Consider the following 57,671-nt stretch of genomic DNA (forward strand, 5'->3'; position numbering starts at 1 on the left):
CATCATTCTGGCCGGCACTGCTGCGACTATTACCAGCACTGGAAGCAACCGTATCACCGCCAATGGCAGCGGAGCGCTCATTCTCAGCGGCAGCATTACTGCGACCGCCACCAACACCCTTCAACTTACCGGTCAGACTGGTGGTTACTTCAACCCAATCACCAACCAGATCACGGGTGTCATTTCTCAGGGGGCCAATGTCCTTTCCATCGCCATGGGCAATGTGACTGACGATGACCGCTACGGCATCTCGGGCCGCTGGGCTCTGACCAACGCCGGCAATGATTTTAGCGGAAGCATCACCGTCAATGTCGGCATGCTTGAACTGCAGGGGGATCTTGGCGACGGCTCGGAAAACACCAGCGTCATGGGCAACACCAATGTGGCTCGCAGCATCACTCTCGGCAGCAACAACTTCAATGGCCGCCGCTACGATCAGTATGGGAACGGCGACCAGATTGGTGATGGCGGCTTCGGCCAGGGCACCAACACGATCGCACCCAACAGTGCTGACGTGGGCACCATCATTTTCAATGACCCCAATGCTGGAGTCGCCACCTTTGCCAGCAACATCACCTGGGCACTGGTCACTGCCGCAACCGGGAACACCACGGGTGGCCAGTTGATCAACAACGGAGTGAAGCAGATCATCATCAACGGCGCACTCACCTCTGGAACCACGGGCACGCATAACTGGCTGCTTGATGGCTCCAACACCCTGACCAACACCATTGCTGGTATCATCAGCAATCCTACCACCAGCCAGGCTACGGCGGTGATCAAAGAGGGGGCTGGCACCTGGCGCCTCAGTGGCGCAAACACCTTCACCGGAACTCTCATCATCAACAATGGCACTCTTGAACTCGCCGGCGGTGCGGCAATTCTGGACACTGTCGGTGTGGCTCTCAATGGAGATGGCGGCGACGGCATCTACTCCGGCACCGCGAAGTTGAGAATCATCAACTCCGAAACCATTGCCACCCTGACGGGCGATGTGCTGACTGAGGCTGAAATAGTTTCCGGCCAGACTCTCTCCATCACAGGGGCCAGCAGCACCATGAACGGCTTCTTCTCGGGTGAAGGGAACCTCACTCGCACGGTGTCATCCTCCACTGCTGCGACTTTGACAAGCAGCGCACGCAACACTTACACGGGCATTACCACCATCGGTGCCACCGGTGGTGCCACTGCCAGCGCAGGCATGACCATCTACTATCTTGCCGACGGCGGGATCGCGAGCGGCGTCGGCGCTTCAAGCAATGCCGCAGGAAATCTCGTCTTCGTGAGCAACACGGCCGTGAATCAAGGCGGTATTCTTACCTGGCAGGGCCTGACGAATCAAAGCACCGATCGTCTCTTCACCATGGGACTCGGCGCTCTGGCTGCTCGTATCAATGCTTCAGGCACCCTTATTGGCACGACGAATCCGACTCTCACCTTCAGCAACACGGGGTCCATCGTATTCACCGGCAACGGCGCGCGCACACTCACCCTGGGCGGCACGACGATCAGCGACAATACCTTCAGCCTCAAGATCACCGATCAAGGCGGAGCCACCTCCCTCGCAAAAGTGGACGGCGGCATGTGGGTCATTGATCCAAGTGCGGGGAACACCTACACGGGTGGCACGACCATCACCGCCGGCACACTGGCCATCCGCGCTGGCAACGCACTGGGAAGCGGTACCATCACCGTCAACGGTGCTTCAGGCAATGGCTTGGAAATCCGCACTGGCATCACCTTGGCCAACAACATCACCAACTCCGTCGCAGACGGCGGCTTGGGGGTCACCAGCGGCACCAGTGTTCTGACCGGACTGCTCACCCTGACCAACCAGCTGCGCCTGTCCGTCGATGCAGGAGCCTCCGTGGAGTTCAACAACTCCACCTCGGCGGTCACCGGCAGCGGCACCCTGCTCATCTTTGGCAAAGGCAGCGTCATTCTTTCGGGTGTCAATGGTTCCGGATGGACAGGCCAGACGGTGGTGCGCGATGGCACGCTCGTTCTTGACTACAGCACGAACAACAACAGCAAGCTGGCTGACGCTGCCGCCCTGACCCTGGGCACCATCACCGCGCTGACAACTGTCGGAGTGGACGCCAATGTTCCTGGGCAGACCAAAATCCTCGGCACATCGGGTGGCACGATCAACCTCAACGGAGGCAGCCACATCGAAGTGGTGAGTGCCACCACGATCGCTCCTGGAGCCAACGCGGTCACCCGCACCAGCGGCACTTCTGTTCTTCGCATGAATGCCATCACGCGCAATGTCGGCGGCACCATCGACTTCGGTGCTGCAGGAATCGCGCAGGTGGACACGACCAACACGAACGGCATTCTTGGTGGCTACGCTACTGTGGGCAAGACCGATTGGGCGATGAACTCCACCAACGGTGGCGACGGTCCGGTCACCGCATACACTGCCTACAGCGTGAACACGTACGCGGCCACGAACAACGTGGACGTGACTAATTTCTCAATCACTGGCACGGCTGCCAACACTCTGCGATTCAACACAGCCGGTGGCGGCACCCTTAATCTCGGTGGCGGAGTGCTGGCCATGACGGGCGGTGGCCTTCTCATCACCCCCAACGTGAACGCGGGGGATGTCATCATCAGCAACGGCTTCATTCAGAATGCGGCGACGACGGCCGGTCTTGAGACTCTGATCATCCTGCAAAACAGCGCGCGGGCGCTCCAAATTGATGCCGTCATTCAGAACAATACAGGTGCACAGATTCTGACCAAATCTGGCACGGGCAAGGTTTACCTCAATGCCCTCAACACCTACAGCGGTGCTCTCAACCTGAATGAAGGTGAAATCCAGGTGGGCGGCACGGCGGCCGCACCCACCGTTGCCACCAACGCTTTCCTTGGCGGCTACGGCGTCTCGCCTCAGGGCAACGTCATCAACATGGGTGCCGGGTCGGTGCTTCGCTTCCTCACCACCAATACTGCTGTCTACAACACGGGCACCATCACCGGGGATGGCACGATTATTCTAGACACCGGCAATTCAGGGGTGCTGCTCTTCGACGACGACAACAGCAACTTCTATGGCGACATCGTCGTCAATGGCGGCACGATCCAGATCAACGGGAACAATAATGCACTGGGCAATGTGCGCGGCATCACCACCATCGGTGGTTCAGGCATTCTGCAGTTCAATGACAGCCGTAACACCGGCGAATACATCACTTACAATGATGGTGCCACCGTGACGACCCTTGCAGCTGCAGCGGGCACCTTGAGCGGCAAGCAGACCATGAACAACACGACGGCGGCCGGTCTCACATTCAATATCCCGGTGGCAGCCAATACTGGCAGTGTCGGTCTGAACATCTCTGGCATCGTTTATGCACAGAATGGTTTCACCAAGACCGGCTCCGGCATCATGCAGATCAGCGCCAACAACTTCTCCGACGTTTATGATGGCTACACCGGCATCAACAAGACGGCGACTCTCCTCGGTCAGATCATGGTCAACGAAGGCATCCTCTATGTCGGTGGTGCGCGTGCGCTGGGTGCTTTTGGGGTTGGCAATGAAACCGTCGTCGCTGCCGGAGCCTCGGTGGATCTGCGTGGTCAGGCGCTCAATCTCGGAGATGACAGCGATCCTTTCCGTGAAATCTTCAAAATCGCCGGCACGGGCTTCAATGGCACGGGAGCTCTGCGCAATTCCTCCGGCACAGGGCAGATTTCATTCCTGACCCTCGATGACAACGCCACCATCAACAGCGGCGGTACGGTCAATGCGTCAGCCTTCGTGATCGGCACGTATGACACCAATCTTAGCAACGCCAACGGCCTGACTGGTGCGTTCACCCGCAATCGCCCGGTCATCGCAGGCAACAACAAGATCCTCACCATCATCGGAGGTCGCAATGCCTCGGACAACATGGTGTTTGCAGACGCAAGCTTCTCCAGTGCGCTCGACAGTCTGGTGATCCGTGGCAGCAGCGTACGCTTCAGGCATGAAGTGTCTGCTTCGATTGCCGACAACGGTATTCAAAGTTCGGACATCACCAACGGCATCGAAATCGGCTATGGTGGCCAGATTCAGGCGGATGCAACAAACGCAGCACTCGGCCTTGGAGCAAACACGGGTGCGCGTCTGCTCTTTGAAAACCAGTTCAACACCCATAACACGGTGGACATCACCATGAATGGCGTGATCGCCGCTGCCAACAGTGGCTACAACTACCTTCAGCTTGATTTCTTCACCATTCAGGACGGCTCCACCTTTTTGGATGGGAAACTCAATCTGACAGGAACCGCTGATCGGAACATCATCATCTCCGACTCCATTGGCAACTACACCGTCGCCGAGCAGGGCAATACAACGGAATCGCCGGCATCCAAGCTGGTGATTGGCGGGGTGATCCAGGGGCTGGGTGGTTTTACAAAAATCGGGTTCGGCGAGCTGCGTCTGACCGCCAACAATACGTTCACCGGAGATTTGAACGTGCTGCGTTACGGCTACGCCGCCGTGCCTTGGGAAAGCCATACATATGCGATCAACAGCGTGAACTACCCCACTCAGGGATTGGCTGAAGGCTGGGCGGAGTGGGGCCTTACACTCAATGGCGTCAACGGCGTGCTTTCGGGTGTGACCACCATCAACCTCCAGCGCCGGGGCATGATCACCCTGGACAATACCAACCGCCTCGATGCGACCTCTGGTGCTACCGGCGGCAACAACAATGACCGCATCAATGACAGCGCCATCACCAATATGAGCAATGGCTGGCTGCGTCTCAGCGGCGGCACGGTCAACAACACGGAAACGCTGGGCACGGTCAATGTGCAGTCAGGCACCAACATTGTGGATTTCTATCCTACGGATGGCGCAGGCACCAACATGACGCTCACCGTCAACACGCTGAACCGCTCTGCGGGTGCTGTCGTGCGGTTCGTGGATCTGGATGCCACCTCCACCTTCAGCACTGCGGCGGCAGGGGACAGTGTCCGTGTGGCCGTGGGTTCTCTTGGCACCACCCTGGTGGGAAACAACACCATCGCCACCGACAAACAGATCGCCGTCGGCATTCTCGGGGGCGTCATTCCGCTTGGACTGGACACGGACTTCCGCATCCTGGGCTTCAACAATGCCAACGTCAGTGATCTTTGGAACCAGCAGCGCAACCTGCAATATCTGGGCGGCAGCAACTTCATGACGTATGAGGGCGGCTACCTTCGTCCGCTCGATGACTCGGAATACTTCACGGCCTCCGGCGGCCTCCTGGGCAACAGCACCGCTCTGGGTTTGAACCAGAATGTGAGCCTCAATGATCTGGCCACCGTGATGAAAGAAAGCACCGCGATCAACGCGCTGCGCTTCGGCCCGGTCTTTGACAACAATGGTTCCGGCGGCTTAGTGAACAACACCACCGCATTGACGAGCTACACGAACCATCACGCGGTTCTGCTTTATGTGGACGGCACCCTGACCATCTCTTCCGGCATGGTCAGCAGCGCCACTTTTGCAGTGGGCAACACAGCGGATGCTGCCACTTACATTCTGGGCGGAAATCTCGATTTCGGCAGCCGTGAAGCCATCTTCAATGCCCAAAATGGCTATTATCTCACCACCTCGGGAGCCATTGGCACAGGCACACTGCATGTCCGGTCGAACATCATGGGCACAGGAGGTTTGCTCAAGACCGGCTTCGCTCAGCTGGTTTTGGCTGGCAACAACACTTATACCGGCATCACCAGTATCAGTGAGGGGGATCTGCAGGTCACCAATGGTCGCACCGGACTCGGGGCGGGGGGCGATGGCAACGGCGTTGTCATCACAGGCAGCGGCAATCTCAGCTCCACTGCAGGTGTCCAGATCGGCACCGCAACCGCGCGTGAGGACATCTATATTGGCGTGCTTTCAGGCGATCAGCAGATCCTCCGCAATTTCAGCCGCACCTTGAACTATTTTGGCAACATCACCATCGACAACGTGGATCTTGCTGGCCAGACGATTTTCACGCCGCGCATCCGCCTCGATGGCAACAGCAACACCATCATCAACGGCAACATTGTTGGTGGCAACACTGCCATCAGCAATGACATCACGCAGATCGACTCCCGCATTGTCCAGTTCGACACTTCGGGTGAACTGATGCAGGCATTCATCTTCCGCGGCACCTTCGGAGACAAGGCTGATGGCAGCGGAAACGCCATTCCTATCGCCGATGTGATCTCCACTCTGCCGACCCTGGCCGGCGTTCGCACCAACGAGAATGAAGTGCTGCGTGTCAACCTTGCCGCCGGCAATGACCAGACGAGCTTCATCTTCGAGAAGCAGTACAATGCAGCCGGGCGTCTCTCTCTCCTGCGTGGAGACATGTTGATCAACTATGACCCCAATGCTGCGGGCAATGATGGCAGCGGATTCTGGACGAACACCGCCATCAGCCGCATACCGAATGCAGATTCGAACACCACCTCTTTTGCCATCAATGGCAGCACAACCATGCAGGGGTTTGTGATGGGGAATACTGCCAACTCGTTCAGCTCTCTCTTCCTGACCCGGGCCGGTCAGTCCTTCAACATGGCCGCCTGGTCCATGGTTGGCACGGGAGCCAAATACGTGGGCGGTTTGAATGAAAATGGCACGGTGACTTTCGGCACTGGCACAGGCACGCTTGTGACAGGCAGCATTGTGGCCAATCTTCAGGCGCAGAGCGGTGGCACCGTGGTCATCAATCAGGTGATCACTGGCAACACCGGCAGCACCAGCGCGCCAAACTTTGGCTTCCTCAAACAAGGTCGCGGAACAGTCATCCTGCAGAACACAGGGCTTGCGTCTGCCTCGGATGCCAACTTCGTCCTCGCAGGCGGCACCTTGGTTCTAAACCACACCGGCACCACGGTGCAGGCGCTGGTGGCCAGCCTGAATGCGCGGTTTGACGGCGGCACTGTGATCGCACTGGCAAGCAGTGATGCCAACACAACCACCGCCTTCGCCACCAACAATGCCGCCATCCGGGTGCTGGATTTCACCCTCGGAGGCAATGAAATCGTGGCTCGCACCACCAATGCAGGCACGGCCCGCAACATGACCATCAACATGGGCAATGCCAATGCCAACAACACCACCAGCAACTTCACCCGTGCTCTGGGAGCCACTGCCAACCTTGTCGAGGACAACGCGGCAGGCGGCACCGCTCAGATCACCCTCGACTTCAATGTCAGTTCCACTGCGGCAGCCAAGGACGCCATCATTGCCTGGCTGACCTATGGCTCTCAGCTGCGCACTGCCACAGACTTCGCCATGGTGGCCAGCGCCAGTGGCAATGACGTGGGTTCCTTCGGCACGATTCGTGTCGCGAGCGACTACAACAATGATGTGTCCAGCTGGTCTGCGAGCGGCAACATCTCCGAAAACGGTGGTGCTGGCTTCAGCGGCACGCGCGGTTCTGCACTGACCATCAGCACCCTGCGTTTTGACACCAGCGCAGACGGCGTCATCGATCTCGGCAGCAGTGTTTTGACGATTGCCGGCACCGGAGTCGCCTCCTCAGGCGGTGCCATCCTGGTGAGCAGCAACGTTGGAGCGGCAAACAAGACCATCAATGGCAGTGCTGGCGCGGCCCTCACGACGACGGGCGGACGTTCCGAGCTTATTTTCCACCAGTTCGGCACTGGCAATCTGAATGTGAACGTGCCTATCACAGGTGCGATCAATGTGACGATCACTGGCCCTAGCACGGTGGACGCCGCCAGCATCGGCACCTCCGGTGTCGTGGTGTTCAACGGCGCGAACACCTACACCGGAAAGACCTTCATCAATGGTGCAATTCTCTCCATCAGCGATGTGTCCCAGCTCGGTGTCAATCCTGGCGCGGCCACCGTGGACCAGATCACATTTGGCGGCGGCACATTGCGCTATACCGGCACCGGATATGCTGATCTCGGCAACCGCGGTGTGACTGCCACCGGCGCAGGTGGCACCATTGACGTGGTCGATGGCGCAGCCGAACTGCGTGTCAGAACCCTGGCTTCCACCGCTCTGTATCGCGGTGACATCGTCAAAGTCGGTGCTGGAACACTGACGCTGGAAGGCACGCTGAACACTGGAAACAACGCCAATTTCCAGGGCTTGCTCGACATCCGTGAGGGAACCCTGCGCCTGAACGGTGACAATACCACGGCCACAACCTCGCAGGTTTCCACGATTCTCGGCACCAACAACTCCTTTGCGGATGGCACGATCCTCCGCAGCGGAACGAACCTGGCCATCCAGATGGGAGCGATGAACGGTGCCGTGGACTGGAATCTTGAAGAATGGATCACCTTCAAGGGCAGCAATTACGTGACTGTCGGCAGTCTGGATCCGAGTGTCGCCACGCCAGCGGGCTTTGCCAATCCGGCCGTTCGCACCGTGAATCTCAACGGCTTCATCACGATCGAGGGCACCACCACCTTTGATGTCCTCAGCGGGCAGACCATGCGCTTCAGCAATGGCGCAGGCTTCCTCACCGGAAACGGCGACATCATCAAGGACGGCATCGGACAGATGGAGTTCCGCAACAACAGTCCCGACTGGACTGGCAACCTGATCGTGAAGCAGGGCACTGTCTATGGCATGTATCAGGCGGATGTCTTTGGCACCGGCTATTTGACGGGTAAGACGATCACCTTGGGGTCTGCTGACCGCCAGGGGACGGCGCGACTGGTGATCTCGAACCAGGATGTGGTTCAGAATTACACCATTGAAATCAATCATAACATCAATGTCGTTTACAACCCCACCCAGACGAAACAGCTCTCGATCGAAACCGTCGGCAACGGCGATCTGATCAACATCAATGGAGACATCACGTTGAACGACAGCCTCCTCGTTTACATGAACGACGGCGCTGAGAACGGTGGCAGCCAGAACTACATCAACTTCAACGGCCGCCTTCTCGACGGCACCACCACCAGCGGCAACATCACCTTCTACGGTGACGACGCTGGCGGTGCCAACGACAACACCAGCGGTAGAACCTACAACTACGCCGTGCTCAAGGCCGACAACAGCGGATGGACAGGTGATGTCCGTATCAGCGCCAACACCGGCTACGACCAGGATCAGACCACCATTCTTCGCCTGGAAAACACCAAGGCGCTTACCGCTGCCAACGATGTGGACATGGGATACAATTCCATCCTGCAGACCGGCGGCGGCGCCCGCACCATCGGCTCTCTGAGCACCAATGGCGGCGTCGGCCCCTACATCGGCGACACCGGCGCGATGGGTGGCAGCACCAATGGCAGCACCGAAATCATTGAAAACGCCGCCGCCACCGAAGGCACGCTGACCATTACTCAAAGCACACCGGCCTCCACGGAAGTGTTGTGGGACGCCAAATTCCGTGACGGCACTATGAACAGTCAGTTCTTTGCTCCAGGTGCCAGCCCTACGGCCTCCGCTGCATTGAATGTGGTCAAAGCAGGCGATGGCTGGGCCACGATGACCTTGGACAACGACCACACTGGCACGACGACGGTAGCCGCCGGCATCCTGCAGGTGGGGCGCAATAATGTGGGGGATACGGGAGCCGTTAATGCTGCTGGATTCTCATCCGCTGCTGGCACCACCGTCGCTGGGACCGGCCAGATTCAAGGTGCCGCGACCATTCTTGGCCAACTTAGCCCTGGCGACGAAGCCGGGGCATCCATGGGGACGCTGACCTTTGTCTCCTCGGCCACCTTTGGCGCCACCTCGGACATCACTCTCCAAGCCCAACGTTCCAGCTACACCGCCATGAATACGGTCGGTTACGATACTGCGGGCTACAGCACATGGATCAATGGCATCACCACTGATCCGACTTACAGTCACCTCCTCAATGATCCGGTGACCGGCGCTCAGCACGATCAGATCCTTGTTGGTGGTGCATTGACCATTGTTACAGGCTCCAAAATCACCCTCGTTAACAACGGCTACAATGCCACCGCAGGGGATGTGTTCAAACTCCTCGACTGGAACGGCGCTAACCTGACCTACAATGTCGGCGGGGTCCTCTACAACGGCAGCTACCTGCGCACCGGTGCAGAGACCGGCACAGATCTTGACCTGTTTGAACTCGGGTCCGGATTCCGGTGGGACGTGAGCCTGTTCGATACGCAGGGCATCATCGTTGTAGTTGTGCCTGAGCCTGGTCGCCTGCTGCTGCTTATGTTTGGCCTGCTGGGCCTGGGCATGCGCCGTCGCCGCCGCAATGTCTGAAATTTTGCCGGCGCACTCATTCGCCCCGGTGCTGGCTGGCTGGAATAATGCCAGCCAGCGCCATGGGGTCTCTTGAGGTGTTCAGCAGAGATCTGTCACGGCATGAAAAACATGGCATGAGAATAGATGCCGGAAAGCCAGCTCTGCCATGGGGATCAACACCAATGGACGCCGCTGTAAAATCAGAGGCTGGCAGCTCTTAAAGAACTGCAAATTCAGCAGTCCAATTGGCTCCAGGAAATCGCTTGCGCTCAGTTCGCTTTCTGCCCTTCCGCCCATCGAATGGCGAAATAAGCCAGTTCGCCCGTCTCATTCATCCCCAGTTTTGCACGAATGTTCATTTTGTGAACATCCACGGTTTTGGTGCTGATTCGCAGCGCCTCCGCGATCTGACCTGTGTTCTTCCCTTGGCCGATCAGCACGAAGACTTCAAACTCACGGTCGCTCAGCTCTGAGATGGAATCCTTGGATTCGGCGGCATTGCCGGAGGAAAAAGCTTTCAGGATTTCCTCGGACATTTCCTCGCTGACCGCTATGCCGCCGCTCGCCACACGGTGCAGTGCTTGTTCCAGCACCTTTTGCGGGGCGCTCTTCATCACATAGCCGCGTGCTCCTGCCTTGAGGGCGCGTTGCGCATAGAGCTTCTCATCATGCATGGAAATGGCAATCATGGGCAGCTTCGGGCGCAGCAGGCGAAGATCCTTGATGAGTTCAAGCCCTGAGCGGTCTGGCAGCGAAATATCCACGACGAGTACATCCGGTGTGTCCTCGTCCACTTTGCGCACCGCCTCAGAGGCGTCTCCGGCCATCCAGGCAAAAGCCAGATCTGCGGCATTTTCAATGAAGAGCCGCCATCCCTCACGCATCATGGTGTGGTCATCCACGATGGCAATTCGTATGGCGGCTTGTGTGGGATTGGCTTTCATGGGTGCGAGGTTCTCGTGGGCAACCGCCCGTTTTTGTATCATGGATTCTTTAGCGGAATCCGCACAATGGCAATCGAGAAATCCCGTTCGCCTTTTTCAATGGTTCTCTCCAGTGTTGCAGAGAGTGTACGCAGCCGCTGGCCCATGAGATGCAGGCCCATGCCATGCCCGTCCGATGCGGTGCGTTCTGTAAATGGAGTTCCATCATGAATAACGCTCAACACCACATTGGCATCTTCCATTCTTACGGTGATGGTGATGACATCCGGCTTGGAATGCTTGCAGGCGTTGATGACCAGTTCCTGCGCAATCCGGAAGAGCAGTTCCTGGGAGCTCCCGGTGAGTGATGGGCTCAAATCGGAATAGTCGAGCGAGCACCGCACCATGTATGACTTCTCGGCAAACCCCAGCACATTCTCCAGCGCATCTTTCAATCCATGATTCTCGATGCCCACAGGAGCAAGCCCCCACGCCATGCTGCGCGCGATCACGGTCGATTCTGAGAGCTCTTCAGCCACCTGCCCGGCGAGGGCGGCTATCTTGCCATCTTTTTCATGGATCATCCCTTGCACGACCCCTGCTTTCATTTTGATCGCTGAGAGTCTTTGACAGAGATCATCATGCAAGTCTCTGCCGATCTTCCTGCGCTCCTGTTCTGCGGCTTCGAGCACCATGTTTTCCGCCGTCCTGAGCTTGGTCAAAGCCCCGGCAAATTCCACTGAGATCATGGAGAGCTCATCATGCCCCTCCAATGTCATCGGGAGGCCGTTCGTGGAGCTGGCGGCTCGCAAAATTTCCACCACCCGGCGCACCCTGCGCGTGATGAGTTCATCGAGGGCGAACCAGAGCAGCAGGCATGATGCCAGCAGCACCCCGGCCTGCCGCAAAGACTCCTGCCAGGCTTCCTCATTTACCTCGACCAGCGCCATGGTGGCATCGTAGCGAATCAAGATCGCAGCGCGGCTGTTGGATTCGTAAGTTTCAAAGAAAGGAACCATCACCACCAGGCTGGTTTTTTCAGCGTTCCATTCAAATGTAGGCGCCATCGTTTCCAGCACAGAAGCGTGCCGCTGCCATTCTGCTGCCAGCGGTGTTTTCAGGACGTCCATCCGCTTCCATTGCATGTGGGTGGAACAGCTGACGATTCCCTCCTTGTTGCATACAAGGCCCAGATCCACGTCGGCAGAAAGGGACACGTAGGCCATCTCGAGTTCGGCGGCACGCTCCTGCTGCTTGCGGGACAGGTGCTGCAGCAGGCCGGCCAGGCGGCTGCCTGTTTCAGTAGCCTCCTGCTCCAGGCGTACGAGCCGACGGTCTTTCAGCCAATGCTGATTTCTCCAGTTGTTGAGCAGAATCATCAGAAGACCAAACGACAACACACTCAGTGTGATGCGGCTTTGGATGGAGTGAAACAGTTTCAAGGAAGCGCCTCCTTTGTAAAGCTGTCATCGATCCATGCACCGCCCGCCGGCTTGGACAAGATGATGCCGGCGCGGATCATCTGCTCCTCCATTTGCAGCGCCAGTTGCGGGAGTTGTTTCAGCTTTTCCACGTTTTCAGTTTTGTTCAGCCGTCGCAGACGCCCGAGGCATGATGAAAGCTCGGCAGCGTCCAGATTCTCACGTCGCAGGACGGCATCCATTCCCAGGAAGGGTTTGCCTGCCCATATCGTCTCCGCCATTTTTTCCTGAACTTGAAGCAAAGACACCAGCTCTTCACGGGAGGAGCTGCAGGCCCGCTCAGACGCCACCAGCAGATATATGATAGGCACCTTGAGCTGGGTTGAGTCATAAAGGCTGTGAGTGCCGTTGTGAGTCAGCTTGGTCAGCCACGGATCCGTGACTACCACAGCCTCCACCTGCCCGGCCTGCATGGCTGGTTCCATCTCCGACTGAAACATGGGCACCATTTCGACTTCTGTCATCGTCATGCCCACGCTTTCCAGCGCATTCGCCAGAAGGTAGGAGCCGGCGCTGCGCTCTACTCCTACTCGCTTGCCCTTGAGGTCCTGCAGCCGTTGGATCTGAGGGCGCGCCAGAACCGCATCCGCTCCTGCAGACTGGCTCAGCACCTTGAGCACCTTCAGCTTTTGCCCCGCCTCACGCATTCGCAGCGCACTGTCCAAGGTCACCACCGCCACATCTGCGGCACCACTGCCAAATGCCCGGACCACGGCGGATGACCAGGTGATTTCAATGATTTGAAAGCGGTTCGGTGGCAGGAATTGCAGGTCGCCCGCCACCAGCAGCGGCTCGGCGGCCGGCCACACGCCAGGGACGATCCGAAGGCGGCTTTTTTTCTCGTGATGCGGGCGAAATGCGGCCGCAAGCAGCAGAATGGCCAGCAGAAGGGGCAGGAAGCGTTGCAGCAATGCCATGAGTTCTTTCATCCTGTCAGAATGCAACAACCAGACGCATCATGTCCACTTTTGCTTGCACCAGAGTTTTCATTTCTTTTCTGGCCACGGCGAGAGCCTCCGCTAAGCTGAATGCATGGCTAAAGATATTCCAATCGTCTCGCGTCGTCATTTTCTGACTGCCAGCGCCGCCGCGCTTGGTTTTCCCACCATCATTCCCGCCACGGCTCTCGGCAAAGGCGGACGCCCCGCGCCTTCGGAGCGCATCACCGTCGGTGCCATTGGCTGGGGGACGATTGCAGGTGACTGGACGCCCTCCTTCCTCAACAACGCCAAGTGCCAGGTCATCGCCGTGGCTGATCCCATGAAGGAGTACGGCCACTACGGCTACGATGGCAAAAGGACCGGTGGGCGTGAAGCCGGCAAAAAGATCATCGACGCGCATTACTCCCAGTCGGCAAACAAACCGGTCAAGGCCTGTGCCGCCTATTCGGACTTTCGCGAAATGATGGAGAAGGAAGACCTCGATGCCGTGCAGGTTTCCACTCCAGACCACTGGCATGCCTACCTGGCCATCTATGCCGCGCGCAAAGGCAAACATATCTACGGCCAGAAACCGCTGGCCCTCAACATCGCCGAAGGCCGCCGCATGAGCGATGAAGTCGCCAAGGCTGGCGTCACCTGGCAGACGGGCAGCCAGCAGCGCAGTGATCAATACTTCCGTCTTGCCTGCGAGATGACGCAGAATGGCCGCATCGGCAAACTCAAGCGCGTGCGCGTCGGCCTGCCCGGAGGCCACTCCAACTGGAATGGCATGGCAGACCAGATCAATCCAGCACCGCTGCCGCCCGACTTCGATTACGAGATGTGGCTCGGCCCTGCCGAACATATGGACTACCGTCCAGCCTTGCTGCCGCTCAACTGGCGTCACAACTTCAATTTCTCCGGTGGCATGATCACGGACTTCGGCGCGCATCACATCGACATCGCCCAGTGGGGCATGGGCACCCAGCTCAGCGGCCCCGTCGAGTTGCGCAATGTCTCCGGCACGATGGACAAGGCGGCGCTCTACAACACGGCCTCCGAGTTTGCCTTTGAGTGCGTGTATGAAAACGGCCTGGTCATGCAGGTGGCCAGTCCGACGCACAAACTCATGCCTGAAGTGGAGGCCGCGCTGGCCACGCCGAATGCCAAAAAGCCCTTCGACCATGTGGGGGTTCTGTTTGAAGGTGATGACGGCAAATGGATCTACGTCAACCGCGGCAAGATCACCGCCGGCAGCCCTGACATTCTGCGCGAGAAGACCCGACCTGAGGAAATTCATCTCTACGAGAGCAAGGACCACACAGACAACTTCCTCTCCTGCATCTACGATGGCAAACCGACGGCGACTCCCATCGAAGTCTCGCACCGCAGCATCACCATCGCGCACCTCGCAAACATTGCCCTGCGCAGCGGCAGCACCGGCTTGAAGTGGGATCCGAAAACGGAGACCATTGCAGACAATGCCGCTGCTTCCAGTCTGCTGTCCAAGGAATGGCGCAAGCCGTGGGTGCTTTGATTCAGCGTCTTCTAACACCATCGCATGCCAAAACATTCCCTGACATCGCACTGGTGCAGCGTCCTCCTCCTGACGATCTTCGTGGTACTTGGGAGCGTCGCTCCCATTGGAATGCGGGCGCAGGATACGATCAAGATCGGCCCGCTCCAGCCCTTGCAGACACTACCCTCTCTGGGGCCGGCAGCTCCGGTCGCGCCGCAGATGAAAGGCCCGCTGCCCCAGCCTGCCCCTCAGGCAGGAGTTCCGGCAGCAGCTCCGGCAGCCACTTCACCCGAGGTTACACCGCCTGCAGTCCCGTCTGCCGCCGCGCCGCCGCCATTGCCTACCAGCAGCACAGTCACCATCACAGCGCCGATTGCCCAGGCGTATCTCTACATCGAGCCCTACCAGACGCGCTTTGAAGTGCTCTTTGATGCGGCCACCGTGCTGGCCTGGCTGGCACCTGAGGCTGCACTGCCGGCGGCGCTCCCGGCCGACCAGCAGAAGCAAATTGTCGACACCATGGCATCGCGTGCCTCGGACTGGTGCTCGTTAAGCGTCGGCGATCAGGCGCTGCAAGTGCCGATGCCCTTGGTGGCGGTGATCAAGGGCTTGCCCGGGAATACTCTGCCCTTGAAAGAGGGGGAAGAAGTGGCCCTGAATCAGGCGCTCGTCGGATTCATGTGGGAGTTTGCCACACCTCCGGGGCCGGATGAAATGAATGTCACTTGGAAAGGCTGGATCAAAGGCACCACCAAGCTGCCGGTGCGTGTCTTCTTTGGCCCCTTGAGCGAGACCGGGGAAATACACTCAACGATCAAAACATTCCGCTGGCGCAATCAGGGCCGCATGCCGCGCCCGGCCCCGCTTGTGGCTGTGCCACAGATTCCATTACCGCAGCCATTTCGCCTGCCGCTGGGCGGCATCCTCTGGCTCGTTGCCGGCCTCGCCTTTTACATCTACCTCAAGGTCAAAGATCACAAGCTTCCGGGGGGCAGTCTGCCGTACTTTTTCGTCTGGCTGCTGGGTGGGGTGCTCATGAGCCAGCTGCTCGTGCTGCCCATTTATACCGGACCTGCCGCTCAGGCCATTACCCAGGTTGCTCAGGCGCAGAAGATCGTCTCTCCGCTGCTGCGGAATGTCTATCGTGCTTTCGATCATCACGCCGAGTCAGACGTTTATGACGTTTTGGCCCGCAGTGTGGATGGCGAGCTTCTGCGCAAACTTTATCTCGAAACCATCCAGGCCCTTACATTGGACGGTCGTGAAGGCACCCGTGTCACCATTGCCGAATTCTCCGCCACGGTGGACAAAGTGGAGGCCAATCCCAAGGGCGCAGGCTTCATTGCGGATTGCAACTGGATGGCCCGTGGCATCGTCGGCCACTGGGGCCACAGCCATCCACGCGTCAATATTTACAACGCACGCATCACCATCATCCCGGTGAAGGATGAATGGAAGCTCACCGGCCTCGAAGTTCAGGAAGTTCGGCGGCTGTAGGCGGGTAATTTCGTTTTATGCCAGTCTGTCTGCAATGAGACGCCTCATTGGTAACGTATGACTCCCATCATGCGCCAGTTGCTTCTCCTCCTTGCCATCCCCGTTTTCGCCGCAGATCTCCCTCCGGATAAAGGCAGTATCATCCCCGAAAGTGGCAAACGCCCCGGCGTCATCACTGGCAAGGCGTCCCTCCCTTTGCCGAAGCACGATCTTCCTGACGGCTACACCCTCGAAGTCGCCGCCGCCTCCCCGCTCGTCACCCATCCCATCATGGGCTGCCTCGATGACAAGGGACGTCTCTTTGTGGGCGATGCTGTTGGTGTGAACTGGAACAAGGCGCAGCTCGAAGCGAATCCGCCAAACCGCGTCCTCCTGCTCGAAGACACCGACAAGGACGGCACCTTCGACAAGAGCACCGTCTTTGCCGACAAGATGACCTTTCCGCAAGGCGCCTGCTGGTTGAACGGCAGCCTTTACGTCGGCTCACCACCCGGCATCTGGAAGCTGACCGACACTGACAATGATGGCGTCGCCGACCAGCGTGAAATGATCGTCGGCGGCTTCGACTACACCGGCAACGCCGCCGACATCCACGGCCCCTTCCTGCATCCCAATGGCCGCCTCTACTGGTGCCATGGCCGCAAAGGTCACAAGGTCGCGCAGAAGGACGGCACGATGGTGGATGAATCACTCGCCTGCGGCATCTGGAGCTGCAAACCCGACGGCAGCGACGTCGCCTGGCACTCCCTCGGCTGCGGTGACAATCCCGTTGAAGTCGATTTCACTCGTGATGGCGACATCATTGGCGTGCAGAACCTCTACTACAGCCAGCCTCGTGGCGACACCATCATCCACTGGCTCTATGGCGGTATCTATGAACGCAGCGATCAGCTTAAAGCCATCGCCCATCTGCCGCGCACCCTCGAAACCATGCCCGTCATGTACAACTTTGGCCACGTCGCCGTCAGCGGCTGCTGTTTCTGGAAAAACTATCAGGCCAGTAACCAAAGCGCTCAGCAGTTCATGGTCACCCACTTCAACACCCAGCGCCTCGTCCGCATGGAGCTCACCCCCAGCGGCAGCACGTACAAGGCCGTCGAAAACGAGTTCCTTCGCCTCCACAATCCCGACATCCACCTCACCGATGTCATGGAAGACCCGCGCGACGGCTCCCTCCTTCTCTTTGACACAGGCGGCTGGTTCCGCATCGGCTGCCCTGCCAGCCTCATGGCCAAGTCAGATCTGCTGGGGGCTGTGTATCGGATCAAGCCGAAGAAGCCGCAGCTCGCCATTCAGAGCACGAATGAGTCCTTCCACAAAAGTGATCTCCAATCGCAAATCGTAGCGTTGAAGTCGAATGATGAGCACGCACGGCGTCAGGCCTTGGAATGGACAGCGAAAAATCTGCCGCAGGAAGGTGAGGTCATGAGCGTGCTGGGACAGTTGCTGGATCAGGAGCTCGATCCATCATCAGAGCACCTTTTAATTTACGCGCTTCGTCAAATGAAGCCCCCCTTTCACAGTGGTCCTGCCTCGGACCGATATATGAGCCGTTGGCTGTTGGTTGAATTGGCCCGTCACGGTTCCGAAAAGAGCTTTGCCAGCATTGTCGAAAACTCGCTTTCTCGTCTTGTTCCTGAAATGTCCCCCCCTCTGGCTGATGCAATCCGGAGATCGCTCGAAGTGATGCCAGATGGCGACCAAATAGCAGCTGCGGCTTTCACGGAATGGCTCAAAGCATCCGACATCACACAAGGAAGAGTGGCATTCATCAAACAGGTCATTTCCGGACACCTCGCGAAGCCATCCGCGCAGTCGCTCATGACAGCCATGCTCGGACATGGCTTGGTGGATGTCCGCATGGCGGCTTTGAGCATCCTCGCCGCCCAAACCTCGGGCATTACCAACGAGGCCTGGCTTCCCCCTCTCGACAAGCTCCTTGCCGAATCTCCCACACCACTCGTTTTCGACGCCATCAAGAGACTGAAGACCCCGCACTTCGACGCCGCGCTCCAAACCATCGCCAACGACACCAAGCGTCCGCTTGCCATTCGTCTCAAGGCCCTCGACTCCGCCAAGTCCGTCAAGCTCACTGGCGAAACGTTCACGATGGTCAAGGGTGTGCTCGCGGATGCCGCCTCTTCTTCCGCCGCCAAGATTCAGGCCGCAAGCATGATCGCCAGCGCGCCTCTGGCAAAACCACAGCTTATCGAGCTCGCACCGCTCTTTGCCACCTTGGGCCCCGTCGAGCTCAAATCGCTGCTCGGCATCGTCCGCAAAACGAAAGACTCCGAAGTCGGCAGCACTTTCGCACGTGAAATTGCGAAAAATCCTGTCATCGCCAGCCAGCAGGAAAGCGCTTACCGCACCGCGTTTAGCGATCTGCCGCCGGAGATTTTTGAAACCGTCATCCTGCCAGCGTGCAACGCCGCCGTAGCCGCCTCCGAAGCCAAGAAGCGCCAGCTCGGCCCGTTGGCAGAGAAGGTCATCGCCAGCGGCAATGCCGCGAATGGAAAAAAGAACTTCGAGATGGGGAAGGGGACTTGCATCGCCTGCCACAAGATCGGCTCGGCCGGTCGCCCCATCGGTCCTGATCTCTCCCACATCGGCGCCATCCGCACCGAGCGTGATCTGCTCGAAAGCATTCTCTTTCCCAGCAACACGCTCGCCCGCGATTACGAAGCGCACGTCATTGAGACGAGCGATGGTCAGCAGACTTTAGGCGTGATCAAATCCCACACCGCCGAAGGCCTGCTCGTCATCGACATTGCCGGCCAGGAAAAGACCATCGCGCACCAGACCATCGCGGGAGACACCACCCTGATCACCAGCCTCATGCCGCAGGGCCTCGATCAAACCATGCCCGAAGCCGATCTCCTCGACCTCGTCGCCTGGCTGCGAAGCCTGAAATAAAAACACTACTCCGCCAGCAGCATCTGCTTCGCCGCCTGCAGGTGCTTCTTTTGTTCCGGCGGCAGTTCGGGATACTTCAGTTTCATGCTCTTCATCTCGGCCAGGATCGCGGCGCTGACGATGAGACGCATGTTCTTCTTGTCATCCGCAGGGATGACATACCAGGGGCAGTCTTCAGTGGCGGTGACGCGGATGGCATCTTCATAGGCCTCCATGTATTCCTTCCAGTGGCCGCGCTCGCCCACGTCGCCTTCTTCAAATTTCCAGTTCTTGCTGGGAGTGTTGATGCGGTCGAGAAAGCGCTTCTTCTGCTCGTCCTTGGACACGTTGAGGAAGAATTTGAGGATCAAGATGCCGTTGCGGTGGCAGTAGGCCTCGTAGTTGCGGATGTCTTTGAGCCGGTCCGCGAAAAGCTTGTCAATGTTCTTCGTCGTTTGCGCGGGCAGGCGCTGCACCTTGGTCACGATCTCGGGATGCACCCGGCAGACGAGAACCTCCTCATAGTAGCTGCGGTTGAAAATGCCGATACGTCCGCGTGGCGGCATCACACGGGTGGTGCGCCACATGAAGTCATGGTCCAGTTCGGCCGATGTGGGGCGCTTAAAGGCATGCACCTCCACGCCCTGCGTGTTCACACCGCTCATCACGTGCTTGATCGTGCTGTCCTTGCCGGCGGCGTCCATTGCCTGAAACACCAGCAGCAACGCCTGCCGGTCCTGCGCATACATCTTCTGCTGCAGGTCGTCGATCTCCGTGCGGAACTCGGCGATGAGAGACTCATAGTGCGCATCGTCCTTGTACAGATCCTTCACCTTCGTCTTCGCTTTCTTGATGCGAAACGGTTTGCCATCGGGCACGCGGAAATCATCGAGGTCGAGTTTGAGTTTCATGAGGTCAGAAAAGTAGATGGCAGGAATTAACAGCAATGCCACCCAATGAACAGAAGGAACTAAGAGGTTGGGGCAATGAGCATGCCGTCTTTGCGATATTGCCTCCGGTTTGACCGCAGCCGCCGTGCCCTCTTCAGGATGTCCGAGCAATGTGGGCACAAAAAAAGGGCGGGGATGAACCCGCCCTTTTAAATTGGTCTTTTCCCTGAGCCGAATTACGCGGCGGTGACAGGAGCCTCGGGAGCGCCGGGGGCCTTTGGCAGGGTGAAGCGATAACGGATCTTGCCACGCTTGGCGGAAGCACGGGCTTTGCGCTTGGTGCGTTCTTTGGGAGTCTCATGCGCACGCAGGCGGCGGACTTCTTCGAGGATGCCGTCCATTTCGAGGCGGGTCTTGAGACGTTTGAGAGCGCGGTCAACGGGCTCGCCTTTACGGATCTGAATTTCGGTCATAAACGGGTCTGGGTGGTTTGGGAAAAGGGCAGGGAAAGTAGGGGAATGATGGCGGGCGTCAAATGGAATGTGACCTCAAGCGACGAGAGTCTGCTCGCGGTCCGGGCCGATCCCGACGAGGCTGACGCGAGCGCCGGTCAGTTCTTCGAGGCGTTTGAGGTAGGCTTTGGCCAGCGGAGGGAGGTCGGCGAAGTTCCGGATGCCGCTGAGGTCCTGCTTCCAGCCCTGGTGGGTTTCATAGACAGGAACGCAGGCTGCCAGGTCAGCGGCGGTGCTCGGCGGGTAGTGGATGGTCTTGCCGCGCAGGGTGTAGGCGGTGCAGATCTGGATGGTGTCCAGACCATCCAGGCCGTCGAGGTTGGTGATGGCGAGTTCATCCGCACCGTTGATCATGACGGCGTAGCGCACGAGGACGGAGTCCAGCCAGCCGCAGCGGCGGGCGCGGCCGGTGGTGGCGCCGAATTCACGGCCCATGTTGTGCAGCATGTCGCCGATGGCGTCGTTTTCGGTGACGAAGGGGCCGCTGCCGACGCGGGTGGTGTAGGCTTTGCCCACGGCCACGACCTTGTCGATCATGCGTGGAGGAACGCCGGAACCGGTGCAGGCACCGCCGGAGGTGGTGTTGGACGAAGTGACGAAGGGATAGGTGCCGTGGTCGATGTCGAGATAGGTGCCCTGGGCTCCTTCAAAGAGCAGATTCTTGCCTGCTTTGATCGCCTCGTGGAGATACACCGTGGTGTTGGTGATGTGCGGGGCCAGCGTTTTGGCGGCTTCGAGCATTTCCTTCACGGTTTCTTCGACGGGGACGAGTTCGACTCCGAGTTCCGCGAAGGTGGCATTGTGACGGGCAAGGCGGTCGCGGAGTTCCTCTTCGAAGATCTCCGGCTGCGTCATCAAGATGGTGCGCAGGCCGTCGCGTTCGACTTTGTCAGCATAGGCGGGGCCGATGCCGCGACCGGTGGTGCCGATCTTTTTGTCGCCACGCTTGGCTTCACGTGCCTTGTCCAGGCCGCGGTGGTAGGGCATCACCAGGTGGGCGGTTTCGCTGATGAGGAGATTTTCCGGGGTGATGGTGACACCCTGGCCGCGCAGTTTGGCCATTTCGGCGAGCAGACCGGTGGGGTCCATGACGACGCCGTTGCCGATGACGCAGATCTTATCTTTCCAGAGAATGCCGGAAGGGATCAGGTGCAGAATGTACTTGGTGCCGTTGCTGATGACGGTGTGGCCGGCGTTGTTGCCACCGGCGGCGCGGACGACGACGTCCGTGTTCTCAGTGAGGTAATCAACGATTTTACCTTTTCCTTCGTCGCCCCACTGGGCACCGACAATGATTGTATTAGACATGGATTCTTTTCTTGGGATGGCGGCATGGGGAAGCCGCAAAGGGGTTGTTTTTCATGACGCGCAGACCGTACCATGGCAGCCGGAAGGACCGCTGGAGTGCTCCGTACGGGAGCCAGGTTCGCAAGCGCGTGCTATTTTGGCAGTCTCAGGCTCCCATTTGATTGGCGAAATAAATGGCGGCACCGCAGGCCAGTATGCCAGCTACTCCGAGCAGGGTCACCAGAGCTCCGCCGGGATTTTTTTGCTTCACCTTCGGGCCAAAGCCGGTGCGCAGACGACCATTGTAGGGGAGGCTCCCATACCCGCTGGAGGGAGTGGAAACTGTGGCGGTCGGGGCGGAATAGGCTTCTTCTTCGCCATCGCCGAGGAAAACGCAGTTCACATTGCCAAGCTGAAACGCACCTCCTGGGGTAAGATTGACGGTTTCGACGCGGGAACCGCCGATTTTGGTGCCATTGGTGGAACCAAGGTCGGTGAGCGTCCAGCTGCTGCCGTCGAAGGTGAACTCACCATGATGACTGGACACAGAATCGTCAGCGATGATGAGCTGGTTGTCATCAGCACGTCCCACGGACATGCGTTCGGCGTCGAGTTCGAGGGCGCCAGAGGCACCGTCAGGAGTGGTGAATTGAATACGTGGCATAACAGTGCAGTTCTAGCAGGCCGGGGCTGGGGTGGCAAGAGGGATTCACGGCGGGTCGCTGCGAGCTTGCGCGGGCGGGCGTTCTTGCTAGGAAGGCTGGCAACCATCCCCGCCACCCTCGTGACCCAAATTTTTGAAATCCTCGGTAAATTCGACACTGAAAGCGACTGCCACAAGCTGCTCTACGCTCCCCACCCGCTGCCGCTGAAATATCGCGAAGGTCGGGTGTACAAGATCGAGTTCGAAGGGGATGAGGCGGCGCTGAAGGCTTTTGTGGACAAGGTTTTGATCGATTCCATCAGCCAGGAGGCCCGCATCGGCGGCCAGCCTGCGTTTGAAAAAGCCGCCTTTGTGCTGGAATACGGAATGAAAGGTGCGGCGCTGGATCTGGAAAAAGAAATGATCCTCAATTATTACCGCAGCATTCAGAATCCGGGTTTTGAGATCAAAAAGCTCACCCTGCGGACCCGCATCTATGTCTTTGGAGAAGGTGCGGAGCCGGCTCAGTTCGTGCGTGACATTGTCAATCCTGCCATCCACACGCACGAGGTTCTCAAGGCTGCCTGAGCATAACCTTCACGGCTTTCGATAGCAGGCCTGCATGAGTGGCGTTTGTGGTTGCTCCATGAACCCGACCACTTCCAACCCACGTCTTCTGTCCCTCGATGCTTTTCGAGGGTTCATCATGCTGCTGATGGCCTCCGGGGGCTTTGGCATAGCGCAGATGGCGGCGGCGCATCCAGGCTCTGTCTGGGAGTTCATCAAACCGCAGTTCGCGCATCAGGACTGGCAGGGCTGCTCCTTGTGGGATCTGATCCAGCCGAGCTTCATGTTCATGGTGGGCATGGCGGTACCGTTTTCGTATGCGAAGAGGCGTGAGCACGGGCAGTCGTTTTTTGGCATGGCCTGGCATGCGCTCTCACGCTCCATCCTGCTGGTGGCGCTGGGGGTGATGCTGGCCACGCGGTCGGGAGACAAGCATACGGTGTTTCTCTTTACCAATGTGCTGGCGCAGATCGGCCTCGGCTATTTCGTGCTGTTTCTCCTGTCACGCATGGGGTGGGAATACATCTTGTCCGGCATCATTCTGATCCTGGCGGGGTATACCTGGTTCTTCGTCAATCATCCACTGCCGACGCCGCAGGAACTCGCCGCCATCGCGGGCATGAAGGATTCGGCGCATGGAATCCTGCCAGGTTTTGCCGGGCATTGGAACATCCACACCAATGCCGCTGCCGCCTTTGACCGCTGGTGGCTCAATCTCCTGCCGCAGGCAAAGCCCTACCAGTATACCAATGGGGGCTATCAAACGCTCAACTTCATCCCTGCACTTGCCACGATGCTCGGTGGCGCTCTCACGGGTGGCTTCCTGATGAACAGCCGGAAAACGGACAAAGGCAGGTGCGCCACACTGCTGATCACAGGCATTCTGCTGGTGGTGGCAGGCACGGCGCTTGATTTCAAAATCCTGCCCGTGGTGGGTGCGCAGCTCGATCAATACACGCTGCTGCCAGTGGTGAAGCGCATCTGGACACCCTCCTGGGCTATACTGAGCGGTGGCTGGGTGCTCATCCTGCTTTCGATCTTTTACTGGCTGGTGGAGATCCTCGGCATGAGGCGGCTGGTTTTCCCGCTGGTGGTCGTGGGCATGAACAGCATTGTGATTTATCTGCTGCACAGCCTGTGTGCGGGGTGGATCAACGAGAATCTGCATAAGCACCTGCCGGAGACGGCTTTCCCGGCGTACTGGACACCGGTCATTGAGCGTTGCGGAGTGCTTTTTGTGCTTTGGCTGATCTGCTGGTGGCTGTATAAACAGAAGGCCTTTATCAAACTGTGATCCCCCGATTTTTCCTCCTCGCCGTCTTCACCTGTCTCGTCGCCTGCCAGAGCAAGCAGGCCGCCACCATACCTGAATCGAACTCAGAGGAAGAGGCGCGTTATCACAAAGTCGGTCTCATCACGCTGCCAGACCTGCAGCATGCCAGTGCCTGGGAGAAACTCATTCACGTGGACATGGGGGTGCCCGCGAGCAAGATCGACGTGCAGGCGGGTCCGGGCTTTACCACCGTGACCATTCGAGACCTCAAGAACCGGGCGGATATCGAGGGCGTTGCGCAGGAGTTGCGTGCGATTGCAGAGAAGAAGCCGGACAAGTTTGGCGTGACGAAGGTGGAGGTTCGGCTCAACAGCGCCCCTGCCACGATCAACCCGTTTGTGCTGCCCACGGAGTCCGCTCCGGCCACGCCTAATCCAGGCTCGGTTCTCCCAACGCTTTCATTACCGCCGTTCCGCATCGACGGCCGCTGAGAAGCGCGCCGTTGATCGAGACCTGCTCACACCAGTCGCCGCAGCGGTACAGGCCGGGCTGGATCACACTGGCAAGCGGGCCTTCACCAAGACGCAGCTGCCTGCTTTCCGGCTGCGCATGACGAATCTGGTAGGTGCGCAGGTGCCGCCATTTGGAGACGACGGCCTCTCCGAACCATCTGCGCATTTGTTCGCGCACGACCTGCTCCAATTCGGTGCTGGATGGAGCGCCTATGATGGAAGCGGAGATGAGATGCTGTCCCGGCGGCGCATAGTGTGGAGAGACGCGCGAGAGTGCGAGAACACTGTTGACCGGACCTCGGCCATCCCCATCCAGATGCAGGATGGCATCCCCTGGCGGCAGGTCATCCGTGGCAAAATACATGCAGGTGGTGGAGCGGCTGGGAAGGAGGGTGGTGTTTTCCACAGGAGGTAAGAGCCGATGAGCCACCTCTTCACTGACCGCGACAATCACATGGTCTGCATGCAGCACTTCTCCGGTGTCCAAGGTGACCTCACCAGCCCGCACGGCGGCCACCGGAGCATTCAGGCGCAGGCTTCCCGGTGGCAGGGCCAGCGCAAGCTGATTCGGGATCGCCTGCATACCACGTGCTGGCACCGCGCTGCCCGCACGGTCAAACATGGCAAATAAAAACAGCATCATGCGTGCGCTGGTGCGCAGATCTTTTTCCAGAAAGACCCCGCCAAAAAACGGGCGGAAGAAGCGGTCGATCATGTTTTCAGAGAAGCCAAAGTCGCGCAGGTAATCCTCTGTTTCCATTTCTGGGAGCTCGGCCGGGGGGGCGCGCAGGCCGAAGACCTCCTTGCGCAGCAGCAGCGTGGTCCATTTGTCACGCAGGGAGACAATGGATTCGTTGAAGTTTTTCAGAGCTGTGAGCGGATGAGCCAGAGGGTCCGCCAGGCGGTGGAAACGATTCTTGACGAAGACATCCGCCCCACGGTAGATCGGTCGCAGGTCGAGAGCCTCATAGTCCAGCACTCGCCTGGCCTCAGGGTAGGCCGGCAGGAAGATTTGAAAGCCGCGGTCGAGCTGGAAGCCATCCACCACATCCGTGCGCACCCGGCCGCCAACGGCGTTGGATGCCTCCAAAATGGTGAAGGGACGACCTGCCGCCGCCAGCACACGGGCACATGCCAGCCCCGCAAGGCCGGCGCCGATGATTACTATTTTGGGCTGTGCTTCACTCATTCATCCTTAATCAGTCCTGCTCTCACCTTGGACATACCTTTTGGCTTTGCAAGCACGGGAGGCATGGCAAGCATGGGGCATGCCAGCCCCCCGCATCCTCATTCTCGGCGCCACCGGTGGCTTGGGCCGCGCCTTGCACCGCCACTTTGCCGCCCGTTTTGAAACCCTGTCATGGGGGCGTGATGATCTAAATTTTGAGCGGCCAGACACCATCGCCGCGGCGCTGGCATCACAGAAATTCGATGTGCTGCTCAATGCCGCAGGGATGACCAGCCCGGATGTTTGTGAAGTCGAACCGGAGCGCGCATTCCTGGCCAATGCGGTGGCACCGCAGATTCTTGCTGAATGCTGTGAGCTGCGTGGAGCACGCATGATCCATTTCAGCACCGACTATGTGTTCAGCGGGAAGGAGCGTGACCTGTGGTTTGAGGCAGATGAGACGGTCCCGGCAAACATTTACGGCCGCACCAAGCTTGCCGGAGAGCAGGCGGTGCTGAAGGCATCTCCCGGCGCTCTCGTGGCACGTGTTTCGTGGCTGTTTGGTCCGCACAAACCCAGCCATCCTGACAGCATCATTCAGCGTGCGCTGCAGACTGACGACCTGAGTGCCGTGGCAGATAAAATTTCGGTGCCGACGAGCAACGCTGACATCTGTGGCTGGATCGAACAATTGATAGTCCGGCATCCGACAACCAGCGGCGTGCTGCATCTGTGCAACAGCGGCGTCGCTTCATGGCATTCCTGGGCTGAGGCCGCGCTTACCATTGCCGCCCGGCTGGAGGTGCCGGTCAAAACGACAATCGTGAAGCCCATCGAGCTTGCCAGCCTGACGCAGCTCAAGGCGCCACGCCCCCTCATGACGGTGATGAGCAATGCGAAATTGCAAAGCCTGCTGGGCAGTGAGATTCGCAACTGGTTCGATGCGCTGGAAGAGTATTTGGTGCAGAAGTATCAGCCCCAATGACTCCCGCCTCTGCCATGACCCGCTGCGACATCCTTCATGAGGATCGTTTCCTCATTGTGGTGAACAAGCCACATGGCGTGCTCTCGCACCCGAACCCGAAGGCGGGCAAACCGCAGATGGCGGCGTTTGAAGGCAGTTATGATCATGACCGGCGCTGTTTCAAAACGGCGGCTGGTATGGTATGGCTGCTGCATCGTCTTGATCAGGACACCTCGGGTGTCTTGCTGGGGGCCAAGGATGAAAAAACAGCCGCCGCCTGCCGTGCGGCCTTTGAGGCGGAGTTGGTGCGAAAAAAATACCTCGCCCTGTGCAGTGGCAGCGCTGCCAAGCCTGAAGGCGTGTGGCTGGACCACCTGATCACAGCCCACGCCAAACACCAAGTGCGCACGACGGTGCGCCATGGAGCACGTCCGAATGCCGAGGCGAAATTCCGGGTGCTGGAGGCGAATGCGCTCAATCGCGTGGTCCTGCTCGAAGTTGAACTGATCACCGGCAAGACGCATCAGATCCGCGTGCAGGCGGCTTCAAGGCAGCTTCCGCTGGTGGGTGATGATGTGTATGGCTCGTTTGATCTGAACCGCAAACTGCGCAAAACCATTCTGGCCAAACGGCTCTTCCTGCATGCTCATGAACTGAGCCTGAAGCATCCCGCATCGGGTCAGCAGCTCACCATTAAAGCACCGCTGCCACCAGATTTGCTGGCCGTGCTGGAGGCAGCGGGCATGAAGGCTGCAAAGTAAATGGAGGCTCACCTATCTGAGCTAGGTTCGACAACCCAGATGTCGTCCGGATGGCGCAAAATACCAGCTGCAAGATCGCGGTGAACCAAGCACGGAGAATTCGGTGGTAGGCGACGAGCGCGGAAGTAAACAGTGAAACACGAGATGCAAATGCAATAACTGCCCCAAGCGCCGGGATCGGAAAGCATCAGGTGGTCGCAGCAGCAGCATTTCTTCCAATGATGATTGTCGCGGAAAAGAAAGTCACCTTCGCTGACTCGCGGGGCTTCCAACGAGTCAGCATAAAACATTTCGTGACAGGTCGAATCGAGGCAAATGGCGCCGCTCACATTGCCCATGTTGCAGACGATACATTCCGGAAACCAGCCTTCGTATCCTTGATGACTCATGGTGCGGGAGTTTCGACTAACATTTCGGAACAGGCGACGGCGAGCGGGAAGCGTCGCTGACACGACAGATGCCATACGAGCCGCTGCCTGCATCCGTTTTGTTCGCCCCCGTTAGTTTGTGGTGTTTGGCCAATCTTCAATGTGACTTCGGGTGGTGAGTCAAAGGGTTGGGGTGAGAGGACGACTAATCTCCGTCGCTTGCATTAGGATGCCCCTCCTCTGAGCTGGTGCTATGCCGCCTGCTTGAGCAGGAAGTACTCGATGCCATCGACAAGAGCCTTCCAGCTCGCGTCGATGATGTTGCAGCTCACTCCGACGGTGCCCCAGGTGGCGTTGCCATCCGTGCTGGTGATGAGCACACGTGTCTTCGCCGCCGTGCCGGTGCCGCCGTCGATGATGCGCACCTTGTAGTCTGCCAGGCGCATGTCCTTGAGCGCCGGGAAGAAGGGCAGGAGGGCTTTGCGCAGTGCGTTGTCCAGCGCATTCACCGGGCCGTCGCCTTCATCCACGGTGTAAACACGGCTGTCGCCGACTTCGAGCTTGATGGTGGCTTCACAGGTTTCAAAACCATGCTCACCGCCGTGGAAGCGGTGCGTGGAGTGATACTCGATCAGGTTAAACACCGGCTGATGCTGGCCGAGCTGCTTGCGGATGAGCATCTCGAAGGAAGCCTCGGCAGCTTCGAATTCGTAGCCTTCGCTTTCGAGACGCTTCACCTCGGTGAGGATGGTCTGAACCCGGGCATCGCCCTTGGCAAATTTGAAGCCCATGCCTTCGGCTTTCACCAGCACGTTGGACTGGCCGGACATGTCTGAGATGGTGATGATGCGCTGGTTGCCGACGAGCGTGGGATCCACGTGCTCGTAGGTGCGGGCCAGTTTCTGCACCGCGTGTACATGAAGGCCGCCTTTGTGTGTGAACGCAGCCACGCCCACATAGGGGGCGCGGATGTCATGCGGCACGTTGGCGAGTTCATCCACGAAGTTGGCGAGCTCGCGCAGGCGGGTGAGGTCGATGCCGAGCGAGATGCCCATCTTGATCTGCAGGTTGGGCATGATGGTGGTGAGGTTGCAGTTTCCCACGCGCTCGCCGTAGCCATTGATGGTGCCCTGCACCTGGCAGGCTCCGGCGCGCACGGCTGCTAGTGCGTTGGCCACGCCGACACCGCCGTCGTTGTGCGTGTGGATGCCCACGGGCCGTCCCAGATGGGCGATGACTTTGCGTGTCGTGTCCTCAACGAACTCTGGTAGCGCGCCGCCGTTGGTTTCACAGAGCACGATGAGATCTGCTCCGGCATCCTGAGCTGCCTTGATGGTTTTGAGCGAGTATTCCGGGTCTTCCTTGAAGCTGTCGAAGAAATGCTCCGCGTCATAGAGCACTTCGCGGCCATGCTTTTTCAAGTAGGCCACCGTGTCGGAGATCATGGCGAGGTTCTCTTCCAGGCTGACTTGGAAAACTTCAGTGACGTGCAGCGCCCAAGTCTTGCCGACGATTGTCACGGCAGGTGTTTTGGCATCGAGCAGCATTTTGACCTGTGGATCGTCCTCGACCTTCATTTTGCCACGGCGGGTCATGCCAAAGGCGGTGATCTTCGCGGTCTTCCAGTGGCGCTTGGAGGCCTCTTCGAAAAAGGCGGCGTCTTTGGGATTGGAGCCGGGCCAGCCGCCTTCGATGTAGTGCACGCCGAATTCGTCGAGCTTTTCCGCGACGCGGATCTTGTCGAGCGTGCTGAAGGAGATGCCGGTGCCCTGCGTGCCGTCACGCAAGGTGGTGTCATAGATGGTAACTGGAGACATGTGGGGAGGGGAAATGAAGAGATGGAAGGTGGGTGCAACGAGAAAACTGGCCGGGGTGGCGGTTGCCATGAGGTCCGGAACGCCGAATGCCGGGGGCGCTTTAAGCGCAGGCATGCATGAAAACGGACTCTCCCGGCGGCGTCAGGCGCGGATGAGTCCGAAACTAATTCGGGTGGTTAGGCGAATGTCAGGGCGGTTTCCCATGAGCAGCGCGAGGTTTACGCCGGGGGAGCCCTGCTGGCAAAGGGAAGTTTTCACCTGCCAGGGGCCATTGGCCCGCCTGAAGCCTGCATGTGCGGGAGTGGGGCTTATTTGCCCAGCATGCCCTCGAGACCTGACTGGATGGCAGGCTTGGCGTTGCGTAGTGAGGGCTGCTCCCAGCCATTTGCGGGCAATACCTTGCCTTCGAGAGCGGGGCGCACCTCAAGGTGTCTGCGGATCAGCATGTCGGCCATGGTGGCATCGTCATGCTCAGCCATGCGTGCCAGCGGGATGTCACTCAGGTCCAGTTTGGGAATAAAAGGCTTCTCAGGAACGACGGGGGCCGCGGTAAGCTCCACACCGGTCTTTTGAGCAGGATGCGAAAGCAGCCAGAGGCTCATGGCGCAAACGGAAGCCGCCGCCGCCACCATGCCCCATTTGGGCACCAGAAGATTGCTCCACCAGGTGGTGGCACGCTCCCAGAACAATTCCAAGGACGACTGCTGCAGCATTTCAGCGCGCTGCCTCTGATGAAACTGCTGGAGAAACTTTTCGGTGAACCCTTCCTCAGGTTGTTCGAACCGCTTCAATCGAATCAACCGCTGGATGTCTTCAAACTCACTCATGGCGTGCTGTGGATTGTTGTTTCTTTTCGTTGATGAGGGGCGTTATTACTTAACGAAGTCCTCAAGATAAGTTTGCAGCAGGCGATGTGCATAAAACAAACGTGATCTGACAGTCCCTTCCGAGACTCCAAGTATCTTGCTGATTTCGGCATGCTGGAGACCTTGGACGTCGTACAAAGTCACCACCGTGCGATGGTCTTCTGACAGCTTCATCATGGCTGCGTTCAACCTTTTTTGCAGCTCGTGGATGTTGACCTCGCGCAGCGTGCCCGAGTTGGCCGTGGTGACGCGAATGAATTCGGGGTCGTTCTCGATGCCCGTATCTACATCGTCAAGACTGACTTTATGATGCCTCCCTCGCTTCTTAAGAAAGTTCAAAGTCATGTTCACCGCGATGGAATAGATCCATGTGTAAAATGAAGACTTGCCCATGAAGCGCTTGATGGAGCGGTAAGCTTTGGCAAACACATCCTGCAGCAAGTCGGCGGTGTCCTCGCGGTTCGAGGTCATGTTATAAATCAAACCATAGAGCTTGGGTGTGTATTTCCGGACGAGGTCATCAAAGGCACGCGTGTCACCCGCCTGAGCTTTGTCCACCAGGATGCGATCCTCAGCAGAACTGCTGTTTGGAGCGGGCGGGTTCAGCGAAGCGATGGGGGTCGCTGCGGCGCTGAGTGATGATTCTTCCATTAAAGTAAGAGAAACACTCGTTGACTCAAGAGACAAGCATTTCTTATGGACGCATAAATATCAATTATTTTTGAACGCTCCACAGGTGATCGACACAAATCTGCGACCACGTTTCAAGCTGGTCGCGCATGGCATGCAGCTCCGCCAGAGTGTGAAAGCGCAGGTCCTGGATGGCGTCTTCATTGGACTGCACATCGTCGCTGCTGAGGTCAAAGAAATGCACCACTCCGAGGTGCACGCTGCCGACTTCCGTCGCGTCGTCGTTGATCAGGCCGATGACCTTCTGCGTGTGTGTGCCGCCGATCACCAGCTCCTCGGCCATCTCACGCTCGACGCCGTTGTAGTACATCGTTTCTCCGAGGCCATCCTGTGCGGTGTCCACCGGATTGATGTGGCCGCCGATGCCGATGGAGCGCTTCGCCACGAGGCGCTTCTCTCCCGAACTGCCGCCGCGTGTGTAGCTCAGATAGCGGCCTTCGTGATGAAAGATGGCATAGGGGATGAGCTGCTTGTGGGAGGGGTCTTTTTCAGCCGCAGGGCGCTCCATGAAGTGATTGGCTCCCGGGGCCAGCATCGCGTGCAAGTAGCGCGTGGCATCGGCTTGAAAGCCTTGAAAACTGCCGAGTTGATCGAAGAGCTGACGGGTGATGACGAGAACGTGTTCCATGTGAAGACCGGCAGAATGGATGGCGGTGCGGGGTGCGCAACCAATCAATCCAGCAACCACACATCGGCGGCATCCCCCGCCTGCATATTTTGCCCGGCTTCCAGCCGCAGCAGTGCATTCGAACGGCTCAGGGACAGCAGGGCATGGCTCTGCTGCAGGCCGAAGGGCATGAACTGACCTTGGGTGAGCGTGCCACGCAGATAGTGGGGCCTGTCACCCGGATTCGAGAGCGCAGTCCCGGTGGTGGCGGGGATCAGGCGTGGCTTGAGATGGGATTGCGCTGCGCCCATCATTTTTAGCAGAGCCGGACGTACAAACAGCAGGTAGGTTACGAAGGAAGACACCGGGTTTCCCGGCAGGCCGAAGAAATGGGTGTGTGCGTCTTGGGCAAAGAGAAACGGCTTGCCCGGCTTCACCTTCACTCGCCAGAGGCCGGGCTCGATGCCGAGCGCTTTGAGAGCGGGCTTGATCTGATCATGATCACCGACGGAAACACCGCCGCTGATCAATACGACATCATGGGCCTGCATCAGTTCACGCAGTGTCTCGGTGGTGCTTTGCAGATCATCCCGGCAGTGGGCCAGGGTACTGGTGCGAATGCCCAGCTGCGCCAGCATGCCACGAAGCATGAGGCCGTTGGTATTGTAAATCTGTCCAGCCTGCAGCGGGCCGGAACCGGGCGTCACCAGTTCATCGCCCGTGCTCAGCACCGCCACACGCGGCAGAGAATGCACGGAGATTTGATCAAGCCCCTGAGAGGCCAGCAAGGCCATGCGGCCGGGGGTGATCTGCTCTCCCGCGCGCAGCACGAACTGGCCCTGGCAAAGATCTGCTCCAGCGCGCCGGATGTTTTCTCCTGCGGTGACGGGATCGGTGCAAATGATGGCATCTCCTTCACGCCGCACATCCTCCTGCATAATCACGGCATCGGCTCCAGCAGGAACCGGCGCACCGGTGAAAATACGAATGGCACCGCCGCTTTGGAGACGCAGTCCATCATCCAGTCCGGCTGCCTGTTCGCCCGTCACCCTCAGTGGCTGGGCGGTCGTGCTCTCAGCGGCGACAATGGCATAGCCATCCATCGCGGATTGATCAAAGGCCGGAATCGGTACTGTGGCTGTCGCATCCTGCGCGGCATAACGATCCAGCGCATTCATTAATGTCGCTTGTTCGGCCGGCAGGGGCGTCACCGCCGCCAGCACACGTGCGAGTGCCTCGCTTTCGGAGATCATCGGATCACAGGCGGTAGTTTGCTCAGATCCGCCTCAGGCTCTTTTTCGGGCGGTGGGGCAGGGGCCAACGGAGCCTGCCGCAGGGGCGGCGGCGCAGCCTGTGCTGGAGCCGGAGATGGAACGAAGGTTGGCTGGACTGGTGCCATCGGCTGAAATGGAGCATCCAGCGGAGGGATCACATCGGCCTTCATCACCGGAGCCAAAGGCACGATGGCACCCGATGCGGTGGTCGTGGTGGGCGGTGGCGGTGCATCGCGCTTGATCTGATAGATCACTAGATCGCGCAGCTGCGGGGTGCCCTGCGTGATGTCCGCCGTGATGTAGTTGCCTTTGCGTTCCGGTGTCACCTTGAGCTTCGCATCCGTGCCGTTGATGCCCTGGGAGATGATCTCGGTACCCGCCGGAATGTCCACCCGGTGCTCGCAATTGATGAGCACGTAGTTCTGCTCCGGGTTCACCAGCTCGATCACGCCAATCACCTTGGCCTCGCCAACTCGCTTGTCCTCGGGCGATTTCTTCGAGGATCCAAACTTTTTGGCAAGATAGCTGCAACTGGACAGCCCCAGCAGCAAAAGAAGGCATAGGTGGCGCAGAAACTTCATGCCCTATTGATGCCGCATCGGCGGCTGGCTGTCCAGCGGCTACCCAAACATGCCCGGTTTCGACCTCAGTCGGGAAGCGGAAGCTTCGTGTCACCCATGGCAGCAAAGAATGCGAGGATACCCCAGCAAATTTTCTGACCTGGAGACAAGCGGGGCTTGTCGTCAAAACCAGTCACTTTTTTCGCCTCGCCAAGGAGGACGCCGTGTTCCCAATGGCGCACAGGTTGTTTGGGAACAAAGACGCGTTTGCCATCTCGTTTGTCCGTAAACCAGGTTCCATCATGGTCGGTTCGCGGTTGTGTGGCGCCATAGCCAGCCGGGACATAGGTCGGCGGATTGCTGGCGACTTGGTGCCATATCTTGAGGCTGTTCCAAGCAGCATCCGGCTTCGAGCGGGTGGCGCACGAAGTGGCAAGCAGGGAGCACACCAGCAAACACAGCCCCCGCGCAAAGAATGGCGGAGGGCAGGCTGCGTTCATGGCGCTGGTTTTTAGATGATGCCCAGCTTCTTCAGCGTGGCGCTCAGCTCCGCGACCTTGTCGGGCTCCATGCCGGTCATCGGCAGGCGCAGCTCGTCGGTGCAGTAGCCAGCCAGCGCCATCGCGGTTTTGATCGGGATGGGGTTGGTGGACAGCTTCAGGAAGGCGGCGAAGAGAGGGTAGTACTTGGTGTGGATCTTCAACGCGGAGACGTAGTCGCCCTTGAGGGCCAGCTGCACCATCTCGCTGATCTGCTTTGGAATGATGTTTCCCGCCACGCTGACAATCCCGACGCCGCCCACGGACATGAAGGGCAGGGTGAGGCCGTCGTCGCCGGACATGATTTCGAAGTCAGCCGGAAGGATCTGCTTCATCTGGCTGACGCGCTCGGGATTGCCGCCGGCTTCCTTGATGGAGCGGATGTTGGGGCAGTTTTCCGCGAGACGGACGAGCACATCCAGGCCGATCTCAATGCCGCAGCGTCCGGGGATGCTGTAAAGCATGAGGGGGAGCTTGGTGTTGTCCGCGATGGCTTTGAAATGCTGATACAGGCCTTCCGGGGTCGGCTTGTTATAATACGGCGCGACCTGCAGGGATGCGGTGGCACCTGCTGCTTCGGCTTCCTGCGTGAGCTCGATGGCCTCGCGGGTGGAATTAGATCCCGTGCCTGCCATCACCACGCCACGGCCTTTGGAAAACTCGACGGTCAGCTTCACCACGCGGGTGTGCTCTTCGTGATCCAGCGTGGGGGACTCCCCGGTGGTGCCGCAAGGCACAACGCCTGTCACACCATTGTCGAACTGGAAGTCGATGATCGATTTGAGGGCGGCTTCATCGACTTGGCCGTTGCGAAAGGGGGTGACGATAGCGGTGTGGGTTCCTGCGAACATAAGGGGATGGGAAGAATACAGTGTTTCGGACTGAAAACTGAGAATTGAAAACTGAAAATTGGAAATTTAGGGGACGGCGGCGACCTGAGCGGAGGCGCTTTCAGCTCTCAATCCCTGGGGCTCCGGGTGTTTGTCTGGTCAGATGGTGACGCTCCCCGTGAACACAAAGTCCGCCGGGCCAAACAGGGTCACATTGGTGTACTCGCTCTTGTCCGGCTCTTCGAAGCCGACTTTGAGGGTGTCGCCGCCTTTGACGAGGACGCTGATGGGGCTGGGCTCGCCGGTGAGCTCGTGGTAAATCAGGGCGCAGGCGACCATGCCGGTGCCGCAGGCGAGGGTTTCGTCCTCCACGCCGCGCTCATAGGTGCGGATGGCGATGCTGCCGGGGGCGATGACCTTGGCGAAGTTCGCATTGGTACCCTTGGGCTTGAAGGCTTCGTGGTAGCGCAAGGATGCGCCCCACTCACGCACGGGCACGGCTTCCAGATCATCCACCATCACCACGGCGTGCGGCACGCCGGTGTTCACACTGTGCACGGTCAGCCCGGCCCCGGAGACTTCGAGGTGCTGGGAGAGCTTGAGGTTGTGCGGGGCGCTCATGTTAATGCGCACGTGACCGGCTTCAAACTCGGCAGAGATGATGCCGGCGAGGGTCTCAAAGCGGATCTTGGTGAGCTTGTCGCCGTGAAGATGATTCACAAAGCGGCCAAAGCAGCGCGCGCCATTGCCGCACATTTCGGCCTCGCCACCGTCGGCGTTGTAGTAGCGCATCTTGAAGTCGCCGTCTGCCGTGGCGGGCTCCACGCAGAGGAGGCCATCGGCCCCGATGCCACGATGGCGGTCGCAGAGCTTTTCGATCTGCTCTTTGGTCAGCGCGATGGAAAGGTCGCGATTGTCCAGCATGACGAAGTCATTGCCGGCGCCGTTCATTTTGGTGAATGAGAGAGTCATAGGAGGAAAATCAGAGGGCTTTGACGGCGTCCACGAGGGGCTTCACGAAGGCTTCCACCTTCGCGGCGCAATCCGGGGACGAACCGTTTTGTTCAATCAACTTTACGATGGCGCTGCCGACCACGACGCCATCGGCTTTACTGGCGATCTCGGCGGCTTGGGCGGGATTAGACACGCCGAAGCCCACGCAGACCGGCACGTCCGTGGCCGCTTGGATGATGGCCACCTGCTCGGCGATGCCCGAGGCGATCTCCACCTGCGCGCCCGTGACGCCGAGGCGGCTTACATAATAGACGAAGCCTTCTGCGCTTTTCGCAATGCTGGTGATGCGTTCGGTCGAGGATGTCGGGGCGATGAGCTGGATGTGGCGCAGTTCCGGCGTGGGCTTGAGCTCCGCATTCTGCGCGACCTCATCCGGCGGCAGGTCCAGCACCAGCACGCCGTCGGCTCCGGCGGCAGCCGCGTCGATGTGGAATCGCTCATAGCCGTAGGTGTAGACGGGGTTGAGATAGGTGAAGAGCACCAGCGGCACCTGGGACTGCGTACGCAGCTTCTTGATCATTTCCAACACCTTGGGCGTGCTGGCACCGGCCTTCAATGCACGGTCCGCCGCCATCTGATTCACCACGCCATCCGCCAGCGGGTCGGAGAAGGGCACACCCAGCTCCACGACATCTGCACCCGCACGTTCCAGGGCCAGAACGATGTCGATGGTGGCGTCCAGTGTGGGATCACCCGCGCAGACATAGGCTACGAATGCCTTCTTCTTCTGAGTGCGAAGCTGGGCAAAACGGGCGTCGAGACGGTTGGTGGGGGCTGACATGGGGCGTGGTGTTTAGCATGCAATTCCGGTGTTGTCGAATGTCGGAATGCAGTCGGTCCGAGTTGAGAGCTGGATAGGTGGCAGTGCCCGGAGTTGGAAAAATTGACATGCAAAAAATGTGCTGTTACTTGAATAGTGGTTAAGAAATTTCATTATTCCCTGTGCGCGATGAATGCGCTGACTATGAACTTCAGGTCTTGAATCTTCAGAGACTAGAGAAATATGATTACAGCAGCCAAGCGTTGGATTTTAGTCACACTTTTTCTCACGGTAGTTGTTAACAGCCTGAATGCTCGCGAGTGGAAAAGTGCCGATGGAACAAAGACTTTTCACGGGCAGCTCATTTCATACAGCCCGCCGGATGTCACGGTGAGTTTGAAAGATGGAACTCGCATGAAGTTTAATGAAAGGCTGCTCAGCAAGCAGGACAAACGGTATTGTTACCTTGCGAATCGAGTTCTAAGCAACTCGTATCCGAACATCCCGTTCAAGGTGCTTCAAGTTTTGGATTACGGCATGCTTGTCAATGAGCAGCCAGCTCAAAACCCCTATTACACAAACGAATTCATGATGATCTGGGGGGATTTCAAAAATGACATCGCTGACAATGAAACATACAATGGAGACATTTACTGGGCTGGATCATACACTTACAAGGATGGAAAAGGATATGAGCGAACGATACGCAGTTTTGCACCCACTTTAGACGAGGCAGTCGCCATTTGGGAATACCGGTTGTCTCCTTCTGACGAAAACTCGGGGAAAAGACGCACGCCAAAGCTCACCAAGGAGAGTCTTTCATCGAGCGGCACTGCATTTGCCGTTACGAGCAACGGGCACGTTGTGACCAATGCTCACGTTGTTGACGGGGCTCAAAAAATCTCTGTGCGCGTGGGGGATGTGTTTGTTGCTGCCAAGCTTGTTGCCATCGATCACCAAAATGACCTCGCTGTTCTCAAGGTGGATGCAGCAACGATTCCGATCAAAATCGGTGCGGGTGATTCTGTAAAACTGGGGGACGATATCGCTGTCGGGGGCTTCCCGAATCCTGAAATTCAGGGGACGAGCATCAAGCTGACACGTGGGGTGATCAGCGGGATGAAAGGCATGCAGGATGATATTCGGCATTATCAAATCGATGCGGCCATTCAACCGGGTAATTCAGGCGGTCCGCTGTTAAGCATGAGCCAGTCTGTGGTGGGGGTGGTCAATGCCCGTCTCAATGACACTTCTGTGGCGCTCGCCACTGGTTCCCTGCCACAAAATGTCAATTATGCCATCAAGGTTGATTATCTCATGCCTCTGCTTCGAAGTGTCGAAGGCTTGACCGAGCAGGTGTCCAAAGAGACATATGCTTCTGATCTTTCTATCGGTCAATGTCTTGAACGGTCGGCATATTTGGTCGTATGCAAGCTGGAATCAGAGTGAGGATAATGGGGCATTGATCCGTGTCATTATCGAATGCCCGGAATCTACATCGCCGCCCTCCTGACCAGTCTTGTTGCCATCGCGGGTTTTGGCGCGCTCATCTACAAGCTGCCCAAACCTGCCAATGGCTGGCTGCTGCTGGGGGCGATCATGATCTGCCTGCCGCTGAAGCCGCTGGCCTTTTACTGGGTGCGCCTGCCGTTGGATCATTGGATTGCCGGACATCTGGCGAGGACATCTTTTGCCTATCAGTTCATGGCGTCACTGTATGCGCCGCTGACGGAGGAGTCTGCGAAGCTGCTGGTGCTGCTGATTCCAGCGATCTTGCGTGCCATACGGCCTGAGAACTTCACCCGCAATGCCCTCGGCATCGGGCTCGCCTTTGCGCTGGGGGAGATGTGGTTCATCGCGGAGCGTATCTCCCACCAGCCAGCTTTGGCGAAGCTGCCGTTTTATCAGTTTGGCGGATACGTAAGCGAGCGGCTGATGACGTGTGTGTTTCACAGCGCCTTTGTGGCCATCACGCTCTCGCGTCTGCGCCGGGGCTGGTTGTTGGGGCTTGGCGGAGCCATGGCGGCACACTGGGCGGCGAACTTTCCCATCAGCCTCATGACCTGGAATGTGGGAGGTCTGGGCCGTGCGATTTGGGAGGTGATTGTGGCTGGTGGCTCTTTTGATCGGAGCATTGACCTGGCTTGTTTACCTCATCTTTGGAAAGGTTCTGCCCCTGCGCTTGATGTACGGCATCCGGCACTGTCCGGAGTGCGCCTACGACTTCGAGCCTTCCATGCTGGCCATCAATTTCGGCGATGAAAGGTATGAGCGTTGTCCGCATTGCCGCAAATGGCTCTGGACCAAGATGAGTGCCGCCAAGCAAATAGCGCCACTCGACCCTCCGGGCTGATGTGACGCGTTTGCTATCGAGCACTCCAAGCGCTCAAAGGAACCTAGTTCTTGAAATGGTGGGTCACGAACTCCACCAGTTTCTCATCACTCATCGGATTGGAGGTGCTTTGGGAGACGGCCGTCTTTTTGAACTGGGGCGTTTCGGAGAGGTGGTGAACGAACTGTTCCTGAATGGTGCCGCTGCCGGTGATATGAATCTCATCTGCGTTCACCAGATGGTGGTCGATCTCTTTGAAGAATTTGTGAATCAGGGTGATTTCGAGATGGTTCGCCGCATTCTCACTCGAGTTGGAGCCGGGACCGGGATTTTTAGCATGACCGAGTACGGTGAAGACAGCGGCGGCGGGATCGTAACCGATGATGGTGGCGTGGTGAGTGTCCATCCAGATTCCGAAGCGCTTTTTGATTTTGTCTGACATAGGAGCTCACTGACGGGCGCATGGCACGGATAGCAAGGACTCCGCTGTGGGTAGTACACCCCAGTTGACTGCCACATGAAGGCCAACCCATCCGTGGCCGAATAAAACGGATGCATGCAGCGGCTTGCATGGCATCTCTCCGTATTTAGCCTCAACTTCTTCGGCGGCATCTTCACCACAAATGGACTTCTACTGCGACCAAGTGCTTTCAGGGGTTATCGCCATCAAGCGGATCGCTGAGACTGAACAGGTTCTCGCCTTTCACCACACGCAGCCATACTGGCCCGTACATATCGTCATCATCCCCAAGCGTCATATCTCGTCGCTCGCGGCACTGGAGCCTGGTGACCTTCCCGTCGTTCAGGAGATGATGGTCGTTGCGAGCGATCATTGCCGACGTATCACGGTTGAGCATGGCGGCTGCCGGCTATCCACCAATAGCGGTGATTACCAGAGTGCCAAGCACCTTCATTTTTACATCCATCATGGACCACGACTCAGAGACGAGCATGGAGCACCCATCACTTAGCAATCGGCCGAAATCGCCTAACGAAACAGATGCAGGCAACGGCTCGTGTGGCATCGAGCCATGCCGTCCACGCTTCACGCTCGTCATCGCCTGATCGGAAACGTTGAATTGCTTCACTCACCCCACCTCATCCCCCAGCCGCTTGTCTGGCACGAGGTAGCCCTGCACGTAATCCCGCACCGCTTCGGCCAGTGGGGTGATCTCGGTGCTGAATCCTGAGCCGCGCAGTTTGGTGATGTCGGCGCAGGTGTAGTACTGGTACTTGGACTGCAGGTGCTCGGGCATGTCGATGAACTCGATGTTCGGCTCCTTCCCCAGAGCGGTGAAGATGGCGGTGGCGAGTTCGACCCAGGTGTGGGCTTTGCCGGAGCCGAGGTTGAAGAGGCCGCCGGCGCTCGGGGTTTCGGCGAGGTGGAGGGTCATGCGGATGGCGTCCTTCACATAAAGGAAGTCGCGCATCTGCTCGCCGTCCTTGTAGTCGGGGCGGTGGGATTTGAAGAGCTGGACTTTGCCGGTGGCGAGGATCTGGCCGCAGGCCTTGTGCACGAGGCTGCGCATGTCGGCCTTGTGGTCTTCGTTGGGGCCATAGACGTTGAAGTACTTGAGGCCGACGATGTTCGGCAGCCAGCCTTCGCGCCGGGCGTGGAGGTCGAAGAGGTGCTTCGAGTAGCCGTACATGTTCAGCGGGCGCAGGGCGTGGATGTCGGGCATCTGGTCGTCCATGCCGTGGGCGCCGTCCCCGTAGGTGGCGGCGGAGGAGGCATAGACAAAGCGCGTCTGATTGGCCAGCGACCATTGGCAGAGCTGCTTGGTGAACTCGTAATTGTTCCTCATCAGGTAGTCGGCGTCGCGCTCGGTAGTGGCGGAGCAGGCGCCGAGGTGGAGGACGTGGTCAAAATGGCCGAGCTTGCCGGGGCTGTGCAGCACGGCCTGCAGGAGGTCGTTGCCGTCGATGTAGTCGGCAAACTTGAGCGGGACGAGGTTCTTCCACTTCTCGTCGGTGCTGAGGCGGTCGCAGACGACGATGTTTTCGCAGCCCCGGCGGTTGAGCTCCCAGACGAGGGCGCTGCCGATGAATCCGGCTCCGCCGGTGATGAGGATGCGACTTTCCGTATTTTTCATGAGCCCGTCTGGTAACGGGAAAAACGCCGAGATTCAAGCCGGAGCTTGAGTTTGCCTGGTTCTCCGAAAGTTCCCTTTGAAAATGAACGGCCTAAGCCGCCATGGCCTCGGGCTGCTGGGCGGAATGCATGGGGAGCTGCTCGCGCCAGAGGGCCGGATGCAGGAAGGTGGCCCGCGGGTCACGCTCCCATTCGCCTTCCCAGCCGATCACCGTTTCCATGACCATGGGATGCGGGCACTGGATGGCAGGGTACAGCCACTGCTGATCCGCCACCACGAGCTTGGGAATCAAGGCATTGCCATGATATTCGATTTCCCATCCTAGAAGAAGGGGCTCTTCGTCCGTGAAACCGGCGAGTCCCTTGGGGTGCTCCACCCAGCCGACGAGACCACTGTTATTCAGAGCATCCCAAACTTCGCGCATTTCCAGATCCACACGCACGGCAAAACCTGTGGTCTTGGCGGCATGGCCACCATTGACGGGATCGCGGCTGACGAGGCCAAAGAGAATGCTCGTGGGGCAGTTGTCAGGGACGATATCCACCTGAAATCCAAAGCGGATGGGATGATCCGGCAATAGCAGGCTTCCATAGCTTTGAAGCTGGAAGCCTGAGAATGCGGGATCAGCAGCAGCAGTGGCGATGAGCGATTCCATGGAATTCTAAAAAATTAGGATTAGTTTATTAAAAATGCACTCAGTTATTGAAATTTCAATGTATTTTATTCAAATGCCTTACTTTTGTCACTCAAAATCTTAAAAACTAACTGTCACAAGCGAAGCTGGACGGATGCCACATGCGTTAAAATTTCTGCCAAAGTAGCGGATTCCTTACCGCGACGCTATTGACGAAACTGCTGCGCTTGATACCAAATATACCTCGTGGCACTAGCTTCACCGATTAACTGCGTCGAAACCGACCTGACAGCCGATTTTCGCGATCAATTTCTCCTCACCTACCAGCACATGTTGCTGTCCCGGGTGTTGGAAGAAAAGCTTGGTTCGCTCTATCGGGCGGGCGGTCGTATCGTCGGCGGGGTCTATCTGGGCAAAGGCCAGGAAGCTTTCAGTGCCGCATTGGGCGTGCAATTGCGGAAGGGCCAGGACATCTACGGCCCTCTGATCCGTGACCAAGCCGGTCGCATTGCCTTTGGGGAGCCGATCATCGACTGCGTCCGCACCTACTTGGGGGCGGTTACCGGCCCCATGCGCGGACGGGATGGCAATATTCACCGTGGCCGCCCGAAAGAGGGGCACCTGGCCATGATCAGCCATCTGGGCAGCCTGCTTTCAGTCGTGGCGGGCGGGCTCTTCGCCCGGCGTATGGCCGGAACTTTGGCCGACAGCATCGGGGCCACCAGCATTGGCGATGGCGGCACCTCCACCGGTGCCTTCCATGAAGGTCTGAACATGGCGGCGGTGGAAAAGCTGCCCATCATCGTGAGCATCGCGAACAATCAGTACGCCTATTCCACGCCTAACACACGTCAGTATGCCTGTGAGAATCTGGTGGATCGTGCGGCGGGCTATGGCATCGAAGGCGTGACGGTGGATGCCACGGATCTCGCCTCCTGTTTGAAAGCCTTCCGGGCTGCGGTCGACAGGGCACGCGCGGGTGGCGGACCGCAGATGATCGTGGGCACGCTGCTACGCCTGGCCGGGCATGGCGAGCACGATGACGCCTCCTACATTCCTGATACCAAGCGGCAGGGCCCCTCCGCGCGAGACTGCCTGCAGGTGGCCGAAGACTTCGCCCGTGATCGCGGCTGGATGTCATCCGCCGATCTGCGCGAGCTCAATGAAGAGGTGCGCCGCAACGTCGACCAAACCGTTTCAAAAGTGTCCAAAGAACCAGCTCCTGATCCCTTCAAAGAAAACTGGCAGGCCCTGTCCTGCGCTGAGCTTGTGGAGGGACAGCACGAAGCATGAGCATCACTTACCTCGAAGCCATTCGAGAGGCCCAGTATGAGGCCCTGCGAGACGATCCATCGGTGTTTCTCTATGGGCAGGACATCGCCACCTTCGGCGGCGCGTTCAAAGCCACGAAGAACCTCAGCAAGGAATTTCCGAACCGCGTTTTTGATGCACCCATCAGCGAAGACGCGATGGTCGGCATGGCCATAGGCGCGGCGGTGGAGGGTGCCCGGCCCATCATTGAGATGCAGTTCGCCGATTTCTCCTCCATCGGCTTCAATCAGATCGTCAATCAGGCGGCCACGCTCTACTGGCGCACAAACGTGCCGTGCCCCATCACCATCCGTCTGCCTTCCGGCGGCACGGCTGGCAGCGGCCCGTTTCACAGCCAGTCCATGGAGGCCCTTTACGCGCACTATCCCGGCCTCGTGATCGTCACGCCTGCCACGGTGGAGGATGCTTACTGGATGCTGCTGGACAGCGTGAAGCTGAACGACCCCGTCATCTTCTGCGAGCACAAGTTCCTCTACTACCATCTCAAGGCCGACCAGATCGGCGACCGCGAGCTGCCCATCGGCAAGGCGCGCATCGCACGTCCGGGCCGCCACGCTACCATCGTGACGTACAGCGCCATGGTGCATGAAGCCCTGCGTGCCGCAGAGGAACTGCAGCTCGATGGTTATCAAATCGAAGTCGTCGATCTCCGCTCCGTGAAGCCCATGGACACGGACACTATCCTGGCCTCCGTCGCCCGTACCGGGCGTCTGCTCGCCCTCGGCGAGGCCTTCCCTTGGGGCGGCGTCACGGCGGAAATCATCGCCCGCGTCACCACAGATGGCTTCCATCTGCTGGATGCACCACCCATGCGTCTGAACTCCAAGGACACGCCGATCCCGTATCATCCGAATCTCTGGAAGTCGCATCGTCCCACCACCTCCACCATCGCGGCCGCTCTTCGGCGTTTGCTGCGCAATTAATCAGCCTCCCGTTTTTTCAGCATTCCGTCATGCGCACCATTCCCATCTTGATGCCTCAGCTTGGCGAGTCCATCGCCGAAGCCACCATCATTCGTATTTTGGTCGAGCCCGGTCGTGTGGTTGAGGCGGGCTGTGATCTCTTTGAAGTCGAGACGAACAAGGCCACCATGGCCGTCACCGCGCCATGCGCCGGCACCATTGGCCAGATCGTGGCCACTGCGCAGACCAGCTACGCCGTCGGCTCCACGCTCGCCGCTTTTGAGATCACCTTGGAAAATGCCCAGTCGCTGGGTCTGACGGATGAGCCCAAGCCTGCGGCCTCAACGCAGAGCGCTTCCCGCGCTGGCTCAGAAGAAGTGGAGAACCTCCACTTCAAGATCAGCGACAACGACGTCATCTCCACGCGCCAGCCTACCGTCGAGCCTGTTGTGGGAGGCCTGCCGGTGCCTGCCGGCGCCACGGGTGCCAGCTACATTTCTCCACGCATGCGTGCCCGCATGCTGGAGCTGGGTCTGAACGCCTCCGACCTCGCCGGCGTGCCCGGCACGGGTGCAGGCGGCCGTGTGACCGTCGAAGATTTTGAAGCCTTCCTGCGTGCGCTGGAGCAGCACCGCATGACGCCGGCCTCGCCCATGCGCATCGCCGTGGCGGATTCCATGCGCCGCAGCTGGACGCGCCCGCTCGCCACTGTGGGAAGTCCCATCATGCTGGATGCCATGCTCGCGCATCGTAAAAAGACCGATCCCAAGCCCGGCCCCGCGCTCTACGTCATTCGCGCCCTTGCCTTGGCGCTGGCTGAAAACACCGCGTTCGCAGGACGCTTGGTGGGCAATCGCATCGTACATCCGCTCGCCATCGACATCGGCTTCGCCGTGGAAGTGGATGACGGCGTCATGGTGCCCACCCTGCGTGAAGTGGAAAAGACCCCGCTCGTCAAACTCGTGCCTACGTACAACAAGCTCGTCGAGCAGGCCCGTGCACGCCGTTTACCGAATGATGTGAAGCGTCCCGGCATCGCCACCGTGACCAATTTTGGCACCTTCGGCATCGTGTGGGCCACTCCCATTCCGCTGCCCGAGCAGAATCTCGTTCTGGGCCTTGGTGCCGGCAGCAAAGTGCCGCACTGGAGTGAGGAAGTGAACATGTTCATCCCCGTCACGGAAGCCGAACTGACGCTGAGCTTTGACCATCGCGTGCTCGATGGTGGCGGCGCCGGCCGCCTGCTCAAACGTGTGGCCGAACTGCTGCAGAAACCCGAACTGCTCTGAGGTACGACAGACACTCCTGTCTGTCGGCCAGCGCCCCCGCCAGCTGCCAAGCGTTCCATTCATCCCAACCGCGAACGCCATGCACGACAAACCCACGCTGCGCCAGGCCATGCGGGAACGCCTGCGTGCCATGGACGAAGCTGCTCGCAGTGAGGCGAGTGTGCACATCGCTGCCCACCTCAAGCACCTCGCCGCCACCTGGCCTGCCGGTGTCACCGTGGCGCTCTTTGGAGGTCTCAAGAACGAACCTGATCTCGTGACGCATCTGCTGCCTGCCTTGCACGCACAAGGAGTCCGCACCTGCTTCTTCCAAATCGAACATCAGGCGCTTCAGCCGCGGCAGGTGCGTTCCATGGAGGATCTGCATCGCGGCCAGATGAACGTCTGGGAGCCGAATCCGCAATGTCCGCACATCGACATCGCTGAGCTCGATATCATCCTCGTTCCCGGTCTCGCCTTCACCCATGATGGGAAACGACTTGGGCGTGGTGGTGGCTACTATGACCGCCTGCTGGCTCATCCCCAATGCCGCGCCGAACGCATCGCCGTGGCCTTCGATGTCCAGATTGTGGATCACATCACCGTCGAGTTTCACGATCAGCACATCCATCAAATCATCACGGAATCCGGCTTGATCCAGCCTGCTGCGTCTGATTAGTGAGCATCCGTGGTTGATGGCATTGATTCCAGCCATTCGGCATTCGTCATTTCTCCTCTCATGAAGCTCATTCTCGAAATCGTCAGCTCCGGCACCGCCTATCTGGAGAAACGCAAGATCGACGAAGCCCGGCTGAACATGGAGCATCTGCTGGCCCATGTCCTGGGGTGTCGTCGGCTGGATCTCTACCTGCGCTTCAGCGAGCCCGTGCCGGAGGAGGATCTCGTAATGCTGCGCGAGTTGCTGCGCCGCCGTGGGGAAGGGGAGCCGCTGCAGCACCTGCTCGGCACCGTTGAATTCTGCGGCCATGAATTTGTGAGCGATCACCGCGCCCTGATCCCTCGTCCGGAAACGGAAACGCTGGTGGAACTCGTGCTCAAAAAATGTGCCACCGCACCTGCACGCGTGCTCGACATGGCCACCGGTTCCGGCTGCATCGGGCTCAGCTTGTCCAAAGCCTGGCCGTTCAGCGAAGTCATCCTGGCAGACATCAGCGAAGACGCCCTCGACCTCGCCCGTCTCAATGCCTCGCGCCTCAGTGCCAACGTCAAACTTCTGCGCAGCGACCTCTTCGAAAAGATCACCGGCAGCTTCGACGTCATCGTTGCCAATCTTCCCTACATCCCCAGTGCCGAGATTCCGACACTCAGCGCTGAAGTCAAACGCGACCCCATCCTCGCTCTCGATGGCGGACCTGATGGCCTGCGAATCGTGGAGCGGTTTCTGAATGATGCGCTGCCGCATCTCAACTCAGGGGCGCTCATCGCGCTCGAAGTGGGGCATGATCAGGGGGCGCCGGTAGCGACGCGTTGCACCGAGCTCGGCTATCTGAATGCCAGCACAGCGGCAGATCTGGCGGGGATTCACCGGTTTGTGTTTGCGAATGCACCCACCAATGAGCCTGTGACTCCCGACACCGATCTATAGTTCCCCCATCCCGCCACGCTTGATCCAGGCGTTGAGCGGTTCGAACTGGGAGACGTCGAGAGTGATGCCGCAGCCGAAGGGAGCAGTGTTCACGCTCTGAAGATCCAGCCTGCCATTTTCGATGATCAAAGACGCGAAGCCCTGGGCGTGGCGGTGGTACAATCCGGCATGGGTGGTGAGCGCGGCGTCCTGCGTGGCGGCGGAGTGCATGCTGAGGCCGCGGAAGTAGTGGTGGCCGTTGCGCTCCACGTGGGTGACACCGAGCAGGGCCATGACGCTGAGGTCCTGCAGCAGGGCCACAGGGCCGACGTTGGCGAGGTCTTCGCCGCTGAGGATGGGGCCGCCGAGAATGTGCGGGGTGCGCTTCTTGAGCAGCGCGGCATTGGCGAGACCTTTGACGATGCCTTTGCAGTTCTTGTGGCTGGTGCCGCGATAGCCGAGATCGAGGGCGCGTGGCAGATCGCCGAGGGAGCCGTCGCTTTCGTCAATGATCATGCCGGGGCCTTCGGTCCATGATTGCAGGGTCGCGGCCACATCATCGTTCAGAGCTTGTGAACGATGCAGCGGCTGCTCGATGAGGAGCAAGTTTTGGAACAGCGGTGCCAGTGCGGCATCGGCACTGAGCGTCGCGTAGAATTCGCGGAAGGCGGCGAGGTCGTAGAACTGCTCGTTGCCATCGAGAGTGGCGTGGAAGCCGGAGCTGCAGTTCGCGGTGATGATGCGGGTGATTTCGCGCAGGCGTGGCAGGTCGGTCTCGGGTTTGCCGCAGACTTTGATTTTGAAGTAGCGCAGGCCGTATGCGCGGATGTTTTCCTCCAGCGTGTAGGGCAGGCCATCGTCCAGGGTGCCATCGGCGGCGCTGAGAGGATCGCCGAGGCCGACGGTGTGGCGTGCATTCAGATGCGTCAGAGGTGCAGGTGCGATGACATCCTCCACGCGCATGCCGCGCAGTTCTTCGCGCACGGCACCGAGATCAATGCCGAGCACATCGGAGCGCAGCACGGCGTGCAGGGGCTGGCCCAGCGCTTTGCATAGGCCGTCGAGCACGGAGCGCTCGATCAAACTCACGCCCAAGTTGGCGAGCAGGGAAGGGACCTCTTTGACCTTCGCCCAGTTGCTTTGTTCGGCGTAGAGGTTCTGCCACCAGGCGAAGAAGCCCGTGGGTTTTTCTGCGGCGAGCCGGGCGATGCGTGAGGCGTTCTGAATGACGGCGATCATCTCCGCGAGATCGAGCTCGAAGGGCGTGTCCGGATTCTTGGTGAACCACTTCGGCGGCAGGCCTTCGCTGGCGAGTCCGCTCACGGCTTTGCCATCCACGACCAGATTCGCCGTCACGAAGAGGTGCGGCAGCGCGTTCATGCTGGCGATGCCGTACTTGAACGGGAACCGCGTGTGCATGGGCAGCACGTGGAAGTGGAAGGACTCGAGGGTGAAGGTCATGGAAAGGAAAAGACCTTTCAATGGTCATGCGGTCAAGGAGTCAAGAGGTGGCGAAATCGATCTCGTTTTCCTGTTCATCCTCGATCATGCCGCTCCGCTACCATCGACTGACACCGTTGCGCAGTGAATCCGGCGCTGAGGGCCAGCGCCGCGAGAGTGAAAAAGACTGCTCGTTCCGGCTTACTCCACCAGATACAAAATACGTCCACAAGCTTCACACTGCGTGAGCTTTTCCGACTGCTTCAGGGACTGGATGACCCCGACGACCACCTTCATGTGGCAGCCGCCGCACATGGCGTTTTCCATCGGCACGATGGCGGCATCGCCTTTTTTGGTGAAGATGCGGGTGTAAAGATCAAGGGCATCAGGATCGATCGGTTCGGCCAGTTTGGCGCGTTCGGCGTTGAGATCGTCGAGGCGCTTTTTCACGCCCACACCCCGCTCTTCCAGATTTTTCAGTTCCTCGTTCACGCGGACCTGGGTGGCAGCCAGCTTGGCTTGCGCCTCCTTCAGCTTCTCCTTGGCGGCTTCGAGGGCTTCCATCTGCTCCAGTTCGCCATCTTCCAACTTGGTCACATCGGCCTCGTAGCGTTTGATTTCATGACCGAGGGCGGCGAATTCGTCGTTCTTGCGCGTCTCGAACTGCTGGTCCTGCAGGCGCTTGATGGAGGTCTGGCGCGTCTGGACATCGAGCTGAATGTTTTTGATCTTCACCTCGACTTCCTTCATGGCCAGATTCGCGGCATCCACGGCGGCCTGATCTCCCGCGAGCTGCATTTTGGCCCGGGTTTGCATCGTGGGGATGTCCTTGAGGTCTTTCTGCAGGGCACGAATGCGCTGGTCACGTTCCTGAAGCTGAATGAGTTTCGTGATGTCTTGAAGCATGTGCATGGATGTAAGCCGAAACGGCGAAGGAGCACAAGCTCTCTATTGTCGGGTTCGGTGCGGGTTTTGGCCACTTGCCCCGCGGCGGGGCTGCCTCGAACTTCGAACTGCTTGACCTGACCCTTACCCGGCGAAAAGGTACACCCCTTTTATTTCCTTCACTCCCTCAATCCATTCCCTCGTGAAACCCACTCTTCTCATCCTCGCTGCCGGCATGGGCAGCCGTTACGGCGGCCTCAAACAACTCGATGCGATGGGACCTGCGGGCGAGGTGGTGCTGGATTACTCCGTCTTTGATGCGATCCGCGCCGGCTTCGGCAAGGTGGTGTTCGTCATCCGCCGTGACTTTGAGGAGCTCTTCCGCACCCAGATCGGCTCCAAGTATGCAGGCCGCATCGCCGTGGACTACGCGTTTCAGGATCTGCACGATCTCCCCGCCGGATTCACCGTGCCGGAAGGCCGCTCCAAGCCATGGGGCACCGCGCACGCGCTGCTCGCTGCCGAGAAGGTGGTGAATGAGCCCTTCCTCATGATCAATGCCGATGACTTCTACGGCCAGGACGCCTTCAAAAAGATCGCCGCAGATCTCATCCAGCCTCGTCCGCAGGACGGCAAAAGCCACTGGTCCATGGTGGGTTTCTACCTGAAGAACACCCTCTCCGATCACGGCAGCGTGTCCCGTGGCGTCTGCACCTGCGATGCCAATGGAATGCTGAGCACCGTCTTGGAAATGACCAAGATTTTCAAATGCGACACCGGTGCGGAAAACCGCGAGGTGGAGGGCGCTTACGTCCCGCTCACCGGCAATGAAGTCGTGTCGATGAATTTCTTCGGCTTCACTCCTGACATCTTCGCGCACCTGCGCACCGCCTTCGCCGCCTTCCTTGCCGAGCGCGGCACCGAGCTCAAATCCGAGTGCTACGTGCCCGCTCAGGTCGATGCCCTCATTGCCGCCGGCAAAGCCGATGTGCGTGTCCTCGAAACCACCGGCAAGTGGTTCGGCGTCACCTATCCTGAAGACAAGGCGGAAGTCGTCGCGAGCATCCGCGCGCTGATTGATGCGGGTGAGTACCCGCAGTCGCTCTGGGGCTGAAGCTCTCGCCTAGTTTGGCAGCAACCGCTCCACGCTCCGCATCGTCGCTCCTTCGTGAATCTTGAGCGCATCATGGCCTGCCTGCGCCATGCGCGCTGCTTTGGCTTGATCCTGCAGCAGTGTGCGGCAGGCGGATTCCAGCTCTGCAAAATCCGCGACCTGTTGCGCGCCACCGTGCTTGAGCAGCAGATCCACCAGCGGTGTGAAGTTTTCCATGTGCGGGCCAAAGAGCACCGGCTTCTGCGCCAGCGCGGCTTCGGCGGGATTCTGGCCGCCTTCAGCGAGGAAGCTCTTCCCCACCACCACCAGCGTGGCGAGATGCTGCCACGCGGCGAGTTCGCCCGTGGTGTCGATCAGCAAGACGGGCGCACTGGCATCCACGCGTGAATTGGGCACGCTGCGTAGGGCAGGGGAGATGCCGATGCTTTGCAAATCAGCGCTGATTTCCGCACGCCTTTCGACATGGCGCGGCACGATGAGCAGCGCGAGATTGCGCACCTGTTCGCGCAGACGCAGGAAGACGCGGGCGAGTTCGATCTCCTCTCCCGCATGCGTGCTGGCGGCGAGCAGCGTGGGCTGTGCCTCGGCAATGCCGGCGAGAGCGCGCACCGCATGCAGTTCCTCGATTTTGATGGCTGGCACGACTGCACCTTCAGGATCGTATTTGATGCTGCCGGTGAGATGGATGCGCTCTGCATCGACCCCAAAGCCCTGCCAGCGTGCGACGTCGTCGGCCTCTTGTACAAGGACCTGCTTCAGCATGCGAAAGATCGGCCCGATGAACCAGCTGAACTTGCGGTAGCGGCGCTCGCTGCGCGGAGAAAGCCGTGCATTGACCAGTGAAATGGGAATGCCGAGGCGTGAGGCGGAGGCCGTGAGGTTGGGCCACACTTCCGCCTCGACGAGCACCAGTTGCGTGGGCTGAATGCGCTCCAGTATGAGACGACCAACGCCCGGCAGATCAATGGGACTGTAAATGGCCACCACGCGTCCTGCATGCTGCGTCGCCAGCTCTTCAGCTAACGCATATCCCGTGGGCGTCGTCGTGCTGAGCACGATGCCGAGGTTGGCGTTGGTTTTCAGCAATCGGGTGATGAGCTTCTTTGCCACCCCCACTTCACCCACGCTCACCGCATGCATCCAGAAGCGTTCGCGCTGGGGCAGGGCATTGATGGCGGCCTGGGTCTCACGGGGAAAGAAGCCGAAGCGCTGGGCGAGATCCTGCCAGCGGCCATTGCGGCGGCGCATCTTGCGGATGGCTCCCGGCAGCATCAGCACGAGCCCCAAAGGCAGCGCCAGATTGTAGAGAGTGAGGCTAAGCGCTTTCGATGCCATGCGGAAGTTTGCGCAGCCAGACGATGCGGGTGGAGCCGTAATTGCGATCAGTCAGCACCTCCCAGCCGGGCCAGCTTTTCGTTTCGCGGTTGAAGTGGTGACTTTCCAAAATGAGGTGGCTCTCCGCGTGCAGCAGCGCAGGCAGAGATTCTTCGGCCAGAAGTTTGGCCACGAAGTCGGTGTCCTCATCGCAGTGAGTATAGGGCGGATCGGCGAAGATGAGATCGAACTGCTTGCCGTCTTTTTCCAGCAGCGGCAGCATGCGGAAGACATCGCTGTGGCGCACCGTGGCACCTGTGAGGCGGGTCTTGGCAATGTTCCGGCGGATGACCTCGCAGGCGCCCTTGTTTTCATCCACAAACACCGCCGATACCGCGCCCCGGCTCAGGCATTCCAGGCCGATGGCCCCTGTGCCGGCAAACAAATCCAGCACGTGCGCGCCCTGAACGAGTTCCCCGAGCATCGAGAACACAGCCTGCCGCACCCGATCCTGCGTGGGCCGGGTGACGGTTTTGGGGACTTCGAGAGCGAGCCCTCCTGCACTGCCAGAAATGATACGCACCCAGTTCCTTTAGCGGCGGGCGGAAGGGATGCAAGAAGGGGCTGCAGCGGGAGGGATGGACAATGGAAAAACATCTGATGGCAGGGGCTGTCGAATCGTCGTGTGCTCTGGCTGCTTGCCGGTTCGCCTTTAGCCTAAGCAAAGAATCAGCCAAGCAGCCAAATCAGGCTTCCGCCACACGAGTTTTCTCGACAATAGGCGATTTGGCTATTATTGTTAAAGATGGAAAATATGGAAAAATCTCTTCATTCGCCATTTGGGTTCAACGACAGCGCCCCTGCTCATACCGCGAACCGGAAGCCCAGCACCTTCCCCCTGATTCAGACGGGATCCATCCATCAGCAAGACCTCCAGCTGGCACCCATCAATCCCGATTGGATTCTGGAGGGCAACCCGATTGCCCGGGCCACCACCCTGGCGATCGCAGCGGACAACACACTTTCCTGCGCGGTCTGGGAGTGCCAGGCGGGCAAATTTAAGTGGGTGTTTGGTCTGGATGAGATTGTGCAGATTCTGGAAGGCGAGGTGGTGATCGAAGAACAAAACCCGGGCCGCAAGGTCCACACCCTGCGCGCCGGTGACACGGCCCTGTTTCAGGATGGAATGACCACCCTGTGGACGGTGCCCAAATACGTGAAAAAGTTCGCCATTCACCGTACCATTCCCCGCTCCTTCGTCTGGCGCCTCAAACGCAAAATGCGTCACCTTTTAGGGCTGGTGACAAAGGCTGGCATGGGCTGCTACGGGGCCATGATCCACTTTGAGGCTGCCGTGGAGACGCTGAGCATGGCGTGATTCGTCAAGAGAGCGCGAAGAACCTCGCCTGCCGCATCCGATCCTTCGGTATCCCTTGGTCGTGAGGGCTTTCATTGTCAGGGCAATGAATGGATGGCCTTCAGCGAGAAGTGGTCCACACTCTCCGTGTGCGGTTTCCGCCGGGTGGACACAGCGATTTGACCCGGCTGCCAAACCGTCTATTCTCCCCACATGATTCCGATGGGCGACATCCAGCGCTACTGCGACGGCATTGCTGCTGCATTCAAACCGCAGCGCATCATCCTCTTCGGTTCTTATGCCTATGGCAAACCCACAGAGGAGTCGGATGTGGACGTGATGGTGGTGATGCCAAAGCGGCGCTACCGCCGTGACCTTGACACCCGTGTGCGTCGCAAGGTGCCTGCGGGCTTTCCCGTCGATGTGCTGGTGGAGCCGGATGACAAACTGGCGCGTCGTGTTGCTGACCGGGAAAGTTTCATTTTGGATGTTACTCAACGAGGCAAGATCATGTATGAAGGCAGCCACGAGTGAATGGATCAAAAAGGCCGAGTCGGACTATCAACTGGCCGTGTCACTGATGCGTCGGCGCAAGCCGCCCGTAAGGGATCAAGCCTGCTTCCTCTTTCAGCAGGCGTCTGAAAAATACCTCAAAGCAAGGCTGGAGGAGGCGGGAGCGAATGTTCCCAAGACGCATGATTTGGAGATGCTGATCCAGTTGTTGAGCCCTGTCGAACCGCTGTGGACCTCCCTTGTTTCCTCTGCGCAACAGCTCACGCGTTATGCAGTGAGGTTTCGGTATCCGGGATATGAAGCTACCGCCCAGGAAATGAAAACAGCCCAGAAGGATGCCAAAGCAATCCGACAAGAAGCACGGCTTGCGTTGGGGCTGTAATGGCGCAGTGAGATGGGGACGAAAGACGAAAAACTATCGCCATAGAGGGAGGAGTTTTGTTACCCAGATTAGTGCATCTGGACCGTGAATGGCACATCCTATTGCGAGAAGTGGACGAGTCAGTGAACTGAGAATCGCTGGCAGGTGTGGTCCCAGCGTTTCGATGTAGCGCCGATGCTGCTCAGGTGTCCAAGGGCGATGTTCCGTTTCCGATTTTGAGATGCGTGGTCTCTTCATGGAAAAGATAGGCGGAACTCATGGGGCAAAGTCAAACGAAAATTTGGCTCTTTGTTTTTGAATAGCATTCCGCCATGAAAAAGCAGTCTGCGGCTCACTTCCCATTCTTAAACACATACAGCACCCCGTCATCCGCTCCAAACAGCACGTAGTTCCCGGCAACTGCCGCTGACGTCTTCACCGGGGCACCGATTTCGTTGTGCCACACCTCTTTCCCTGTCTTGAGGTCGAGGGCGTAAATGTACCCATCATCGCAGCCGAAGAGGGCCACTTTCCCTGCGCAAATCACGGCGCTGCTGTCGATGCGATCACGTGCGCGAAATTCCCAGAGCTGCGCGCCGGTGACGCGGTCGATGGCATGGAAGCGTTTGTCGCGGCCGCCGACATAGACGCCCTTTTCCCAGATGGCGGGTGCTGCGTAGTACTCGAAGTCGCGCTCGCCGTATTCCCAGACCTTGGTGCCGTCGGCGATGCGGTAGGCGCCGACGCGGTTGCCGTAGTGGCTGACATAGATGACGCCGTCAGCGATGGCGACGTTGTTGCCGATGTAGGCTCCCACTTCGATCTGCCGCTCTTCCTTGCCGGTCTTCACGTCATGCACATGCAGCACGCTGTCGCAGCCGCCGAAGACGACCTTGCCATCGCCAACGGCGGAGCCGCCATTGATGTAGTAGCCGGTTTCAGCGGCCCACTCCTTGACGCCCGTTTTGGCATCGAGGCAGTAGATGGAATAGTCGTAGCTGCCGATGATGATTTTCTGCGCCTTGGTTTCGGGATTCGTCCAGACATTGGCGGCGGCGTGGATTTCGGCCTGCGTTTCAAACTTCCAGACTTCTTTGCCGGTGTCGGCGTTCCTGGCGTACACGAAGCCATCCTGGCAGCCCACGACGACGAGTTCACCCGCAAAAGCGGCGGCTCCGTCAAAGGCCCCCTTGGCCTCGGCCTTCCAAATCTCTTTGCCGGTGGCGAGGTCGAGGCAGAAGAATTTGCCGTCCTTGCTGCCCAGATAGACCTTGCCGCTGCGCACGACGGCGCTGGAGACGAGCATCTCGGGCTGCCCCTTCGGCTTGTCCATGAGCTTGAACTGCCAGGCCAGCTCCAGCGGGAACTTCAGTTCGACGGGGGAGGTGCCTGTCATGGCCGCGTTGCCACGGGAGTCCGGCCATTCCGCCGTTTGGGCATGCAGAAGGGCGGGGAGGAGGAGGCAGAGGAAAAGCGAGGAACGCATGAGTTTGGACTGTGAAACTGCCATGGTGTGCGCTTTGTTGCAAACAAGCCGATGTCTGATCACGATCTCCAACAGCCGCCGCCCATTCCGCCTGACTTGCGGTGTGAGTATGAGGAGCGTCCGTTTCAGAACTGCACGCGCTGCGGCGAGTCCCTGCCGGACTTCCCCGGGGGCTTTCAAATCTCCAAGGCCTACAAGCGCGGTGAATGCGTGATGGAGTATGCGCTGTGCGATCACTGCCGCTCGCAGATGATGGAGGAGTTCTCCCAGGAGTCCAAGAAGCGGCTGGCGCAGTTTCAGGACGAGCAGGTGACGCTGGAGCGCGGCCTGGAATCGTGTGCAGTGTGCAATGCGCGGCGCGATGCCCCGGGCATGGATGATTTTGTGATCACCGGCGTGTGCGAAGGAATCTCCCTGCTGCACAGCGTGATGATCTGCGGCAAGTGTGGCGACACCGTGCAGGGCTTTATCTCCGTGAAAACGCGCGACACCTGGCGGCGCTTTGTGGATGACAATTTCCCCGGACCACCGCCCATGGACTCGCTGCCGGAACCGGTGGCGATTTATCGCACTCCGGTGTCGGTGATCTCCAAGTCGTGATCGGGGCGGAACTGGAGTTCATCCAGCTCGTGCTCAATGCCCGCAGCTCTCTCCTTCAGGATTGGTGTCTTCCACCTTGGCGGTGGCTTTGAGCTCCTCGAGCAGGGCGTTGAATTTTTTGTCGCGGTATTCTTCAAGGAAGCGGTTTCTCACGTCAGCCTTCACTTCATCAAACGGACGCGCCACGGATGGGCGGCGACCTGTCACCGTGCACACATGGAAGCCGAGCTGGGTGTTGAAGACAGGGCTGATCTCTCCCTCGCCCATGGAGAAGGCGATGGTTTCAAACTCCTCCATGAACTCGCCGCGCTTGAACCAGCCGAGGTCAATCTGCTGCTGGTCGCCAGAGCGATGTTCTTCCGCGAGCTTGGCGAAGTCAGCCCCGGCAAGAAGCTGGGAGCGCACATCGCGCATCGCTTGATAGATCTCCTGACGGCTGGTCGCACCTGAGAGGCCTTTGGTGATGTGGGAGGCCTGGATCTCCTCGTCGGTCATGTAGTGCTTGAGATTGGCCTCGTAGCAGGCCCGCAGCTCGGCCTCGGTCGGCTCCGGCTCAGGGGCGTAGATTTCCTGCAGCGTTTTGTCCAGCCGGACCCCGCCTGCCACGTTCTCGCGGACGAGCGCCTCGTCTTTGACCTGCATGCCGATGTTCATGTAGAACTGCATTTCGCCACCGGCCTCGTCGATGAGCTTGGTAAGGCGTGCCGTGACATCCTCTTCGGAGACCTCGGGATGGCGGCGGCGGCTCTCCTGGCCCAGGAGGGCGCGTGAGATGAGGTTGTCCTTGGCGATGCCGCGGAATTCTGGGTCACGCTCACAGCAGGCCACCTGGAGGGTGCGTTCGTAGTGACTTTTGATGTGGCGGAATTCCGCTTCAATGATTTCGTCGTCGATGTGTTCGCCGTTGATGATTAGTGCCATATGGGCCGAACATGGAGCGCGGCGCGGAGGGCGCAAGGTTTGACAACAAACCCTGGGTGGCCTAGATGCAGCGCGCCATGGTTGCTTGGCCCGGCATGAAAACTGCGGGCTGGTCTGGCGTTCCTTCACGATGATGAGATTGATCCACTTTTTGATGACAGGGGCGGCCGCAGGGCTGCTGGCAAGTTGTGCCGAACAGGGAGTG

General features: G+C 58.9%; 50 protein-coding genes (2 of these 50 running past the window's edge). 23 read left to right on the plus strand and 27 right to left on the minus strand.

Features of this window, described 5'->3' with window-relative positions; translation table 11 throughout:
• Window positions 1-10,213, plus strand: partial view of an autotransporter-associated beta strand repeat-containing protein gene (locus AC24GY_RS04725; RefSeq protein WP_487680740.1) — the end only. It extends 19,700 nt beyond the left edge of the window; only the last 10,213 of its 29,913 coding nucleotides appear in the window; its start codon lies beyond the left edge, outside the window; its stop codon occupies window positions 10,211-10,213.
• 251 nt (window positions 10,214-10,464) lie between these two features.
• Here the strand turns inward: AC24GY_RS04725 and AC24GY_RS04730 are convergent, their stop codons facing one another.
• The 3 genes from AC24GY_RS04730 to AC24GY_RS04740 are packed head-to-tail and all read right to left on the minus strand — an operon-like array spanning window position 10,465 to window position 13,528.
• Entirely contained in the window at window positions 10,465-11,139 is a 675-nt protein-coding gene (locus AC24GY_RS04730) for a response regulator transcription factor (RefSeq protein ID WP_422314848.1), read from the minus strand.
• A 38-nt stretch (window positions 11,140-11,177) separates the two neighbouring features.
• The gene (locus AC24GY_RS04735; RefSeq protein WP_487680742.1) at window positions 11,178-12,560 is read right to left on the minus strand and encodes a sensor histidine kinase; all 1,383 of its coding nucleotides are present in this window, start codon (window positions 12,558-12,560) and stop codon (window positions 11,178-11,180) included.
• Window positions 12,557-13,528, minus strand: coding sequence for an ABC transporter substrate-binding protein (locus AC24GY_RS04740; protein WP_487680745.1), 972 nt, complete (start codon window positions 13,526-13,528; stop codon window positions 12,557-12,559). The genes AC24GY_RS04735 and AC24GY_RS04740 overlap by 4 nt, the downstream gene beginning before the upstream one ends.
• Before the next feature lie 103 nt (window positions 13,529-13,631).
• On the opposite strand from AC24GY_RS04740, the gene AC24GY_RS04745 reads away from it, so the two are divergent.
• From AC24GY_RS04745 to AC24GY_RS04755, 3 genes are all read left to right on the plus strand, one after another.
• A complete protein-coding gene (locus AC24GY_RS04745; RefSeq protein ID WP_487680747.1) occupies window positions 13,632-15,056 on the plus strand; it encodes a Gfo/Idh/MocA family protein in 1,425 nt (474 codons plus the stop codon).
• Between the two features lie 24 nt (window positions 15,057-15,080).
• Window positions 15,081-16,535, plus strand: coding sequence for a hypothetical protein (locus AC24GY_RS04750; protein ID WP_487680749.1), 1,455 nt, complete (start codon window positions 15,081-15,083; stop codon window positions 16,533-16,535).
• A 69-nt stretch (window positions 16,536-16,604) separates the two neighbouring features.
• Window positions 16,605-19,448 carry a PVC-type heme-binding CxxCH protein gene (locus AC24GY_RS04755; RefSeq protein ID WP_487680751.1) on the plus strand — a complete coding sequence of 948 codons (2,844 nt, stop codon included), beginning with the start codon at window positions 16,605-16,607 and terminating at the stop codon, window positions 19,446-19,448.
• Window positions 19,449-19,453: 5 nt separating this feature from the next.
• On the opposite strand, the gene AC24GY_RS04760 is transcribed toward AC24GY_RS04755, so the two are convergent.
• From AC24GY_RS04760 to AC24GY_RS04775, 4 genes are all read right to left on the minus strand, one after another.
• The gene (locus AC24GY_RS04760) at window positions 19,454-20,338 is read right to left on the minus strand and encodes a polyphosphate kinase 2 family protein (RefSeq protein ID WP_422319847.1); all 885 of its coding nucleotides are present in this window, start codon (window positions 20,336-20,338) and stop codon (window positions 19,454-19,456) included.
• A 215-nt stretch (window positions 20,339-20,553) separates the two neighbouring features.
• Entirely contained in the window at window positions 20,554-20,790 is a 237-nt protein-coding gene (gene rpsU, locus AC24GY_RS04765) for a 30S ribosomal protein S21 (RefSeq protein ID WP_422319846.1), read from the minus strand.
• 75 nt (window positions 20,791-20,865) lie between these two features.
• The gene (locus AC24GY_RS04770) at window positions 20,866-22,137 is read right to left on the minus strand and encodes an adenylosuccinate synthase (protein WP_422319845.1); all 1,272 of its coding nucleotides are present in this window, start codon (window positions 22,135-22,137) and stop codon (window positions 20,866-20,868) included.
• Between the two features lie 145 nt (window positions 22,138-22,282).
• Window positions 22,283-22,780, minus strand: coding sequence for an FHA domain-containing protein (locus AC24GY_RS04775; RefSeq protein ID WP_487680754.1), 498 nt, complete (start codon window positions 22,778-22,780; stop codon window positions 22,283-22,285).
• Window positions 22,781-22,900: 120 nt separating this feature from the next.
• Here AC24GY_RS04775 and AC24GY_RS04780 point away from each other — a divergent pair, with 120 nt between their 5' ends.
• The 3 genes from AC24GY_RS04780 to AC24GY_RS04790 are packed head-to-tail and all read left to right on the plus strand — an operon-like array spanning window position 22,901 to window position 25,090.
• A complete protein-coding gene (locus AC24GY_RS04780) occupies window positions 22,901-23,347 on the plus strand; it encodes a hypothetical protein (protein WP_422319843.1) in 447 nt (148 codons plus the stop codon).
• A gap of 58 nt (window positions 23,348-23,405) precedes the next feature.
• Entirely contained in the window at window positions 23,406-24,620 is a 1,215-nt protein-coding gene (locus AC24GY_RS04785; RefSeq protein WP_487680756.1) for an acyltransferase family protein, read from the plus strand.
• The gene (locus AC24GY_RS04790) at window positions 24,617-25,090 is read left to right on the plus strand and encodes a hypothetical protein (protein WP_487680758.1); all 474 of its coding nucleotides are present in this window, start codon (window positions 24,617-24,619) and stop codon (window positions 25,088-25,090) included. Before AC24GY_RS04785 ends, AC24GY_RS04790 begins: the two co-directional genes overlap by 4 nt.
• On the opposite strand, the gene AC24GY_RS04795 is transcribed toward AC24GY_RS04790, so the two are convergent.
• Window positions 25,029-26,300 (minus strand): protoporphyrinogen/coproporphyrinogen oxidase, encoded by a 1,272-nt coding sequence (locus AC24GY_RS04795; protein ID WP_487680760.1) that lies wholly within the window; start codon window positions 26,298-26,300, stop codon window positions 25,029-25,031. The genes AC24GY_RS04790 and AC24GY_RS04795 overlap by 62 nt on opposite strands.
• Window positions 26,301-26,379: 79 nt before the next feature.
• Between AC24GY_RS04795 and rfbD the strand changes: the two genes are divergently transcribed.
• Both rfbD and AC24GY_RS04805 read left to right on the plus strand, forming a co-directional pair.
• Window positions 26,380-27,264: a dTDP-4-dehydrorhamnose reductase gene (gene rfbD / locus AC24GY_RS04800; protein ID WP_487680762.1), complete on the plus strand. Its 885-nt coding sequence runs from the start codon at window positions 26,380-26,382 to the stop codon at window positions 27,262-27,264.
• The gene (locus AC24GY_RS04805) at window positions 27,261-28,004 is read left to right on the plus strand and encodes an RluA family pseudouridine synthase (protein WP_487680764.1); all 744 of its coding nucleotides are present in this window, start codon (window positions 27,261-27,263) and stop codon (window positions 28,002-28,004) included. Before rfbD ends, AC24GY_RS04805 begins: the two co-directional genes overlap by 4 nt.
• Window positions 28,005-28,623: 619 nt before the next feature.
• Here AC24GY_RS04805 and cimA read toward each other — a convergent pair.
• From cimA to trpA, 10 genes are all read right to left on the minus strand, one after another.
• A complete protein-coding gene (gene cimA, locus AC24GY_RS04810; protein WP_487680766.1) occupies window positions 28,624-30,189 on the minus strand; it encodes a citramalate synthase in 1,566 nt (521 codons plus the stop codon).
• A gap of 308 nt (window positions 30,190-30,497) precedes the next feature.
• On the minus strand, window positions 30,498-31,016 hold the full coding sequence (locus AC24GY_RS04815) for a hypothetical protein (protein ID WP_487680768.1): 519 nt from the start codon (window positions 31,014-31,016) through the stop codon (window positions 30,498-30,500).
• A gap of 45 nt (window positions 31,017-31,061) precedes the next feature.
• Window positions 31,062-31,706: a sigma-70 family RNA polymerase sigma factor gene (locus AC24GY_RS04820; protein ID WP_422319835.1), complete on the minus strand. Its 645-nt coding sequence runs from the start codon at window positions 31,704-31,706 to the stop codon at window positions 31,062-31,064.
• A 64-nt stretch (window positions 31,707-31,770) separates the two neighbouring features.
• Complete coding sequence (locus AC24GY_RS04825; protein ID WP_487680770.1) at window positions 31,771-32,373, minus strand: hypothetical protein; 603 nt, start codon at window positions 32,371-32,373, stop codon at window positions 31,771-31,773.
• A gap of 44 nt (window positions 32,374-32,417) precedes the next feature.
• Window positions 32,418-33,605, minus strand: a complete 1,188-nt coding sequence (locus AC24GY_RS04830) for a molybdopterin molybdotransferase MoeA (protein ID WP_487680771.1) — start codon at window positions 33,603-33,605, stop codon at window positions 32,418-32,420.
• Window positions 33,602-34,207 carry a hypothetical protein gene (locus AC24GY_RS04835; protein WP_422319832.1) on the minus strand — a complete coding sequence of 202 codons (606 nt, stop codon included), beginning with the start codon at window positions 34,205-34,207 and terminating at the stop codon, window positions 33,602-33,604. The genes AC24GY_RS04830 and AC24GY_RS04835 overlap by 4 nt, the downstream gene beginning before the upstream one ends.
• A gap of 65 nt (window positions 34,208-34,272) precedes the next feature.
• Window positions 34,273-34,686, minus strand: a complete 414-nt coding sequence (locus tag AC24GY_RS04840; RefSeq protein WP_422319831.1) for a hypothetical protein — start codon at window positions 34,684-34,686, stop codon at window positions 34,273-34,275.
• 11 nt (window positions 34,687-34,697) lie between these two features.
• Window positions 34,698-35,576 carry a 4-hydroxy-tetrahydrodipicolinate synthase gene (dapA, locus tag AC24GY_RS04845; RefSeq protein ID WP_487680774.1) on the minus strand — a complete coding sequence of 293 codons (879 nt, stop codon included), beginning with the start codon at window positions 35,574-35,576 and terminating at the stop codon, window positions 34,698-34,700.
• Between the two features lie 138 nt (window positions 35,577-35,714).
• Window positions 35,715-36,527: a diaminopimelate epimerase gene (gene dapF, locus AC24GY_RS04850; RefSeq protein ID WP_487680776.1), complete on the minus strand. Its 813-nt coding sequence runs from the start codon at window positions 36,525-36,527 to the stop codon at window positions 35,715-35,717.
• A gap of 10 nt (window positions 36,528-36,537) precedes the next feature.
• Window positions 36,538-37,350, minus strand: coding sequence for a tryptophan synthase subunit alpha (gene trpA / locus AC24GY_RS04855; RefSeq protein WP_422319828.1), 813 nt, complete (start codon window positions 37,348-37,350; stop codon window positions 36,538-36,540).
• A gap of 222 nt (window positions 37,351-37,572) precedes the next feature.
• Here trpA and AC24GY_RS04860 point away from each other — a divergent pair, with 222 nt between their 5' ends.
• Both AC24GY_RS04860 and AC24GY_RS04865 read left to right on the plus strand, forming a co-directional pair.
• The gene (locus AC24GY_RS04860; RefSeq protein ID WP_487680779.1) at window positions 37,573-38,778 is read left to right on the plus strand and encodes a S1C family serine protease; all 1,206 of its coding nucleotides are present in this window, start codon (window positions 37,573-37,575) and stop codon (window positions 38,776-38,778) included.
• Between the two features lie 33 nt (window positions 38,779-38,811).
• A complete protein-coding gene (locus AC24GY_RS04865) occupies window positions 38,812-39,591 on the plus strand; it encodes a hypothetical protein (RefSeq protein ID WP_487680781.1) in 780 nt (259 codons plus the stop codon).
• A 134-nt stretch (window positions 39,592-39,725) separates the two neighbouring features.
• Here AC24GY_RS04865 and AC24GY_RS04870 read toward each other — a convergent pair whose 3' ends face one another.
• Entirely contained in the window at window positions 39,726-40,103 is a 378-nt protein-coding gene (locus AC24GY_RS04870; protein WP_487680783.1) for a hypothetical protein, read from the minus strand.
• Between the two features lie 181 nt (window positions 40,104-40,284).
• Between AC24GY_RS04870 and AC24GY_RS04875 the strand changes: the two genes are divergently transcribed.
• The gene (locus AC24GY_RS04875; protein WP_487680785.1) at window positions 40,285-40,632 is read left to right on the plus strand and encodes an HIT domain-containing protein; all 348 of its coding nucleotides are present in this window, start codon (window positions 40,285-40,287) and stop codon (window positions 40,630-40,632) included.
• A 117-nt stretch (window positions 40,633-40,749) separates the two neighbouring features.
• Here AC24GY_RS04875 and rfaD read toward each other — a convergent pair whose 3' ends face one another.
• Window positions 40,750-41,754, minus strand: coding sequence for an ADP-glyceromanno-heptose 6-epimerase (gene rfaD / locus AC24GY_RS04880; RefSeq protein ID WP_487680786.1), 1,005 nt, complete (start codon window positions 41,752-41,754; stop codon window positions 40,750-40,752).
• Window positions 41,755-41,845: 91 nt separating this feature from the next.
• A complete protein-coding gene (locus tag AC24GY_RS04885) occupies window positions 41,846-42,409 on the minus strand; it encodes a hypothetical protein (protein WP_422319822.1) in 564 nt (187 codons plus the stop codon).
• A gap of 225 nt (window positions 42,410-42,634) precedes the next feature.
• Here AC24GY_RS04885 and AC24GY_RS04890 point away from each other — a divergent pair, with 225 nt between their 5' ends.
• The 5 genes from AC24GY_RS04890 (at window position 42,635) to prmC (ending at window position 47,496) form a co-directional block, all read left to right on the plus strand.
• Window positions 42,635-43,681, plus strand: coding sequence for a thiamine pyrophosphate-dependent dehydrogenase E1 component subunit alpha (locus AC24GY_RS04890; protein ID WP_487680789.1), 1,047 nt, complete (start codon window positions 42,635-42,637; stop codon window positions 43,679-43,681).
• Window positions 43,678-44,643, plus strand: coding sequence for an alpha-ketoacid dehydrogenase subunit beta (locus AC24GY_RS04895; RefSeq protein ID WP_422319820.1), 966 nt, complete (start codon window positions 43,678-43,680; stop codon window positions 44,641-44,643). Before AC24GY_RS04890 ends, AC24GY_RS04895 begins: the two co-directional genes overlap by 4 nt.
• Before the next feature lie 29 nt (window positions 44,644-44,672).
• Window positions 44,673-45,911, plus strand: a complete 1,239-nt coding sequence (locus AC24GY_RS04900; protein ID WP_487680791.1) for a dihydrolipoamide acetyltransferase family protein — start codon at window positions 44,673-44,675, stop codon at window positions 45,909-45,911.
• 79 nt (window positions 45,912-45,990) lie between these two features.
• Window positions 45,991-46,569, plus strand: coding sequence for a 5-formyltetrahydrofolate cyclo-ligase (locus AC24GY_RS04905; RefSeq protein WP_487680793.1), 579 nt, complete (start codon window positions 45,991-45,993; stop codon window positions 46,567-46,569).
• Window positions 46,570-46,629: 60 nt separating this feature from the next.
• The gene (gene prmC / locus AC24GY_RS04910) at window positions 46,630-47,496 is read left to right on the plus strand and encodes a peptide chain release factor N(5)-glutamine methyltransferase (RefSeq protein ID WP_487680795.1); all 867 of its coding nucleotides are present in this window, start codon (window positions 46,630-46,632) and stop codon (window positions 47,494-47,496) included.
• On the opposite strand, the gene AC24GY_RS04915 is transcribed toward prmC, so the two are convergent.
• Window positions 47,491-48,936, minus strand: coding sequence for a hypothetical protein (locus AC24GY_RS04915; protein ID WP_487680797.1), 1,446 nt, complete (start codon window positions 48,934-48,936; stop codon window positions 47,491-47,493). The genes prmC and AC24GY_RS04915 overlap by 6 nt on opposite strands.
• Window positions 48,937-49,116: 180 nt before the next feature.
• Entirely contained in the window at window positions 49,117-49,821 is a 705-nt protein-coding gene (locus tag AC24GY_RS04920) for a zinc ribbon domain-containing protein (protein ID WP_422319812.1), read from the minus strand.
• A gap of 181 nt (window positions 49,822-50,002) precedes the next feature.
• Here AC24GY_RS04920 and AC24GY_RS04925 point away from each other — a divergent pair, with 181 nt between their 5' ends.
• Entirely contained in the window at window positions 50,003-50,914 is a 912-nt protein-coding gene (locus tag AC24GY_RS04925) for a nucleotidyltransferase family protein (RefSeq protein ID WP_487680799.1), read from the plus strand.
• Between the two features lie 9 nt (window positions 50,915-50,923).
• On the opposite strand, the gene AC24GY_RS04930 is transcribed toward AC24GY_RS04925, so the two are convergent.
• Together AC24GY_RS04930 and rsmD are read right to left on the minus strand one after the other, a co-directional pair.
• Window positions 50,924-52,249, minus strand: coding sequence for a 3-deoxy-D-manno-octulosonic acid transferase (locus tag AC24GY_RS04930; RefSeq protein WP_487680801.1), 1,326 nt, complete (start codon window positions 52,247-52,249; stop codon window positions 50,924-50,926).
• A complete protein-coding gene (gene rsmD, locus AC24GY_RS04935; RefSeq protein WP_487680803.1) occupies window positions 52,230-52,811 on the minus strand; it encodes a 16S rRNA (guanine(966)-N(2))-methyltransferase RsmD in 582 nt (193 codons plus the stop codon). Before rsmD ends, AC24GY_RS04930 begins: the two co-directional genes overlap by 20 nt.
• Window positions 52,812-53,042: 231 nt before the next feature.
• Here rsmD and AC24GY_RS04940 point away from each other — a divergent pair, with 231 nt between their 5' ends.
• The 3 genes from AC24GY_RS04940 to AC24GY_RS04950 all read left to right on the plus strand — a co-directional run bounded on the left by AC24GY_RS04940 (window position 53,043) and on the right by AC24GY_RS04950 (window position 54,480).
• The gene (locus AC24GY_RS04940; RefSeq protein WP_487680805.1) at window positions 53,043-53,606 is read left to right on the plus strand and encodes a cupin domain-containing protein; all 564 of its coding nucleotides are present in this window, start codon (window positions 53,043-53,045) and stop codon (window positions 53,604-53,606) included.
• Between the two features lie 192 nt (window positions 53,607-53,798).
• On the plus strand, window positions 53,799-54,119 hold the full coding sequence (locus AC24GY_RS04945; RefSeq protein WP_487680807.1) for a nucleotidyltransferase domain-containing protein: 321 nt from the start codon (window positions 53,799-53,801) through the stop codon (window positions 54,117-54,119).
• Window positions 54,100-54,480, plus strand: coding sequence for a HEPN domain-containing protein (locus AC24GY_RS04950; RefSeq protein WP_487680809.1), 381 nt, complete (start codon window positions 54,100-54,102; stop codon window positions 54,478-54,480). The genes AC24GY_RS04945 and AC24GY_RS04950 overlap by 20 nt, the downstream gene beginning before the upstream one ends.
• Window positions 54,481-54,811: 331 nt before the next feature.
• Here the strand turns inward: AC24GY_RS04950 and AC24GY_RS04955 are convergent, their stop codons facing one another.
• Complete coding sequence (locus AC24GY_RS04955) at window positions 54,812-55,945, minus strand: outer membrane protein assembly factor BamB family protein (protein WP_487680811.1); 1,134 nt, start codon at window positions 55,943-55,945, stop codon at window positions 54,812-54,814.
• 51 nt (window positions 55,946-55,996) lie between these two features.
• On the opposite strand from AC24GY_RS04955, the gene AC24GY_RS04960 reads away from it, so the two are divergent.
• Window positions 55,997-56,545: a hypothetical protein gene (locus AC24GY_RS04960; RefSeq protein ID WP_487680813.1), complete on the plus strand. Its 549-nt coding sequence runs from the start codon at window positions 55,997-55,999 to the stop codon at window positions 56,543-56,545.
• 33 nt (window positions 56,546-56,578) lie between these two features.
• Here the strand turns inward: AC24GY_RS04960 and AC24GY_RS04965 are convergent, their stop codons facing one another.
• Window positions 56,579-57,466, minus strand: a complete 888-nt coding sequence (locus tag AC24GY_RS04965) for a peptidylprolyl isomerase (RefSeq protein ID WP_487680815.1) — start codon at window positions 57,464-57,466, stop codon at window positions 56,579-56,581.
• Window positions 57,467-57,596: 130 nt separating this feature from the next.
• On the opposite strand from AC24GY_RS04965, the gene AC24GY_RS04970 reads away from it, so the two are divergent.
• Window positions 57,597-57,671: the start of a D-alanyl-D-alanine carboxypeptidase family protein gene (locus tag AC24GY_RS04970; RefSeq protein WP_487680817.1), read on the plus strand. It continues 885 nt past the right edge of the window; 75 of the gene's 960 nt are visible here — the first part of the coding sequence; it begins with the start codon at window positions 57,597-57,599; its stop codon lies beyond the right edge, outside the window.

This window comes from Prosthecobacter sp. Pr1, from assembly GCF_057652315.1.

What these genes read in the sequence shown, in the direction of transcription:
- AC24GY_RS04730 (WP_422314848.1), bottom strand. Translation starts at nt 11,139, where the DNA reads ATGAAAGCCAATCCCACACAAGCCGCCATACGAATTGCCATCGTGGAT.
- AC24GY_RS04740 (WP_487680745.1), bottom strand. Translation starts at nt 13,528, where the DNA reads ATGAAAGAACTCATGGCATTGCTGCAACGCTTCCTGCCCCTTCTGCTG.
- AC24GY_RS04745 (WP_487680747.1), top strand. Translation starts at nt 13,632, where the DNA reads ATGGCTAAAGATATTCCAATCGTCTCGCGTCGTCATTTTCTGACTGCC.
- AC24GY_RS04750 (WP_487680749.1), top strand. Translation starts at nt 15,081, where the DNA reads ATGCCAAAACATTCCCTGACATCGCACTGGTGCAGCGTCCTCCTCCTG.
- AC24GY_RS04755 (WP_487680751.1), top strand. Translation starts at nt 16,605, where the DNA reads ATGCGCCAGTTGCTTCTCCTCCTTGCCATCCCCGTTTTCGCCGCAGAT.
- AC24GY_RS04760 (WP_422319847.1), bottom strand. Translation starts at nt 20,338, where the DNA reads ATGAAACTCAAACTCGACCTCGATGATTTCCGCGTGCCCGATGGCAAA.
- rpsU (WP_422319846.1), bottom strand. Translation starts at nt 20,790, where the DNA reads ATGACCGAAATTCAGATCCGTAAAGGCGAGCCCGTTGACCGCGCTCTC.
- AC24GY_RS04770 (WP_422319845.1), bottom strand. Translation starts at nt 22,137, where the DNA reads ATGTCTAATACAATCATTGTCGGTGCCCAGTGGGGCGACGAAGGAAAA.
- AC24GY_RS04775 (WP_487680754.1), bottom strand. Translation starts at nt 22,780, where the DNA reads ATGCCACGTATTCAATTCACCACTCCTGACGGTGCCTCTGGCGCCCTC.
- AC24GY_RS04785 (WP_487680756.1), top strand. Translation starts at nt 23,406, where the DNA reads ATGAACCCGACCACTTCCAACCCACGTCTTCTGTCCCTCGATGCTTTT.
- AC24GY_RS04795 (WP_487680760.1), bottom strand. Translation starts at nt 26,300, where the DNA reads ATGAGTGAAGCACAGCCCAAAATAGTAATCATCGGCGCCGGCCTTGCG.
- rfbD (WP_487680762.1), top strand. Translation starts at nt 26,380, where the DNA reads ATGCCAGCCCCCCGCATCCTCATTCTCGGCGCCACCGGTGGCTTGGGC.
- AC24GY_RS04805 (WP_487680764.1), top strand. Translation starts at nt 27,261, where the DNA reads ATGACTCCCGCCTCTGCCATGACCCGCTGCGACATCCTTCATGAGGAT.
- cimA (WP_487680766.1), bottom strand. Translation starts at nt 30,189, where the DNA reads ATGTCTCCAGTTACCATCTATGACACCACCTTGCGTGACGGCACGCAG.
- AC24GY_RS04815 (WP_487680768.1), bottom strand. Translation starts at nt 31,016, where the DNA reads ATGAGTGAGTTTGAAGACATCCAGCGGTTGATTCGATTGAAGCGGTTC.
- AC24GY_RS04820 (WP_422319835.1), bottom strand. Translation starts at nt 31,706, where the DNA reads ATGGAAGAATCATCACTCAGCGCCGCAGCGACCCCCATCGCTTCGCTG.
- AC24GY_RS04825 (WP_487680770.1), bottom strand. Translation starts at nt 32,373, where the DNA reads ATGGAACACGTTCTCGTCATCACCCGTCAGCTCTTCGATCAACTCGGC.
- AC24GY_RS04830 (WP_487680771.1), bottom strand. Translation starts at nt 33,605, where the DNA reads ATGATCTCCGAAAGCGAGGCACTCGCACGTGTGCTGGCGGCGGTGACG.
- AC24GY_RS04835 (WP_422319832.1), bottom strand. Translation starts at nt 34,207, where the DNA reads ATGAAGTTTCTGCGCCACCTATGCCTTCTTTTGCTGCTGGGGCTGTCC.
- AC24GY_RS04840 (WP_422319831.1), bottom strand. Translation starts at nt 34,686, where the DNA reads ATGAACGCAGCCTGCCCTCCGCCATTCTTTGCGCGGGGGCTGTGTTTG.
- dapA (WP_487680774.1), bottom strand. Translation starts at nt 35,576, where the DNA reads ATGTTCGCAGGAACCCACACCGCTATCGTCACCCCCTTTCGCAACGGC.
- dapF (WP_487680776.1), bottom strand. Translation starts at nt 36,527, where the DNA reads ATGACTCTCTCATTCACCAAAATGAACGGCGCCGGCAATGACTTCGTC.
- trpA (WP_422319828.1), bottom strand. Translation starts at nt 37,350, where the DNA reads ATGTCAGCCCCCACCAACCGTCTCGACGCCCGTTTTGCCCAGCTTCGC.
- AC24GY_RS04860 (WP_487680779.1), top strand. Translation starts at nt 37,573, where the DNA reads ATGATTACAGCAGCCAAGCGTTGGATTTTAGTCACACTTTTTCTCACG.
- AC24GY_RS04865 (WP_487680781.1), top strand. Translation starts at nt 38,812, where the DNA reads ATGCCCGGAATCTACATCGCCGCCCTCCTGACCAGTCTTGTTGCCATC.
- AC24GY_RS04870 (WP_487680783.1), bottom strand. Translation starts at nt 40,103, where the DNA reads ATGTCAGACAAAATCAAAAAGCGCTTCGGAATCTGGATGGACACTCAC.
- AC24GY_RS04875 (WP_487680785.1), top strand. Translation starts at nt 40,285, where the DNA reads ATGGACTTCTACTGCGACCAAGTGCTTTCAGGGGTTATCGCCATCAAG.
- rfaD (WP_487680786.1), bottom strand. Translation starts at nt 41,754, where the DNA reads ATGAAAAATACGGAAAGTCGCATCCTCATCACCGGCGGAGCCGGATTC.
- AC24GY_RS04885 (WP_422319822.1), bottom strand. Translation starts at nt 42,409, where the DNA reads ATGGAATCGCTCATCGCCACTGCTGCTGCTGATCCCGCATTCTCAGGC.
- AC24GY_RS04895 (WP_422319820.1), top strand. Translation starts at nt 43,678, where the DNA reads ATGAGCATCACTTACCTCGAAGCCATTCGAGAGGCCCAGTATGAGGCC.
- AC24GY_RS04900 (WP_487680791.1), top strand. Translation starts at nt 44,673, where the DNA reads ATGCGCACCATTCCCATCTTGATGCCTCAGCTTGGCGAGTCCATCGCC.
- AC24GY_RS04905 (WP_487680793.1), top strand. Translation starts at nt 45,991, where the DNA reads ATGCACGACAAACCCACGCTGCGCCAGGCCATGCGGGAACGCCTGCGT.
- prmC (WP_487680795.1), top strand. Translation starts at nt 46,630, where the DNA reads ATGAAGCTCATTCTCGAAATCGTCAGCTCCGGCACCGCCTATCTGGAG.
- AC24GY_RS04915 (WP_487680797.1), bottom strand. Translation starts at nt 48,936, where the DNA reads ATGACCTTCACCCTCGAGTCCTTCCACTTCCACGTGCTGCCCATGCAC.
- AC24GY_RS04920 (WP_422319812.1), bottom strand. Translation starts at nt 49,821, where the DNA reads ATGCTTCAAGACATCACGAAACTCATTCAGCTTCAGGAACGTGACCAG.
- AC24GY_RS04930 (WP_487680801.1), bottom strand. Translation starts at nt 52,249, where the DNA reads ATGGCATCGAAAGCGCTTAGCCTCACTCTCTACAATCTGGCGCTGCCT.
- AC24GY_RS04940 (WP_487680805.1), top strand. Translation starts at nt 53,043, where the DNA reads ATGGAAAAATCTCTTCATTCGCCATTTGGGTTCAACGACAGCGCCCCT.
- AC24GY_RS04945 (WP_487680807.1), top strand. Translation starts at nt 53,799, where the DNA reads ATGATTCCGATGGGCGACATCCAGCGCTACTGCGACGGCATTGCTGCT.
- AC24GY_RS04950 (WP_487680809.1), top strand. Translation starts at nt 54,100, where the DNA reads ATGAAGGCAGCCACGAGTGAATGGATCAAAAAGGCCGAGTCGGACTAT.
- AC24GY_RS04955 (WP_487680811.1), bottom strand. Translation starts at nt 55,945, where the DNA reads ATGCGTTCCTCGCTTTTCCTCTGCCTCCTCCTCCCCGCCCTTCTGCAT.
- AC24GY_RS04960 (WP_487680813.1), top strand. Translation starts at nt 55,997, where the DNA reads ATGTCTGATCACGATCTCCAACAGCCGCCGCCCATTCCGCCTGACTTG.
- AC24GY_RS04965 (WP_487680815.1), bottom strand. Translation starts at nt 57,466, where the DNA reads ATGGCACTAATCATCAACGGCGAACACATCGACGACGAAATCATTGAA.